General features: G+C 47.5%; 54 protein-coding genes (2 of these 54 cut by a window edge). 25 read left to right on the top strand and 29 right to left on the bottom strand.

From position 1 onward, the window contains the following. The 8 genes from JAO78_RS11190 to lptM all read right to left on the bottom strand — a co-directional run. Positions 1 to 1,350, bottom strand: the 5' portion of a protein-coding gene (locus tag JAO78_RS11190) for a GNAT family N-acetyltransferase (RefSeq protein WP_226751440.1). Its footprint begins 732 nt before the window's first position; 1,350 of the gene's 2,082 nt are visible here — the first part of the coding sequence; it begins with the start codon at positions 1,348 to 1,350; the stop codon falls past the left edge of the window. A gap of 3 nt (positions 1,351 to 1,353) precedes the next feature. Then, the gene (gene uvrD / locus JAO78_RS11185; protein WP_226751439.1) at positions 1,354 to 3,522 is read right to left on the bottom strand and encodes a DNA helicase II; all 2,169 of its coding nucleotides are present in this window, start codon (positions 3,520 to 3,522) and stop codon (positions 1,354 to 1,356) included. Between the two features lie 91 nt (positions 3,523 to 3,613). Continuing rightward, positions 3,614 to 4,312: an HAD-IA family hydrolase gene (locus tag JAO78_RS11180; RefSeq protein ID WP_226751438.1), complete on the bottom strand. Its 699-nt coding sequence runs from the start codon at positions 4,310 to 4,312 to the stop codon at positions 3,614 to 3,616. Beyond that, positions 4,312 to 5,241 carry a tyrosine recombinase XerC gene (gene xerC, locus JAO78_RS11175; protein ID WP_226751437.1) on the bottom strand — a complete coding sequence of 310 codons (930 nt, stop codon included), beginning with the start codon at positions 5,239 to 5,241 and terminating at the stop codon, positions 4,312 to 4,314. Before xerC ends, JAO78_RS11180 begins: the two co-directional genes overlap by 1 nt. Continuing rightward, positions 5,228 to 5,887: a DUF484 family protein gene (locus JAO78_RS11170; RefSeq protein WP_226751436.1), complete on the bottom strand. Its 660-nt coding sequence runs from the start codon at positions 5,885 to 5,887 to the stop codon at positions 5,228 to 5,230. The genes xerC and JAO78_RS11170 overlap by 14 nt, the downstream gene beginning before the upstream one ends. Beyond that, positions 5,884 to 6,714, bottom strand: a complete 831-nt coding sequence (gene dapF / locus JAO78_RS11165) for a diaminopimelate epimerase (RefSeq protein ID WP_226751435.1) — start codon at positions 6,712 to 6,714, stop codon at positions 5,884 to 5,886. Before dapF ends, JAO78_RS11170 begins: the two co-directional genes overlap by 4 nt. Before the next feature lie 15 nt (positions 6,715 to 6,729). After that, on the bottom strand, positions 6,730 to 7,986 hold the full coding sequence (lysA, locus tag JAO78_RS11160) for a diaminopimelate decarboxylase (RefSeq protein ID WP_226751434.1): 1,257 nt from the start codon (positions 7,984 to 7,986) through the stop codon (positions 6,730 to 6,732). A gap of 5 nt (positions 7,987 to 7,991) precedes the next feature. Continuing rightward, entirely contained in the window at positions 7,992 to 8,165 is a 174-nt protein-coding gene (gene lptM, locus JAO78_RS11155; protein ID WP_226751433.1) for an LPS translocon maturation chaperone LptM, read from the bottom strand. 72 nt (positions 8,166 to 8,237) lie between these two features. On the opposite strand from lptM, the gene cyaY reads away from it, so the two are divergent. The 9 genes from cyaY (at position 8,238) to JAO78_RS11110 (ending at position 16,010) form a co-directional block, all read left to right on the top strand. Further along, the gene (gene cyaY, locus JAO78_RS11150) at positions 8,238 to 8,558 is read left to right on the top strand and encodes an iron donor protein CyaY (RefSeq protein ID WP_226751432.1); all 321 of its coding nucleotides are present in this window, start codon (positions 8,238 to 8,240) and stop codon (positions 8,556 to 8,558) included. A gap of 1 nt (position 8,559) precedes the next feature. Next, entirely contained in the window at positions 8,560 to 9,240 is a 681-nt protein-coding gene (locus tag JAO78_RS11145; protein WP_226751431.1) for an alpha/beta hydrolase, read from the top strand. Between the two features lie 2 nt (positions 9,241 to 9,242). Then, positions 9,243 to 10,169: a hydroxymethylbilane synthase gene (gene hemC / locus JAO78_RS11140; protein WP_226751430.1), complete on the top strand. Its 927-nt coding sequence runs from the start codon at positions 9,243 to 9,245 to the stop codon at positions 10,167 to 10,169. Between the two features lie 8 nt (positions 10,170 to 10,177). After that, a complete protein-coding gene (locus JAO78_RS11135) occupies positions 10,178 to 10,915 on the top strand; it encodes a uroporphyrinogen-III synthase (RefSeq protein ID WP_226751429.1) in 738 nt (245 codons plus the stop codon). Next, positions 10,912 to 12,036 carry a uroporphyrinogen-III C-methyltransferase gene (locus JAO78_RS11130; protein WP_226751428.1) on the top strand — a complete coding sequence of 375 codons (1,125 nt, stop codon included), beginning with the start codon at positions 10,912 to 10,914 and terminating at the stop codon, positions 12,034 to 12,036. Before JAO78_RS11135 ends, JAO78_RS11130 begins: the two co-directional genes overlap by 4 nt. Continuing rightward, a complete protein-coding gene (locus tag JAO78_RS11125; protein WP_226751427.1) occupies positions 12,029 to 13,111 on the top strand; it encodes a heme biosynthesis protein HemY in 1,083 nt (360 codons plus the stop codon). Before JAO78_RS11130 ends, JAO78_RS11125 begins: the two co-directional genes overlap by 8 nt. Next, positions 13,102 to 13,623, top strand: a complete 522-nt coding sequence (locus JAO78_RS11120; RefSeq protein ID WP_226751426.1) for a DNA-deoxyinosine glycosylase — start codon at positions 13,102 to 13,104, stop codon at positions 13,621 to 13,623. Before JAO78_RS11125 ends, JAO78_RS11120 begins: the two co-directional genes overlap by 10 nt. Before the next feature lie 174 nt (positions 13,624 to 13,797). Then, positions 13,798 to 15,084: a TonB family protein gene (locus JAO78_RS11115; RefSeq protein ID WP_226751425.1), complete on the top strand. Its 1,287-nt coding sequence runs from the start codon at positions 13,798 to 13,800 to the stop codon at positions 15,082 to 15,084. 203 nt (positions 15,085 to 15,287) lie between these two features. Continuing rightward, the gene (locus tag JAO78_RS11110) at positions 15,288 to 16,010 is read left to right on the top strand and encodes a hypothetical protein (protein ID WP_226751424.1); all 723 of its coding nucleotides are present in this window, start codon (positions 15,288 to 15,290) and stop codon (positions 16,008 to 16,010) included. A gap of 161 nt (positions 16,011 to 16,171) precedes the next feature. On the opposite strand, the gene JAO78_RS11105 is transcribed toward JAO78_RS11110, so the two are convergent. Then, positions 16,172 to 16,579 carry an acyl-CoA thioesterase gene (locus JAO78_RS11105; protein ID WP_226751423.1) on the bottom strand — a complete coding sequence of 136 codons (408 nt, stop codon included), beginning with the start codon at positions 16,577 to 16,579 and terminating at the stop codon, positions 16,172 to 16,174. Between the two features lie 159 nt (positions 16,580 to 16,738). Between JAO78_RS11105 and JAO78_RS11100 the strand changes: the two genes are divergently transcribed. Next, complete coding sequence (locus JAO78_RS11100; RefSeq protein ID WP_226751422.1) at positions 16,739 to 18,088, top strand: SEL1-like repeat protein; 1,350 nt, start codon at positions 16,739 to 16,741, stop codon at positions 18,086 to 18,088. Positions 18,089 to 18,146: 58 nt separating this feature from the next. Continuing rightward, positions 18,147 to 19,496: an SEL1-like repeat protein gene (locus JAO78_RS11095; RefSeq protein ID WP_226751421.1), complete on the top strand. Its 1,350-nt coding sequence runs from the start codon at positions 18,147 to 18,149 to the stop codon at positions 19,494 to 19,496. Here the strand turns inward: JAO78_RS11095 and fre are convergent, their stop codons facing one another. From fre to ubiD, 3 genes are read right to left on the bottom strand one after another with little or no spacing between them, the layout of a single operon-like run. Continuing rightward, a complete protein-coding gene (gene fre, locus JAO78_RS11090) occupies positions 19,497 to 20,204 on the bottom strand; it encodes an NAD(P)H-flavin reductase (RefSeq protein WP_226751420.1) in 708 nt (235 codons plus the stop codon). Between the two features lie 22 nt (positions 20,205 to 20,226). Next, complete coding sequence (locus JAO78_RS11085) at positions 20,227 to 20,505, bottom strand: 2Fe-2S iron-sulfur cluster-binding protein (protein WP_226751419.1); 279 nt, start codon at positions 20,503 to 20,505, stop codon at positions 20,227 to 20,229. Further along, entirely contained in the window at positions 20,502 to 21,986 is a 1,485-nt protein-coding gene (gene ubiD, locus JAO78_RS11080) for a 4-hydroxy-3-polyprenylbenzoate decarboxylase (RefSeq protein ID WP_226751418.1), read from the bottom strand. The genes JAO78_RS11085 and ubiD overlap by 4 nt, the downstream gene beginning before the upstream one ends. A 154-nt stretch (positions 21,987 to 22,140) precedes the next feature. Here ubiD and JAO78_RS11075 point away from each other — a divergent pair, with 154 nt between their 5' ends. Both JAO78_RS11075 and JAO78_RS11070 read left to right on the top strand, forming a co-directional pair. After that, the gene (locus JAO78_RS11075) at positions 22,141 to 22,785 is read left to right on the top strand and encodes a class II aldolase/adducin family protein (RefSeq protein ID WP_226751417.1); all 645 of its coding nucleotides are present in this window, start codon (positions 22,141 to 22,143) and stop codon (positions 22,783 to 22,785) included. A gap of 85 nt (positions 22,786 to 22,870) precedes the next feature. Further along, on the top strand, positions 22,871 to 23,650 hold the full coding sequence (locus JAO78_RS11070; RefSeq protein ID WP_226751416.1) for an EAL domain-containing protein: 780 nt from the start codon (positions 22,871 to 22,873) through the stop codon (positions 23,648 to 23,650). A 61-nt stretch (positions 23,651 to 23,711) separates the two neighbouring features. Here the strand turns inward: JAO78_RS11070 and JAO78_RS11065 are convergent, their stop codons facing one another. Next, positions 23,712 to 26,210, bottom strand: coding sequence for a TonB-dependent receptor plug domain-containing protein (locus JAO78_RS11065; RefSeq protein WP_226751415.1), 2,499 nt, complete (start codon positions 26,208 to 26,210; stop codon positions 23,712 to 23,714). 159 nt (positions 26,211 to 26,369) lie between these two features. Between JAO78_RS11065 and JAO78_RS11060 the strand changes: the two genes are divergently transcribed. Together JAO78_RS11060 and JAO78_RS11055 are read left to right on the top strand one after the other, a co-directional pair. Continuing rightward, positions 26,370 to 27,539, top strand: coding sequence for a cystathionine beta-lyase (locus JAO78_RS11060; protein WP_226751414.1), 1,170 nt, complete (start codon positions 26,370 to 26,372; stop codon positions 27,537 to 27,539). 425 nt (positions 27,540 to 27,964) lie between these two features. Further along, positions 27,965 to 28,810 (top strand): ion transporter, encoded by an 846-nt coding sequence (locus JAO78_RS11055; RefSeq protein ID WP_226751413.1) that lies wholly within the window; start codon positions 27,965 to 27,967, stop codon positions 28,808 to 28,810. Here the strand turns inward: JAO78_RS11055 and JAO78_RS11050 are convergent. Continuing rightward, positions 28,801 to 29,511 (bottom strand): VC0807 family protein, encoded by a 711-nt coding sequence (locus JAO78_RS11050; protein ID WP_226751412.1) that lies wholly within the window; start codon positions 29,509 to 29,511, stop codon positions 28,801 to 28,803. The genes JAO78_RS11055 and JAO78_RS11050 overlap by 10 nt on opposite strands. Positions 29,512 to 29,674: 163 nt before the next feature. Here JAO78_RS11050 and ppc point away from each other — a divergent pair, with 163 nt between their 5' ends. After that, entirely contained in the window at positions 29,675 to 32,305 is a 2,631-nt protein-coding gene (gene ppc / locus JAO78_RS11045; RefSeq protein WP_226751411.1) for a phosphoenolpyruvate carboxylase, read from the top strand. A gap of 314 nt (positions 32,306 to 32,619) precedes the next feature. Here the strand turns inward: ppc and JAO78_RS11040 are convergent, their stop codons facing one another. The 5 genes from JAO78_RS11040 to ltaE form a co-directional block, all read right to left on the bottom strand. After that, complete coding sequence (locus JAO78_RS11040; RefSeq protein ID WP_226751410.1) at positions 32,620 to 32,949, bottom strand: hypothetical protein; 330 nt, start codon at positions 32,947 to 32,949, stop codon at positions 32,620 to 32,622. A 267-nt stretch (positions 32,950 to 33,216) separates the two neighbouring features. Further along, the gene (gene gloA2 / locus JAO78_RS11035) at positions 33,217 to 33,612 is read right to left on the bottom strand and encodes an SMU1112c/YaeR family gloxylase I-like metalloprotein (protein ID WP_226751409.1); all 396 of its coding nucleotides are present in this window, start codon (positions 33,610 to 33,612) and stop codon (positions 33,217 to 33,219) included. Continuing rightward, the gene (locus tag JAO78_RS11030; protein WP_226751408.1) at positions 33,612 to 34,583 is read right to left on the bottom strand and encodes a tetratricopeptide repeat protein; all 972 of its coding nucleotides are present in this window, start codon (positions 34,581 to 34,583) and stop codon (positions 33,612 to 33,614) included. Before JAO78_RS11030 ends, gloA2 begins: the two co-directional genes overlap by 1 nt. A 17-nt stretch (positions 34,584 to 34,600) precedes the next feature. After that, entirely contained in the window at positions 34,601 to 35,896 is a 1,296-nt protein-coding gene (locus tag JAO78_RS11025; RefSeq protein WP_226751407.1) for an amidohydrolase, read from the bottom strand. A 19-nt stretch (positions 35,897 to 35,915) separates the two neighbouring features. Further along, complete coding sequence (ltaE, locus tag JAO78_RS11020) at positions 35,916 to 37,001, bottom strand: low-specificity L-threonine aldolase (protein ID WP_226751406.1); 1,086 nt, start codon at positions 36,999 to 37,001, stop codon at positions 35,916 to 35,918. Positions 37,002 to 37,115: 114 nt separating this feature from the next. On the opposite strand from ltaE, the gene JAO78_RS11015 reads away from it, so the two are divergent. Both JAO78_RS11015 and JAO78_RS11010 read left to right on the top strand, forming a co-directional pair. Continuing rightward, complete coding sequence (locus JAO78_RS11015) at positions 37,116 to 37,733, top strand: flavin reductase family protein (RefSeq protein WP_226751405.1); 618 nt, start codon at positions 37,116 to 37,118, stop codon at positions 37,731 to 37,733. Between the two features lie 12 nt (positions 37,734 to 37,745). Further along, on the top strand, positions 37,746 to 39,305 hold the full coding sequence (locus JAO78_RS11010) for a serine hydrolase (RefSeq protein WP_226751404.1): 1,560 nt from the start codon (positions 37,746 to 37,748) through the stop codon (positions 39,303 to 39,305). 52 nt (positions 39,306 to 39,357) lie between these two features. Here JAO78_RS11010 and JAO78_RS11005 read toward each other — a convergent pair whose 3' ends face one another. Next, on the bottom strand, positions 39,358 to 41,598 hold the full coding sequence (locus JAO78_RS11005) for a TonB-dependent receptor (protein WP_226751403.1): 2,241 nt from the start codon (positions 41,596 to 41,598) through the stop codon (positions 39,358 to 39,360). Between the two features lie 228 nt (positions 41,599 to 41,826). Here JAO78_RS11005 and JAO78_RS11000 point away from each other — a divergent pair, with 228 nt between their 5' ends. Together JAO78_RS11000 and JAO78_RS10995 are read left to right on the top strand one after the other, a co-directional pair. Further along, positions 41,827 to 43,887, top strand: a complete 2,061-nt coding sequence (locus JAO78_RS11000) for a protein-disulfide reductase DsbD family protein (RefSeq protein ID WP_226751402.1) — start codon at positions 41,827 to 41,829, stop codon at positions 43,885 to 43,887. A gap of 40 nt (positions 43,888 to 43,927) precedes the next feature. Continuing rightward, positions 43,928 to 44,527 carry a redoxin domain-containing protein gene (locus JAO78_RS10995; RefSeq protein WP_226751401.1) on the top strand — a complete coding sequence of 200 codons (600 nt, stop codon included), beginning with the start codon at positions 43,928 to 43,930 and terminating at the stop codon, positions 44,525 to 44,527. Positions 44,528 to 44,548: 21 nt separating this feature from the next. Here the strand turns inward: JAO78_RS10995 and JAO78_RS10990 are convergent, their stop codons facing one another. The 7 genes from JAO78_RS10990 to mtnK form a co-directional block, all read right to left on the bottom strand. Beyond that, positions 44,549 to 45,457 (bottom strand): sialidase family protein, encoded by a 909-nt coding sequence (locus tag JAO78_RS10990; RefSeq protein WP_226751400.1) that lies wholly within the window; start codon positions 45,455 to 45,457, stop codon positions 44,549 to 44,551. Positions 45,458 to 45,469: 12 nt separating this feature from the next. Beyond that, entirely contained in the window at positions 45,470 to 46,705 is a 1,236-nt protein-coding gene (locus tag JAO78_RS10985) for an ABC transporter permease (RefSeq protein ID WP_226751399.1), read from the bottom strand. Between the two features lies 1 nt (position 46,706). Then, positions 46,707 to 47,888: an efflux RND transporter periplasmic adaptor subunit gene (locus JAO78_RS10980; RefSeq protein ID WP_226751398.1), complete on the bottom strand. Its 1,182-nt coding sequence runs from the start codon at positions 47,886 to 47,888 to the stop codon at positions 46,707 to 46,709. Next, positions 47,888 to 48,883: an HlyD family secretion protein gene (locus JAO78_RS10975; RefSeq protein ID WP_226751397.1), complete on the bottom strand. Its 996-nt coding sequence runs from the start codon at positions 48,881 to 48,883 to the stop codon at positions 47,888 to 47,890. Before JAO78_RS10975 ends, JAO78_RS10980 begins: the two co-directional genes overlap by 1 nt. Before the next feature lies 1 nt (position 48,884). Then, complete coding sequence (locus tag JAO78_RS10970) at positions 48,885 to 49,826, bottom strand: HlyD family secretion protein (RefSeq protein WP_226751396.1); 942 nt, start codon at positions 49,824 to 49,826, stop codon at positions 48,885 to 48,887. Beyond that, positions 49,814 to 50,494: an ABC transporter ATP-binding protein gene (locus tag JAO78_RS10965; protein WP_226751395.1), complete on the bottom strand. Its 681-nt coding sequence runs from the start codon at positions 50,492 to 50,494 to the stop codon at positions 49,814 to 49,816. Before JAO78_RS10965 ends, JAO78_RS10970 begins: the two co-directional genes overlap by 13 nt. 149 nt (positions 50,495 to 50,643) lie before the next feature. Continuing rightward, the gene (gene mtnK, locus JAO78_RS10960) at positions 50,644 to 51,837 is read right to left on the bottom strand and encodes an S-methyl-5-thioribose kinase (protein ID WP_226751394.1); all 1,194 of its coding nucleotides are present in this window, start codon (positions 51,835 to 51,837) and stop codon (positions 50,644 to 50,646) included. Positions 51,838 to 51,925: 88 nt separating this feature from the next. On the opposite strand from mtnK, the gene mtnA reads away from it, so the two are divergent. After that, positions 51,926 to 52,954 carry an S-methyl-5-thioribose-1-phosphate isomerase gene (mtnA, locus tag JAO78_RS10955; protein WP_226751393.1) on the top strand — a complete coding sequence of 343 codons (1,029 nt, stop codon included), beginning with the start codon at positions 51,926 to 51,928 and terminating at the stop codon, positions 52,952 to 52,954. Between the two features lie 98 nt (positions 52,955 to 53,052). Here mtnA and JAO78_RS10950 read toward each other — a convergent pair whose 3' ends face one another. Next, the gene (locus JAO78_RS10950) at positions 53,053 to 53,421 is read right to left on the bottom strand and encodes a PH domain-containing protein (RefSeq protein ID WP_226751392.1); all 369 of its coding nucleotides are present in this window, start codon (positions 53,419 to 53,421) and stop codon (positions 53,053 to 53,055) included. A gap of 239 nt (positions 53,422 to 53,660) precedes the next feature. Between JAO78_RS10950 and JAO78_RS10945 the strand changes: the two genes are divergently transcribed. From JAO78_RS10945 to JAO78_RS10930, 4 genes are all read left to right on the top strand, one after another. Continuing rightward, a complete protein-coding gene (locus JAO78_RS10945; protein WP_226751391.1) occupies positions 53,661 to 53,990 on the top strand; it encodes an ArsR/SmtB family transcription factor in 330 nt (109 codons plus the stop codon). Positions 53,991 to 54,019: 29 nt separating this feature from the next. Continuing rightward, entirely contained in the window at positions 54,020 to 55,075 is a 1,056-nt protein-coding gene (locus tag JAO78_RS10940; RefSeq protein ID WP_226751390.1) for an alkene reductase, read from the top strand. 321 nt (positions 55,076 to 55,396) lie between these two features. Next, complete coding sequence (locus JAO78_RS10935) at positions 55,397 to 56,599, top strand: GGDEF domain-containing protein (RefSeq protein ID WP_226751389.1); 1,203 nt, start codon at positions 55,397 to 55,399, stop codon at positions 56,597 to 56,599. Positions 56,600 to 56,750: 151 nt separating this feature from the next. After that, positions 56,751 to 56,918 (top strand): hypothetical protein, encoded by a 168-nt coding sequence (locus JAO78_RS10930; protein ID WP_226751388.1) that lies wholly within the window; start codon positions 56,751 to 56,753, stop codon positions 56,916 to 56,918. A gap of 592 nt (positions 56,919 to 57,510) precedes the next feature. On the opposite strand, the gene JAO78_RS10925 is transcribed toward JAO78_RS10930, so the two are convergent. Beyond that, positions 57,511 to 57,671, bottom strand: partial view of a hypothetical protein gene (locus JAO78_RS10925; RefSeq protein ID WP_226751387.1) — the end only. It continues 412 nt past the right edge of the window; only the last 161 of its 573 coding nucleotides appear in the window; its start codon lies off the right edge, out of view; its stop codon occupies positions 57,511 to 57,513.

The raw sequence follows: 57,671 nt of genomic DNA, 5'->3' as shown, positions 1-57,671 counted from the left end.
GCTTAGCGCGTCATCGATTTCTCCCTCTTGACTGATCAGGGCACAGGCCAGTAATTGTTTATCTTGTTCAAGGGTATAAACACTCAATGCTGGGTTATCTAGCAGTGCAGCCAGATCTTTTACCTGCGTTTGATAATGCGCAAAGCTCAACAAACCAAAGACTTGTTGTAGTTTCTTCGGTTCAGTTAGCCAGTCGCTGGCGTGATAATGTTTAAGTTCAAGGCTTTCAGCAGTGAGCGTCACGGCAGTCTCATCTGTTTGCTTTAAAAGAAAGCCTAGCCTAATTAATTGTTCTAGCGGATCTTGTGCTTGATAACGGATAGGTTGAGTTAAACGTAATAATCGCCAATTTGGGCAGCGTTTCGTCAAATAAGGTTGAAAACGTAATTGAAAACCGCGGCCGGTGCCTTCGTAACCATGCTCGGTACTAGCAAAGACGATACGACTATAATGGTCTAGTAATTGTTGTAGCAAGGGCGTTGGTATTGCTGCTGCTTCGTCGATCAATAATAATTCGGCTTCGGGTTGTGAAGCTAATAACTCATCTACAGCAACAAAGCGCAGTGCCAAGGAAGTAGAAGCCTCATGTTCGGTAAGTTGCGCAAAATGTGCTAAGGCGACTGCAGCTTGTGCCTTTGCCGGTGCGGTGATAAGTATGTGCTTTTTCCCTGATAGGGCTAAGTGTGCGGCGGCAATACCTAATGCCGCTGATTTACCACAGCCGCGATCGGCAAGTAATAATAATGGCCTGCGACGATGGCCTGATACGACGTTTAAAATAGCGCTAACTGCGGTAGCTTGTTCAGACGTTTTATAAGGCATGGTAACGTCTAATGTTGTAGAGTTTGCCTCTGCCTCAGGCCAAGTTAAGTCATTAAAAAGTGTTGTGGCGTTGCCGCGCAAAACATTAGCTTGTTGTAATTGCCCAAGCCAAAACGCTATAAAGTAACCAGGGTAATCAGTGGGGGTTGGATAAGAGCGTAAACGATGATGTGCGGAGTTAGCGAGTTGCTGCCATTGTAATGACTCAGGTGCTAATAATAACCAGAGACCGCCTGCGGTGAGCGCACCGGCACTGGCGGCAATTTTGTCGGCATCAAAACCACTAAAGGCATTAATAATTAAGCAGTCACACTCAATTCCCAATAGTTGATGCGCTTTGTATTGTCCGATGTTCTGGCATTGCGCTGGTGTATGTTCGCCTAGCCACCAACTATGCGCAGGTTGTAGTGCCATTAACAAATGTTGTGCTTGAGTCAGTAACGACTTTTCATCACCTTGCAAAATAACCGGTAGGCGAATGCGGCAATTAGCCGCTTTCACTAATGCTTGTTGCAGAGCGGCAAGCACGGCTTAGACCGCCTCGAGTCGTGCATAGGCGGTCATTAACCATTTGCTACCTAACTGGTCAAAGTTCACTTGAATACGTGATTGTGGGCCGCTACCTTCATAATTTAACACGGTTCCTTCGCCAAACTTTTCGTGTAACACGCGTTGACCCAGTTTAAAGCCAGTATTTTCAAAAGCGCTATGGCTGGCGGCATGACTGTATCGGTTGAGCTGTGCTGGGCGACTGACTTGCGTTGTTAAACGGATCTCTTCAACACAATCATCCGGGATTTCGCGTAAAAAACGTGAGGGTTTTGGGTATTGCTCTTGACCGTATAAACGACGGCTTTGCGCATGGCATAAATACAGTTTTTGCATTGCTCGCGTCATGCCGACATAACAGAGGCGACGTTCCTCTTCTAACCGTGTTGGATCATCACCACTTTGCTGACTTGGAAACATGCCTTCTTCTAAGCCACACATAAATACTAGTGGAAACTCTAAGCCTTTTGCTGAGTGCAAGGTCATCAATTGCACAGCATCAGAATGTTCTTCTGCTTGGTATTCACCTGCTTCGAGCGCGGCTTGTGATAAGAAGGCTGCTAACGGGGTCATTTCTTCTTGCAGCACACTGTCGAAGTTCTGACAGGCGGTAACCAATTCATTTAAGTTTTCTATCCGAGTTTGGGCTTTTTCCCCTTTCTCGGCTTGATACATTGCATATAATCCCGACTGCTTAATCACTTGCTCGGCTTGTTCGTGTAACGGTAGCTCGTTAAGATCGGTATCTAATTGCGTGATCAACTGCATAAACTGCTCAATCGCATTCGCTGCTCGGCCACTGAGTTGTTTTTCTGCGAGCATTTGCTCAAGGGCTTGCCATAAGGTTTGTTGGCTAGCGCGAGCCTGCTGGCGTACCTTGTTCATGGTGGTTTCACCGATGCCCCGCGCCGGAGTGTTAATTACCCGTTCCATCGCCGCATCATCTTGCCGATTATTCAGTAAGCGCAGATAGGCTAAAGCGTCTTTGATTTCTTGTCGTTCATAGAAGCGTAAGCCACCGTATATCCTATAGTGTAATCCTTCTTGGATTAAGGCTTCTTCTAATACCCGCGATTGCGCGTTATTACGATATAAGATAGCGCTTTCGGTAAGTGGATTACCTTTGTTATGCCAATCGCGAATGCGACTGACAATAAAGCGCGCTTCGTCAAGTTCATTAAAAGCGTTGTAAGAAGAAATGGTTTCGCCTTCACTGCCGTCGGTCCATAGATCTTTACCGAGTCGACCACTGTTATTACTGATCACTGCGTTGGCCGCTTTAAGAATAGTGGCAGTAGAACGATAGTTTTGTTCAAGGCGGATCGTATCGGCACCAGCAAAGTCTTTTAAAAATTGCTGAATATTTTCAACTTTTGCGCCGCGCCAACCATAGATAGATTGGTCATCGTCACCTACGATCATCACCTTGGCACTGCTGCCGGCCAGTAGGCGTAACCAGTTATATTGAATAGCATTGGTGTCTTGAAACTCATCAACCAGAATATGCCGAAAACGTTGTTGGTAGTGGTTTCTGACGGCATCATGTGTTTTCAATAATTCAAAACTGCGTAGTAAAATTTCGGCAAAGTCGACTAAGCCAGCACGGTCACACATATCTTGGTAAGCCGCATAAATTTTAACCATCTGTTGTAAGCTAAAATCAGCACCGGCATCAATCATGCCTGGGCGTTGCCCTTCGTCTTTGCGGGCATTGATAAACCATTGAATTTGTTTGGCAGGCCAATGCTTTTCATCCAGATTCAGTGCTTTTAATACACGTTTGACTAAGCGATGCTGATCATCAGAGTCAATGATTTGAAAGCTTTGTGGCAAGTTCGCTTCTTGATAATGCGCGCGCAACATACGATGAGATAAACCGTGGAAGGTCCCCATCCATAAGTTATTTAAGCTAACGCCAATGGTGCTCTCAATCCGACCACGCATTTCTTGCGAGGCTTTATTGGTAAAGGTAACAGCGAGCAAGCTGTAAGGGGCCACTCTCTCTACCTGCATTAACCAGGCTAAACGATGCACCAGCACCCGGGTTTTACCACTACCGGCGCCAGCAAGTACCAGCATATGTTGTGGCGGTGCCGCCACGGCATCGCGTTGTTTATCGTTTAGCCCGTCCAGCAGGTAAGAAACATCCATTCGTCGCTCTCGATTCGCTATTTTTAGCCATTATAACAGCCTTGGTCTAAGCGCCAAGTCATACGCGTGGTATTAGTGTATAAATAACCAGTTATATTAGGTCGCGCAGTTGCTGTAATTGGTTAAAGTGCAAGTGGGGTAAAATTGACACCGGGGTTTGGTAATGATCAAGCCACGCCGCCTGGCAACCCGCATTTAGGGCACCCATCACATCCGCGCGATGGCTATCGCCAATATGCAATATAGCACTGGGTTGCACAGCTAAACGTTGAGCTGCAACTAAAAAGAGATCGGCATAAGGCTTCATGCGGCCATCAGGGCCGGCTTGCAAGCTAAATTCAAATAAATCGCCCAGCCCCGTTTTTTTGATACAGGCATTACCGTTAGTGATGGCAATCAGTTGATAACGGCTGGCTAGACTTACCAGCAATTCTGTTACTTCAGGTAACACGCTAATGGTCGTACGTGCATCCCAAAACGCTTGATATGCTAACTCGGCAATTTCGCCTGCTTCGCAAGATGTTAAGCCTAATGTCACTAAACCTGCCTCAACACCCAGTAAGCGCCAGCGGCCAATATCGTGGCGAATGTCGGGGTTGTTTTTCGCTAATAAACGGCGTTGCTGCCACCAAAAATCACTGTGGGTATTTTTTGTCAGAGGGGCATGCATATGCAGGCTTTGCAACATAGCGGCTTCAGCCGCGGCAATCACTGGCTTGTTGTCATATAGCGTATCGTCTAAGTCAAAAGACAATACCGATATGGGTTTAAGTGACTTATATAATTGCATTATTTTTTCCTTGCCCGCGGATGGGCGCTGTCGTACACCTTGGCCAAATGCTGAAAATCGAGATGGGTATAAACCTGAGTGGTGCTCAGATTGGCATGGCCCAATAGCTCTTGTACGCCGCGAAGGTCACCACTGGATTGCAATAAATGGCTGGCAAATGAGTGGCGCAGCATATGCGGGTGTAAATGTTGGCCCAGGCCTTGCTGTTTGGCCCAATGTAAAACGCGCTCGCGCACTTGCCGTGGAGAAATGCGTTGATGCTCAATACTTAAAAAAAGTGCACCGCGGTCTTGCTCAGCAGTGCTGTCGGTGAGCAGCGACGGGCGCATGTTTAACCAAGCCTGCAACGCACGAAGTGCTACCGAACCAACCGGAATTTGGCGCTGCTTATTACCCTTACCGGTAACACGAATTAAAGCTTCACCCTGATTTAAATCGTTCAGATTAATCGCCACTAACTCCGCTAAGCGTAAACCGGAAGAGTAAAACAACTCCAACATGGCTTTATCGCGGCACGCCAAAATATCTTCAGTGCTATCAAAACTGAGTAATTGACTGAGTTGTTCAATTTCGAGTTGTTTCGGTAAGGTTTTGCTGGCTTTGGGCAACTTTAAAGATAGCGCCGGATTCTCGCGGGTTAAATGGGCTTGTTGTGCCCAGCGATAAAAGCTACGTAAAGACGACGCGCTAAGTGCCAAGCTACGGGCACTGAGCCCTGCTTTGCGAAATTGCAGCAATTGCTGTTGGATATGCGCTTGGCTTAATTTAAACCAACTTTCATGTGCAGGCTGTAAGGCATACGCGAGTTTGCTAAGTTGCTGCTGATAGGTTTGTAACGTCTGTTTGCTGTAACCGCGTTCCAGCCTTAAATAGCTTAAAAACTGCTGCACCGGCTCAGACCAGTGCAGCGGTAGCTCAGCTTTTGACATAAGGCGGTAACACCAAGGCTAACAAGGTAACCAAGTGGCTTAAAAACAACACATCCATACCCGGTTGAAAGTGCTCATCTTGCTCACTACCAAACGCCAAAATAGCCAATGGCTCATTGGCATGGTCAATGCGAAGTAGGGCTACCGAATGCACTTTCGCAGGAAAAATGCCTTGTTGCTCTTCTTTATTTAAACGGCCTAAATAAACCGACTGTTGCTGCAAGCGGCGGCTTAATAACAGTTCATAGGGGGCTAAATCTTGTTGGCCATTTTCTAAACCTAACAAACGACAATGCTTTACTAAGGGCATGGTATCAGCAAATTGCTGTAACGCTGCGGTCAGTTGTTTAAAGCTCGTTGCTTGGTGAATAGCGATATGCAAGGCATTAAGAGCGATGAAGATATGTTCGTTTTGCCGTGCTACCGACATTAAACGTGTTATATCTTCTTCAAGCACATGAATTTTTTCACGTTGTAATTCAAGTTGTCGCTCGACTAATGACACTGTTCCGCGTTGTTGATGCGGTAAACGCAATTGCGGCAGTAAATCAGGATAGTGCTGAAAAAAATCAGGGTGCTGTTGTAAGTAATCGAGCACCACAGAAGCAGCGAGCAGCTCTTTTTTCTGGATCAGGCTGTCTGTCATAAGGATAATTGTCCATCAAATACATGTTCTGCGGGGCCGGTCATTTTTACCGGTGTGCCCGGTCCGTTCCAACGAATTTGTAGGCTGCCACCAGGTAAGTCAACGCGAACCTGTTGCCCCAGTTTCTTTTGAAGTTGGCCTACTACTACCGCAGCACAAGCGCCTGTGCCACAGGCTAAGGTTTCACCAGCACCGCGCTCCCATACTCGCAATTTAATATGGTGTTGGTTTAATACTTCCATAAAGCCAATATTGGCTTTTTCTGGAAAGCGCTCATGCGTTTCCAGTTGTGGCCCCAGCGTGTGTACATCGGCTGTGGCAACATCAGGCACATCAAGTACCGCATGCGGGTTACCCATTGAAGCAACACCGCAAAATACGGTTTGTTGCTCTGTCAGCATAATGTAGGTCGCTTCTTGTTTTTGGGCTTTAAACGGCACTTTGGCCGGTTCAAGTTGTGGGATCCCCATATTCACCGTGACTTGACCGTCTTGTTCCACATACAAGGTGATCTTGCCTGATTTGGTACTCACGTTGATCTTAGTTTTATTGGTTAAACCACGATAGCGCACAAATTTAGCAAAGCAGCGGGCGCCATTGCCGCATTGTTCGACTTCTGATCCATCAGCATTAAAAATCCGATAATGAAAATCCAGATCCGGATCGTAAGGCGGCTCAACCATGAGTAGCTGATCAAAGCCGATGCCAAAGTTACGGTCGGCTAATTTTTTGATCTGCTCTTTGGTTAAAAAGACATTCTGACTGACTGCGTCAATCATAATAAAGTCGTTGCCTAAACCGTGCATCTTGGTGAAATTAAGTAACATATGAGCCCTAAATGCTTAGTCTGCGAGCAATTGTTCGCCACGCCATAAATCTTGCCATTGTTCACGGGCACGGATCAGGTGGCTGCGTGCGCCATCCACCATGATTTCAGCAGCTCGCGGGCGGCTATTATAATTCGAGCTCATGGTAAAACCGTAAGCCCCCGCAGAGCGCACGGCTAATAAATCGCCTTCACGAATGGCAAGCAGCCGGTCTTTACCTAAAAAGTCGCCTGTTTCACAGACCGGGCCCACCACATCATAAGTTTGTGGTGTCAGGTTTTGCTGTATGACTACCGGTACAATGTTCATCCAAGCACTATACAAAGCGGGGCGAATTAAGTCGTTCATCGCCGCATCAACGATGGCAAAGTGCTTTTCTTGTCCTGGTTTTAAGAACTCAACCTTCGTCAGTAACACCCCTGCGTTTGCAGTGATGGCCCGGCCAGGTTCCATAATCAGCTCTAACTCAGGATAGTCTTTTAAGCGCTCGACCACTTTTTTAATATAGTCTGAAGGTTGCGGCGGTTGTTCTTGGTCATAAGTTACTCCTAAGCCACCACCAATATCGATATGCTTTAATGCGATACCATCGGCACGAAGCTGAGTGATCAGCGCCAGCAGTTTTTCTAAGGCATCTAAGAATGGCTGTGTTTCAGTGAGTTGAGAGCCGATATGACAATCTACGCCAACCAACTCGATATGGCTTAGTTGCTTGGCATCACGATAAATCTCTGCGGCTAATAAAATATCGATACCAAATTTATTCGCTTTTAAACCGGTCGAAATATAAGGGTGCGTTTTCGCATCGATATCGGGGTTAACGCGCAGCGATACCGGGGCTTTTTTATTCAGCGACTTTGCCACCTCTTGTAAGCGGTGTAATTCACTCACTGATTCAACATTAAAGCATTTAATACCGAGTTGTAACGCAAAGTGCATTTCTTCAGCGGTTTTACCTACGCCAGAAAAGACCACTTTGGCTGGATCACCACCGGCAGCAATGACTCGACGTAACTCACCGGCAGAAACTAAATCAAAACCACTACCGAGTCGAGCCAGTATATTTAACACGGCTAAGTTGCTGTTGGCTTTTACAGCATAACAAACGAGACTGTGCGGATGCTGCGCGGCGGCATCGGCAAAGGCATGATAATGCCGTTCAATGGTGGCTTTAGAATAGACATAGGTTGGTGTGCCATAATTGGCCGCAATTTCTGACAGAGCAACTTGCTCTGCAAATAAGGTATCACCCTGATAATTAAAGTAATCCAATCTCGTCACCCTTGTTCTTCAGATTGTGTTGATATCTTTTGCGATGCGGGCTCTGCCACTTCTGGCTCGGCCTGTGGTAAGGTAAGTGGGCCTTTCTGGCCGCAAGCCGTAAGCAGAGCAGCGCATAATAGTCCGCTAAATAGCAGGCGTAACGGGCGTGAAATTCGCTGAGCGTACATGGTTTTTATTTCATTAATTAATTGACGCTCTATAATCGCATCCTTAGCAGTAAAAGCAAACAGGTGAAGCAGATGAATGACCTAGAATATGATGAATTAGCTGACCAAATGTTGTTAGCGGTAGAAGATGGCATCGAGCAACAGGACCTTGATCTGGATTATGAGTCGAATGGTGGTTTGTTGAGTATTGAGTTTCCCGACAAAAGTAAAATCATCATTAACAAACAACCGCCACTACACCAGCTATGGGTAGCAACTAAGTTTAACGGCCATCACTTTGAATGGCGCGATGGCCAATGGATTGATAATCGTACCGGTATTGAATTCTGGCAATTAGTTAACGAGGCCGCTTCTAAACAAGCGGGTGCAACAGTTGTGTTGGGGCCGCAATAACATGGCATTACTTCCTTTTGTTGATGTACCGGCACAAGGCACGGCTCAAGCCGTTGTAGTTTGGCTACATGGTTTAGGCGATTCTGGTCACGGTTTTGCACCGATAGTACCGGAGTTGCGTTTACCTGCGAATGCCGGTATTCGTTTTATATTTCCACATGCACCTGAAATTCCGGTAACGATAAATGGCGGTATGCGGATGCGGGCTTGGTACGATATTAAAACCATGGATTTGACCAATCGCGCAGATGAAGCTGGCGTAAGGCAATCAGCTATCGCGGTCACGGCATTGCTCGATAAATTAATCAGCTCAGGTGTCCCGAGTGAACGCATTATGCTGGCGGGCTTTAGTCAGGGTGGCGTGATTGCACTGCACTTATTACCGCGTTTGCCTTATAAGTTGGCGGGTTTTATGGCGTTATCTACCTACATGGCTTGCCCCGATAAACTGAGCGCAGAGCAGTTGAGCCACAACAAAAATACGCCGGTATTTATCGCACACGGTACTCAAGACCCTGTCGTGCCAATGGCTGCTGGTCAGCAGGCTTACAATACCTATAAAGCTGCTGGCTTTAACGTCAGCTGGCGCGATTATCGGATGCCGCACAGTGTTTGTGCGCAAGAAGTGGATGAAATCAGCCGCTTTATTCAAAGTCGCCTGATCAATAAGGCAGAGGTATAAGCATGGCCAAAATCCGTATTGCGACACGCAAAAGTGCCTTGGCACTTTGGCAAGCCGAATTTGTGAAAGCCGAGTTGCTGAAATATCATGCTGATTTAGATGTTGAATTAGTTCCGATGTCGACGCAAGGCGATAAAATTTTAGATACGCCGCTGGCGAAGATTGGCGGTAAAGGTCTGTTTGTTAAAGAGTTAGAAACCGCCATATTGGAAGACCGAGCCGATATTGCCGTACACAGTATGAAAGATGTGCCGGTAGCGTTTCCTGAAGGCTTACAGTTACAAACAATTTGCTTACGCGAAGATCCGCGTGATGCCTTTGTTTCTAACCAGTTCCGTAGTTTAGCTGAATTGCCACAAGGCGCTGTTGTGGGCACTTCGAGTTTACGTCGGCAATGCCAAATAAAAGCCTTACGGCCTGACTTACAAGTGCGCGATTTACGCGGTAATGTTAATACTCGGCTCAAGAAACTTGATAACGGGGAATTTGCAGCGATTATTTTGGCTGCGGCCGGGCTGATACGTTTAGGTTTTGCTGAGCGTATCGCCAGCTATTTAACCGTCGACAGCAGTTTGCCAGCTAACGGTCAAGGAGCAGTGGGTATCGAGTGTCGTAGTGATGATGCTCAGGTACAAGCCCTGTTAGCCCCTTTAGAGCACAGTCTAACGCGGCAATGTGTGTTGGCTGAGCGAGCTATGAATCGCGCGCTACAAGGGGGTTGTCAGGTGCCTATTGGTGCTTTTGCTATATTAGAAGGTGAACAACTGTGGCTGCGAGGTTTAGTTGGCTCACTGGATGGTCAGCAGATTATTCGTGATGACGTTCGCGGTAGCATCGATGCGGCAGAGCAATTAGGTCAGCAATTGGCTGAACAATTGTTGGCAGCAGGCGCCGGAGAGATCCTCGCTGCTGTTTATCAGCAAAGTTAGCGCTTACTATGTTCTTAATTACGCGCCCTGCTGGCAAAGCAGACCATTTACTGGAATCATTAGACAGCTACGGTATTCCCTATCTGTATCAGCCGGTGATTACTACACAAATGGTGCAATTAAAACCGAAAGATATTCGCTGGCTAGAACAAGCGGATAGCGTAATTTTTGTCAGCATCAGTGCGGTGAACACCCTAGAGCAACAAGTTACAGTGAAACAATTGCCGGGGCGCTTATTTGCTGTCGGTGCCACCACCGGTGCCGCTTTGCAACGTTGGACTGGGCGTCAGGTGATCATCCCAGAAGATCAGCGCAGTGAAGGCTTGTTAGCACTACCAGAGTTGAACAGCGTTGCAGAGCAACAAGTGGTGGTGGTGCGAGGTAATGGCGGTCGTGAACTGATTAAACAAACCTTGGCGCAACGTGGTGCCACGGTGCGTTATGTGCAAAGCTATAGCCGTTTGCCATTGCCGTTAGATGGTGCTCAGCTGAAGCAGCAATGGCAACAGCAGGGCGTGCAGTGTATCGTAGCCACGAGTAATGAAATTTTGCAGCGCATTTTTGGGTTAGTGCCCACAGAGCAGCATGCTTGGCTTGCTCAACAACATTGGATCCTAGTTAGCCCACGGGCACGCGACAGTGCGCTGGCGCTAGGGATCCCACTACAGCATATTCATCTAGCAAGCAGCGCCAATGACGATGCCTTGTTAGAAGCGGTGACGCAGTTTAAGAGGAACATTCTATGAGTGAGCAAGGGCAGGCGACCGTTTCGGAAAAAGTGACAGCACCCGCTGAGGTTGCATCCGATACGACCCACACGGAATCATCAAATACACCGCCGCGCAAAAGTAATGGTCTGGCTTGGTTTGCCATTTTTCTTGTGTTGTCATTAACCGCCGCTATGGTGGCGGGGGGGTATTGGTTATGGCCACAATGGCAATCACTCCAACAGCAGAGCCAGATCACAGAGCAGGAAATTGAACAAAAACTGCAGCAAACGACAGCGACGATCAGTCAGCAGCAACAGCAATGGTTAGAGGTTCAGCAACAAAAACAGTTACGCTTGCAGCAAGAGTATCAACAAGCGATGCAGCAAGATCGTGAACAATTGCAAATGCAAATACAGAGCTTACGCCAGCAAGTGCAACAGCGTGATGGCGCACCGCCACAACACTGGGTATTGATGGAAGTACGTTTCTTGTTAAAGCGAGCGAGTCAAAGTTTGGTCTTGCAACAAGATGTGCAAAGCGCGCGTTGGTTGTTGCAAGCAGCGGATGAGCAACTTGCTAAGCTAGATAATGTGCTGTTGTTAATCGTTCGACAAGCAATTAAGGATGATCTGGCTGCGCTGCAACAAGTCCCTAAAACGGATTTTTCACCCTTATATTTGCAGCTCGGTCAATTACGCCGGCAAAGCATGCAGCTACCATTAAAACAGCAAGAGCAACGTTTAATTCCTTCGCATCAACCGAATGATGATTTAGGCAATTGGCGTGAAAATCTGTCAAGTTATTGGGAGCAAGTATCAGGTAAATTATTCAATGTGCGTGCTGCGCAACCCCAAGATTTTTTCAGTTTATCTTCAGAGCAGCAAATTACGGTGCGCTTAAGCTTACAGCAGCAGTTATTGCTTGCGGAGCTGGCAATTTTACAGCAAGAGCCGGGAGTGTATCAGCACGCATTACAACAAGCCGCCGATTTATTGCAGCGTTACTTTGCTGCCGAAGATCCTATTGTGCAGCAAACCAGCGCTAGCATTGTCGAATTAGCTTCGGCTGCGATGCAAAAGCCCGCATTGCCCACTCTGCAAAGTATCAATCAGTTAGACCGACAACTTAGTATCATAACGGAGGCTAATTATGAGTAAGCTGTTGATCCTAACAGCAGTCTTAATTCTAGCCATGTTGCTGGGGCCGGTGTTCATTAATAACCCTGGTTATATCAAGATTGTTGCAGCAGGTTACACCATTGAAATGACCTTATTGGGCTTATTTGTGGCCGTCATCGCTGTGGTGTTAGTGTTAAAAATATGCTTAATATTGCTGCGGAAATTAGCTTATTGGCAGCAATTTTCGCTAAACTTCTTTCGTGGTAGGCGCCAACGCAAAGCGCGAGAATCTTTTGCCATTGGTCTGCAAGCGTATGCGCGGCAACAATGGCCTTTGGCCAGCGAAGAGTTACAACATGCTTTGTTAGATCCACAATACGTGAATGAAAAACGCATGTTGGCCAGTTATGCCAGTTTTTATGCCGGCAATAGCGAGCATGCAAATGAATTAGCTGCGGCGTTAACGGCCGATGAAAGTAGCACGACCTTTGTGCAAGCTGATTTGATGCTACAACAAAATAAACCTGGGCAAGCATGTCGTTTATTGGCGGCACATCTTGATGCTGCGAAAACCGATCCCGCTTTAGGGCAATTGTATCTGCAAGCACTAAAACAAGCCGGCCAATGGCAAACGTTGCTGCAAACTATTCCGTTATCATTAACTCAGCAATGGTTTGGTAAAGCAGAATGGCCGTTGCAGCGTTATGCCGTTTATCCTGCGGCATTGAGCCAACTGAGTGCGCAGCAAGGTTTTAGCGAAGAGTCTGAAATTTGGCAAGCGTTACCGTCAAAAGAGCGTAAATCGGCGGCTGCGATGTTGGGCTTAGCATGGGCGCAAGCTCAGGCGGGGCAATGTGAGCGTGCTGAACAGCGTTTAGTACAAGCACTCACCTTAGAAGATTTACCGGCAGCTTGGCCTTACTTAAAACAGATCCCGTTAAATAACTCAGTATTAAAGTTACGTAAAGAAGTGCAGCATTGGCTACGCTCTAGCCCCTCTAATGGCTATATTTACGCGGTACTTGCCTACTTAGCCGAGCAAGAAGGCGATCGTGAGCAAGCCAGTATGGCGTGGCAAAAAGTACGGCAATATAACCCCGAGCTGTGTCGGTAATTTTACAAGGCTTGGCCGCGGTGACAAACCGCGATGCCAAGGTGTTAATTTTGGGAAGCATGCCGGGGGCTCAGTCGCTCGCCAGCCAGCAGTATTATGCCCACCCGCGTAACGCCTTTTGGCCCATTATGGCATCGTTATGCGGTTTCTCTGTCAATCTCGCTTATCATGAGCGCTTAGTCTTATTGCGACAACATGGTTTTGCGTTATGGGATGTGCTGGCGCATTGTCAACGTCAGGGCAGTTTAGACAGCGCCATTCGCCATGAGCAAGCCAACGACTTTAATCATTTCTTAGCTGAGCACGGCCAGTTAAAACTGATCGCTTTTAATGGTGCCAAAGCACAGCAAAGTTTTAACAAGCAGGTATTACCAACGTTAGCCATCACACCCCCGCGATTGTTAACCCTTCCTTCTACTAGCCCGGCACATGCGGCGATGTCTTTTGATGCTAAATTGCAACAATGGCTACAAATTAAGCAACGCTATCAGTTAAATGACGGCTCAACATAAAAATCGTGCTTTTCGTGCTTGAGAAATGTGCAGCGGTAAGACGCCCATTCATCCTTTAATGTGCGCTTATTGTTGCGCTAAAGTGTATTTAGTGTAGATTAAGCGTGTTTTTAAATCTGGCAAGGATTAACAATGAAGCGCTTATGGATTGTGCTCCTGACATGGCTATGCAGCATGCCCCTTTTAGCTGATTGGAATACGGCAATGACGGCATACGACAAACAAGATTATGCGGTAGCTAAAACGGAATTTGAACGCTTGGTTCCTTTCGGCAACGAAGAGGCTATTTTTAATTTGGGCGCGATGTATCACCTCGGTGAAGGTGTACCGCAAGACAGTATTTTAGGTCTGGCGCATTTTATGTTGGCAGCAGAGCTAGGTAAGCCTAACATTTCCCATGTGGTAACGGGTTTACAGCAAAACCTAACCGCGTCGCAGTTAGCCCTAGTTGACACACAATTACAGCGTATCCGGCAACAAGTAAAAGTGCCAATGTTGACATCGATCGATGACAACGATAAAACTAAAGCGCCACAAGCGGTGAAGCGTGTTCAGGCAAAATACCCCGCGGCAGCGGCGGCAAAGGGGCAGTTTGGCTATGTGGCTATGCGCTTTTTAGTTGATGGCAAAGGTAATGTGCAAACCATTAATGTGGTGGACTCATTTCCTAACAACGTTTTTGATAGGGAGGCTATTAGAGCGGTAAGTCGTTGGAAATACGAAGCCAGTGGCAAAAGCCATATATTTAGCGCAGAGCTAAATTTTTTCCTCGAGGGTGGTGTCAATGTTGCAAAAGTTGATGATTTAATACAGCAGCATCAACTATGGCAAGGCGCGTTAATCGGCTCACCGCAACATCAATTTATGCTAGGCCATTTGTTACGTCTGGTTAATATACAAAACAGTAACTACATTTCTATCGACCGAGATATGCCGATTACGGCAGAGTTAGATTTATCCGTTTTTAAACCGTTGAATAAATTGGAAGTCGATTTTAGTGGTTTTGTCGGTTATGCGGTGGTGCGAATAGCCGATGACGGCACTATTGTTGAGCAAATTTATGCCGATATTGACCCCAGTAGTCAGGTGCAAAATTTGTTGGGGTTAAAGTTAAAAGGCAAGATAGATCACGACGTTTATCAAATCATGAAGTACAGTCATGTTTCAGCGCATCGTGCGCCCTGGGTTAGCGCTTCTTTTAAGATGCCGCAAAGTTATTCTGCACGTTTTTGGTGGGATAAAGCCGCGAAGAATGGCAGTAAAGAAGCGCAACGTATTATGGCCGCTTATGATAAGCGCTGGGAGCGGTATTTATTAGAGCAAGAAGATGCCGAGGCGATGGCCTGGGTAGGCAGCCGCTTACTGTTAGAAGGGCAGCGTGCGAAAGGTTTAGCCTTGTTAGATGCTGCTATCGCCAAGCAGTATCAACCGGCGAAAGAGTTAAAAAAGCAATTGCTATAAGCAACTCTAGTTATTTTGAACAGCGGCGAAAAGCCGCTTTTTTTGAACTTCAATTAAGCGGGTTTGGATAGTTAGCCATTCATTAACTAGCGACAACAGTGCTATAAAATACTTAATGCAACTAAACGACGGTGAGCTTATCTAAACAGAACACTTTATCTTGAGGCCAGCAGTAACCTGGTTATGTGAGTGAACTCTGCTTAATGGTTAAACTAAAACAGCTATTTCGGGAATATGCAGCAGCCTTTGCTTGGGCATTATTGTTGCACAGCCTCGTGTTAGTTTTGTTATTACACACCACGCTACAAAAACCGGTTGCTTTGCCACAAGCCGAGCCGATCCGCACCTTTCTTTATCAACCAGCAATTAAATCGCCAGAGCCTGTTGCAGAAATGAAAGTAGAGCGTCCAGTAAAGGAACCTTTGGCTCATGCAGATAAGATCGCAGCAAAACAGGCTGCAGCTAGCCACATTAATCATTCCATCAAGCCGCTTGAAGTCAGTGCTACAATCGTTAGCAAAGCGCGGCAGAACGAGCCAGTGTTAGCCTCAAGCGACATTATCTCCTTGCCTATTACGCCAAGGTCCAGCTTAGCTGAGCGTAGTTTAAAGCAATTAGCGCAGCCTAATCAGCAAGCGTTAGCACAAGCCGCTGACGCGAGCTATCAACAATGGCAGCAACAGCAGCTGCAACCCAGGATAACGGTAGCCCAACAACATCAGCAAGCCAGTGCCAATCCAGAAAAAGCCGTGTTATTTACTTATAATGATGGCCAGCAATTGGTGAAGCTCGGTGACAACTGTTTAATCGTCGATCCACAACTAAGTGGCTTTGAACAAATGATGCAAGCTAAGGGCGCACCTTGCAAAGAGAGTGATGATGCGCTGTTGTTTCGTCAAACCATGGCCAAGTGGTTAAGCCGTTAATCACGCTGAACCTTATAAGCACAAAACGATATTAACTTGGGGCGCTATAGCGAGTATCAGCCACAATCATTGCTTATCATCATCGACTAAAGCTAATTTCGAGTTAGTGGCTTGCCTGAGATCATTGCGGAATAATTGATAAGGGCAAGCCAGCTGACAATTTACTCTGCTAAATGCTGCTCTAGACGCTGGCGCAGATCACCCTCAATGGCTACCGCTTTACCGGTTTTTTGATCCAGGCAAACGAATGTCACTTGAGCATCTGCCGCAATAGCGTCGTAACCGGCTATCCGAACTTCCTGAGTGACCACCGCGCTCTTGCCTCCCACTTTACTAAAACGTGTATACACTTCTAGGGTTTGGCCCATGGTCGCTGCCACGCGGTAGTTAATATTGATATTGACAATTACCCAGGCCAAATTGTGTTGGCTAAACCACTGTATATCACCAGTGTCTTCTAAATACCCCCAACGGGCTTCTTCTAAAAACTCTAAATAGCGGGCGTTGTTTACATGTTGATAAATATCTAAATGATATCCCCGAACTTTAATCACTGTTTTATGTTGCATCCATAGCACCTATTTTTAGTGTATTTGCTCTGATTTTGGCATAGTTCGTACACCGCTGCCAGTGACCATTATGTTTTAATAGTTGACGCTTAACACGCCTTTGTTAATATGCTGATAACTGCTTCATAAATAAAACGCTTATATGTTAAGGATGAATCGATGCGATTAATTTTAGTACTAGGATTATTGCTACTCAGCTTTGGAGTGCGGGCTGATTGGCTGAGCGCTTTGCAAGCATATGAAAATAAACAATACGCTGTTGCAAAAACAGGTTTCACTAATTTATTACCCTTAGGTAATGCCAATGCCGCTTTTAACCTTGGTGTGATGGCATATTATGGTGAAGGTCAGGAAGTTGATCTCGAACAGGCCTTAACTTATTTTTTACTTGCAGAACAATTAGAGCATGAACAAGCTGGAGGCATTGTTAAGCGTATTTATGAAGAAGCAAGCACAGCACAGCGAGCTGGTGCAGAAGAAGCGGCAGCTAAAGCGTTAGCGGGAGTGTTTATCAAAAAAAATGCTCAGCGTTATCAGTTAAGTAAAGAGCAACCACCAGCTGAAATATCCACACCAATGCCCGATATTCCCAATGATGTCACCAGAAAGCATCCATTTGGTTATGTCGTGGTACAGTTTTTAGTGGATGGTGAAGGGCGGGTAAAAGTTGCCGATGCCGTAGATGGCTTCCCAGAAGGGGCTTTTGATCCTTATGTTTTCCGCACTATGGGGCGTTGGCAATATGAAGCAACCGGTAAAGCCCATTTGATGTCGGTACGTCTGAGTTTTTGGGCCACAGGTTCAATGAATGCGCGTTCTGCTAATCAGATTATCAAGGGGCAAAATTTATGGTCTTATGCGCAACTGGGCTCGAGTAAGCATCAAGAAATGCTAGGCAGCGTAATAAATTTAGTTTCGATGGTGTCAGGTGCTGAAGTGTATATTGACGAAGATTTGCCCGCACCAGCCAATGAACCAGATGTTTCGGCATGGTTTGAAAGCAGAAAATTTGATATCAACATCCCGGGTTTGGCCGGATCAGTCAGCGTAGCAACTAACGAAAAAGGTGAAATTGTTCGATTGTTGGATGCCAGTGAGTTAACTCATCCCGCGGCAGAAACACTGCAGGGAATGCGGATCCGTGGTGCTAATAGTGGCTTTTTCCGGTTAAGTAATAGTTTATCGCAAGATCGTTCGTTTAGCCGTGTTAGTAAGAAAAACAGCATTTTGGTTGAACAATATCATGCCGTTCATCAAGAGTTGACAGCGGGTTACTGGTGGAAAACCGCGGCTGCAAATGGTGATCGCCGAGCACAGCGTATTTTAGGTGCGCAACGCGAAGATTGGCAGTTCTATCTTATTCAACAGCAAGATCCGCTCGCGACGGCCTGGCATGGTGCACGTTTATGGTTAGATGGCGAAGCCGCAGAGGGTAAAGCGCTATTAGAGCAAGCGCAAGCCGCAGGTTACAAGCCAGCGAGCGAGTTATTACAAGCCTTAAGTTTGTAGTGCGCTTAGCTATTCAAACCACGCTAATTGAGAAATAGTGAAAACTAAGGAAGATAGAATGCGTTTTATAACACTCGTATTGCTGATGCTGACAACCTTCGCCGTGCAAGCGGATTTGCTGGTGTCTTTACAAGCCTACGAAAATAAAAAATATAGCGAGGCAAAAGCGGGCTTTATTACGCTACTACCACTAGGTAATCCCGATGCAGCCTTTAATCTAGGTGTGATGGCTTATTATGGTGAAGGACAAGAGATTAATCGGGTAGAAGCATTAAGCTATTTTTTACTAGCAGAAAAATTACAGCATCCAGATGCTAGCGCTATCGTGCAACGTGTGTATGCCGAGGCGAGCAGCGATGAGCGTCTGCAAGCCGACGCTGCGGCAGCTAAAGCTTTTGCTGCGGTCATTATTAAACAGGATGCGCAACCTTACCGTCTCAGTAAAGAGCAGCCTCCGGCCGCCATTAATACGCCGATGCCGATAATCCCGGAAGAAGTCACCAGAAAGAATCCGTTTGGTTTTATCGTATTACAGTATTTAGTAGATGGTACGGGAAGGGTACAGGTTGTTGATGTATTAGATAGTTTTCCGGTTGGTGCTTATGATTTTCACGCTATGCGCGAGCTGCGTCGCTGGGAATATGCAGCGACCGGTCGTCCGCATTTAATGTCGGTACAGTTAAATTTTTGGATAGCCGGCGTGATGGATGCTGGCAGCGCGAATAGGATTGTTAATCAAAATAACCTCTGGACTTATGCACAAGCGGGCTCTGCTCGGCATCAAGAAACGTTGGGTAGCGCGCTAAATGTGATTTCTATGGTGTCGGGTGCTTTAGTTTATGTAGATAAAGATTTGTCGGAGCCTGGCGATAAGCTGGATTTAACAACTTGGTTTGACAGTAGAAAACTGAAAATTAATATTGAGGCATTTGATGGCGAAGTAACAGTGCAAACCAATGCAAAAGGCGAAATCGAGCGTGTGTTGCAAAGCGATGAACTTATTGCACCCGAGGCAGAGACGTTGCTGGGCATGCGCATTCGTGGCGGCAAAGAAGGCATTTTTCGACTCAGTAACAGCACCAAACAAGAACGCACTTTTAGTCGCTTAGTGAATCGCCCGACTATTTTGATACAGCAATATGTGCCAGTGCATGAGCAGTTAACGGCAGAGTATTGGTGGCGTACAGCCGCGACAAATGGCGATCGTCGAGCACAGCGTATATTAGGCGCGAAGCGCGAAGATTGGCAGTTCTATCTTATTCAACAGCAAGATCCGTTGGCGGCGGCTTGGCATGGCGCACGTTTATGGTTAGATGGAGAGAAGACCGAAGCTAAAGCCCTGCTAGAGCAAGCGCAAGCCGCAGGTTACAAGCCTGCGACTGAACTATTACAAATATTAAGTTTATAGTTAGATATAAGCAAACGCATCAGCAAACATGTGCTCGCGATGGCCGCCTTGCGCGATAAAAGCCTCGCGAGCCACCCCTGCCATTGCAAAGGGGCCTGCCATATAAATGTCGTAGGCTTCAAGAGACACAATATCTTGCAACACGGCTTCATGCACTAAGCCGCGGCGGCCTTGCCATTGTGCGCTAGGCTCTTGCACCACCGGAATCACCTGATATTTACGATTGCTGGCTGCCCAACTTGCCAATTCGGTCTGGTAATACAAGGCGTCTTCGCTTTTCACACCCCAGTACAATAATACCGGGATGTCTTTTTTCGCAGCCGCGATTGCCAAGGCAATACTGTGTACATAAGAGAACCCGGTGCCACCGGCTAATAACACGATGGGACGATCACTGTTCGCTTGCCAAGCGGCATGACCCAGACCGACTTCAACTTGAACCGGCTCACCGGCAGCAAATTGTTGCTGTAGATGAGTTAACGCTGCGCCAGACCAGTTATCTCCCGCTGCCGCGCCAATGTGCAATTCCAACAACGGCTGTTCTGGGGTGCTGGCGATAGAGAAAGGTCTTTTATCTGTTGCGGTCAGACACAGTTGTAAGTATTGACCGGCAATAAAGTTAACGGGCGCAGCTGGCGCGAGTACAACTTTACTGACAACGTGAGTAAGAGCTTCAATGGCAACAACCTGACAAGCAATAGCGTTCATAAACATCTCATGTTAAGCGGGGTTAACCGCGTATAAAAGGGTGGTGTAGTTGCAGATCGGACTGGGCATAAGCCACGCAACAGTAAACAAATCGCTGCTGACGGTCAACGTCCGTTAATGGGCTTGGCTCGATATAGCTCACGTTACCGTCACGTAGTTTACACACGCAACTGGTGCATACGCCCTGCTGGCATCGATAAGGAAAATCAATACCCTGGCGCAGCGCGGCCTGCAGAATAGTTTCTTCAGGCAGCACTTCGAAACTTAACTGCGCTGGCAGTACCGTGACCTTATGGCTCATGGTTTGGCCGCGGGTAACGTGATGCCCAGGCTTGGCCATAAACTATCAACCCGCTGCTTAATTTCGTCAGACATCACAATTGGCTCGCCCCATTCACGAGTGGTTTCACCTGGCCATTTATTGGTGGCGTCCATACCCATTTTTGACCCTAATCCCGATACAGGTGAAGCAAAATCAAGATAGTCGATCGGCGTGTTTTCAATCAGCGTGGTATCGCGCGCGGGGTCCATACGGGTGGTAATGGCCCAAATCACATCTTGCCAATCGCGGGCATTGATATCGTCATCGCAGACAATCACAAATTTAGTATACATAAACTGGCGCAAGAACGACCACACACCCATCATTACGCGTTTGGCATGGCCAGGATACTGTTTTTTCATCGTGACAACGGCTAAACGGTACGAGCATCCTTCAGGGGGTAAGTAAAAGTCGGTAATTTCCGGAAATTGTTTTTGCAAAATGGGCACGAACACTTCGTTCAGTGCGACGCCCAAGATAGCCGGTTCATCTGGTGGACGGCCGGTGTAAGTACTGTGATAAATCGGATCTTTACGGTGTGTAATATGCGTTACAGTAAATACTGGGAAGTTATCGACTTCATTGTAATAACCCGTGTGATCCCCGTAAGGCCCTTCGGGCGCCATTTCACCCGCTTCAATGTAGCCTTCAAGCACAAATTCAGCGCTGGCCGGCACCTGCAAGTCGTTACTAACGCATTTAACCACTTCGGTGTTATCACCACGTAATAATCCGGCAAAACCATATTCAGACAGCGTATCAGGTACAGGCGTAACAGCACCTAAAATGGTGGCCGGATCGGCGCCCAGAGCTACCGACACCGGGAAGGGTTTACCCGGGTGAGCTTTTTGCCATTCAAAGAAATCTAAAGCGCCGCCACGATGCGATAACCAGCGCATAATCAGCTTGTTTTTGCCCAGCACTTGTTGACGATAAATACCCAAGTTTTGGCGGTCTTTATGCGGTCCTTTGGTTACGGTAAGACCCCAGGTAATCAGGGGGGCGGCATCGCCCGGCCAGCAAGTCATAACGGGCAACTGGGTCAAATCGACCTCATCACCACTAAGTACGACTTGTTGGCAAACGGCTTTTTTCACCTGTTTGACCGACATATTTAGAACTTGTTTGAAAATAGGCAATTTACTAAAGGCATCTTTCAGCCCTTTTGGTGGCTCGGGTTCTTTTAAAAAAGCCAACAATTTACCGACTTCACGTAAGGCCGCCACATCTTCTTGGCCCATACCCAAAGCCACCCGCTGAGGTGTACCAAATAGGTTGGCTAATACTGGGATCGAATACCCTTTTGGGTTTTCAAACAATAACGCTGGGCCACCGCCACGCAGAGTACGGTCGGCAATTTCAGTCATTTCCAATACCGGATCGACAGGCTGCTTGATGCGAATTAATTCACCACGTTGTTCTAACTGCGCGATAAAATCACGTAAATCTTTATATTTCATTGGTTGCCTTCATCAATGACAGCGTAAGACGGTGCCTCATCTTGCGACTATTATACATTTCTACTGGACGACTGCCAGTTTTAGCCTGCTATGCGGCTGGCATCGCTGCTGACGCGACTTATACTGTTGTTAACACATTTCGACGGGTTATACGATGCAAGAGCAAGAAGGGGTTATAAAATTTCAATTGTTTTATCAAGCTGCGCCATTACCTGCCAACATAGATATTACCGAGTTAAATGCGTGGCGTACGCTTTGTGTACAAACGGGCATGTTAGGGCAGCATCCTGAGCGCTATGATAATTATGGTTTTGGGAATATTAGTCAGCGGGTCGCAGGCGGTGTACACTTTATCATCAGTGGCACGCAAACGGGTGGTAAGCTGCAGTTAAGCGCAGCAGATTACGCGCTGGTCACCGCTTGTCAACCGGAATTAAACCGAATTAGCGCACAGGGCGTAACTAAACCCTCTTCTGAAGCGATGACACATGGCCAGCTTTATCAGTTACTGCCACAGGTTAATTTTATTATTCATGCGCATTGCCCGGCGATTTGGCAGCATGCAGATGCACTAGCGTTAGCGCAAACGGCTGCGCAAGTGCCTTACGGTACTGTGGCGATGGCGGAGGAAGTATCCCGCTTGTTTCAACAAAGTGAGGCCGCGGCACAAGGTATCTTCACTATGGCAGGGCATGAAGATGGTGTGGTGACCTTTGGCAAGAATGCTGAAACCAGCTTTCAAATTCTAATGCGTTATTATGCGGCTGCGCTGGCGCTGGGTGCGACACCAAATCGGTGATTGTCTTTGATAAATTATCAAAAAGCAGTCACAATCCAATAATGTTATTTTGTCTCATTTTTACTCCCAATAGAGAGCGCATTTTATGCAGTTTCCCGATTCAGTTAAACAACAGAGCTGCCAAGATTGTTTAAGTGGTCAAGATTTGGGTTTTGAAATCCGTATGGCATTTCAACCGATTATCGATTGGCACACGCAGCAGATTGTTGCTTACGAAGCGCTGGTACGCGGGCCAAACGGTGAAGGTGCAGGTTGGGTTTTCTCTCGGATAAACGATAGCAATAAATATTACTTTGATCAGGCTTGTCGGGTAAAAGCCATTGAAACCGCTGCGCGTCTAAAATGCAGTACCTATTTGAATATTAACTTTTTGCCGAACGCGGTGTATAACCCAGAAACCTGTATTAAAGCCACCATTGAAGCAGCCGATCTCTATGGCTTTGATTTAACCAAGCTAATTTTTGAAGTGACTGAAGGTGAGCAGATCCCAGATAAAGCGCATTTGAATCGCATTTTTCGCAGTTATGCTAAACGTGGCTTTCAAACTGCGATTGATGATTACGGTTCGGGTTTTGCAACATTAGATTGGCTAATTGAGTTAAGACCTCACTTATTAAAGCTAGATATGGAACTGATCCGGAATATTCACCTTAACTGCGCAAAACAATTTATTGTGGCCAAAACAATTGAGCAATGCGAGTTGCAAGGTACCAAGGTGTTAGCTGAAGGCATTGAAACAAAAGAAGAATTAGATTACTTAGTGGGTATTGGTGTGCGCTTGTTTCAAGGATATTATTTTGCCAAGCCGGCTTTAGAAGCGCTGACACCGCTAGAAGGCTTAACAGGGATGAAAGCATTAAATTAAACGTATAACCCAAAACAAAAAACAAGGCGCCTTAAGGCGCCTTGTTTATTTTAGCGGTAACTTAGAAGTTATAAGATACTCGGCCATACACTAAGCGGCCTGAACGTCCGAACGGTGAATAGTTCGAGAACGAGGTAGCGCCTGTGGTATTTAAGTTAATGGGGTTAGCATCTGGATATTCATCAAAGATGTTATCAGCACCCACTGCCACGGTCCAACTATCGTTAAAGTCATAGCGGCCTTCCAAATCCATCAAGACTTTCGGACTTAATGTCAGATCAGTGGCTGCAGTAGTGCCCGGTGATAATACCTCACCGTAACGAGTTGCTTTAAAGGTCGCGCTGAAGTTGTCATAACTCCAGTTTACCGTGGCACCAAATTTATCTTTGGGTGCGCCTTTTTCAAACGTCAGTACGTTAACACGACCAAATAATGTTGGCGCTGGATCAAGTGCTGACAACTCTGCGGTTGCTGGTACTGCGGTGACTTTCGTTTCGTTAATATTACCGACCACCGTAAAGCTGAACAAACCAAAATCTTCAGTTGGTGTTGACCAGTTAATAACAACATCCACACCTTGTGTTTCGGTATCTACACCATTGATAAAGAAACGACCACCACCGATACCGATAAAGCCTTGCGAGCTTAAATAATCGCGCACGTTAGTTTGGGTTAAGTTTTCTGATAACACGATACGATCATCGATATCAATGCGATAACCATCTACCGTGATAGAAACACCGCTCACGTTAAATACGGCGCCTAATGAGTAGTTTACTGACTCTTCAGCATCTAACGGTTTGGCACCTAACGCTTGCGCAACCGGGTTGCTTACCGGGAAAGTCGTGATATCAAAGGGTACACCGTTGATAAAGTTAGTCGAGGTAGCAGTAAAGTTTTGTTGCTGTAGCGATGGGGCACGGAAACCGTTTTGTAATGAACCACGAATACCAAAGTCATCGGTAAAATCGTAGCGTAACGCAGCTTTACCGGTAACATTACTGCCAAAATCAGAATAATCTTCAGCGCGCAGCGCCACTGAGCCCAGCATGTTATCCGTGATATTCGCTTCTAAATCGACATAAGCACCAACAGCACGACGTGTTTCACGCACTTCGTTAGACGGGCGGAAGCCGGGGAACACCTGCGCGCCAGAAGCCGTTGGGTTACCATTTAACAGTTCGCCGCCATTGCGCCATGAATCAGGTTCACCGGCGAAAATACCGTAACGTTCACGGCGTAATTCAATCCCGGTAGCAATGTTTAACGGCGAAGCTAACGCATCGACATTAATTGAGCGCACACCAGATAAGTTAAACACGGTTTGGCCATAACGGAAGCCACCAGCATCAAACTCGGTTTTGCTGGTTGGGCCGATTGAGCGGTTTAAGGTGTTTTCAATAGTGAAGGCCATACGGTTTTGGCCCCAAACTAAAGACGTATCAACGGTCCACTCGCCCACATCAAATTCATAACCTACAGCAGCACTGGCATCCGTTACATCGGGTGCAATAATAGGTAAGAAACCATCTGGGTAGATCGCCAGAATGTTGCGGGAATCGTTGGCTGGGCGATAGAAACCGCCTGAACGCGCTTCACGATCTTGGTAGCTTAACCAAGCATAAATTTTACCGTTATCTAAGGTTTTACCGGCATTAGCAAACAAGGTAAATTGCGATAATTCAGGCTCACCATACCAAGCACTGAAGCGGTTGAAGTAGGTTTCACGTGTATCATATTGGCCATTGACCAACGGATACTGTTGACGATAATCCCAGCCGCCACGCTCTGTGCGTTCGGCGTCTTTGTATTCTGCAGATACGGTGAGGAAAGCATCTTTGCCAAGTTCAAAACCACGCCAGCCGCTTAAGGTTAGCGTTTCACCGTCAGTACGACTACGCTCAAGATTCGCCGGTGCACTCCAAGTGGCGCCTGTTGGGGTTGGTGTTGTTGGCGTGGTGTAGCTGGTTTCACGCCAGCCATAAGACGAGGTAAAGTTACCGCCTTCACTCGCTTCGCGTAAACGAATGTTTAATACCCCGGCAATGGCATCTGAGCCATACTGGGCTGAAGCACCATCACGTAATACTTCAACTGAATTAATCGCTGCGGTAGGAATGGTATTTAAATCAACGGCAGAAGAGCCACGGCCCACGGTACCGTTTACGTTAACCAAGGCAGCGGAATGGCGGCGCTTTGAGTTAACAAGCACCAGAGACTGATCTGGCCCTAAACCACGTAAAGTAGCTGGGCGCACGGTATCAGTACCATCGCTTAAGCCTGGACGCGGAAAGTTAAAAGACGGTAGCGCGGTTGATAGAACTTGATTCAGTTCGGTTGAACCTGCTCGAGTTAAATTTTCTGCGCTGATAATATCGATTGGCACGGCAGTATCAGACACCGAACGACCGGCAACCCGAGTACCCGTAACAATAATCTGCTCAATTTTTTCTGCTTTTTCATCGTTTTCGCTGGTATTGCTTTGTTGCGCCATTGTTAGCGGTGTAAACAACGCTAAGGTAATAGCTAACGCAATAGGATGCGGTTTTATTTGGTGCATGTGAGTTATCCCTTTGTTATTTTTTTGAATCTAGTTGCTGAACTTGCTGGTGTCAAACGTGTAACAGAATTAAACATTGCCTGCAGCGGCAAAATAATGACATAGTATAAAGCAGACTTCTAGAAGTCTTTTCGCCTTTGGGAAACGTTGGAGCAATACATGAAAAAGAATACCCAGTTAATTCATGCAGGTCGTGGCAAAAAGTGGACTGGCAGTGCGGTTAATCCGCCTATCGTACGTGCTTCAACGATTGTGTTTGAGACCATGGAAGAGCTTAAAAACGCCAGTAAAAATAAAGGTAACGCTGTGCCGTATTATGGTCGGCGTGGCACGGCTACACATTTTGCATTTCAAGAAGCCATGTGTGAGTTAGAAGGTGGGGCCGGTTGTGCTTTATATCCTTGCGGTGCCGCAGCAATCAGTGGCGCTTTATTGGCGTTTTTAAAAGCAGGCGATCACTTGTTGATGGTTGATACCGCGTATGAGCCAACACGAGGGTTATGTGAAAAAGTGCTCGCCGGTTTAGGAATTGAAACCAGCTATTACGATCCCTTGTTGGGTGCCGAGATTAAGACCTTAATTCGTCCGAACACGAAGGTAATCTTTTTAGAATCACCAGGTTCGTTGACCATGGAAGTGCAAGACATACCGGCAATTTGTCAGGTTGCAAAGGCGCATAATATTATCACTATGCTAGATAACACTTGGGCTTCGCCGATCTTATGTCGGCCGTTTGAGCTTGGTGTGGATATTTCTATTCAAGCTGCCACCAAATATATCATTGGTCATTCAGATGTGATGTTAGGCACAGCGAGCGCGAATGAACAGCATTGGCCGCAACTACGTGAGCAGAGTTATTTGTTAGGTTATTGCGCTTCGCCAGATGATGTATATCAAGCAAGCCGTGGTTTGCGTACGTTGGGCGTGCGTTTAAAGCAACACGAAAAAAATGCTTTAGAAGTGGCAGAGTGGTTAGCACAGCGTCCAGAAGTGGAAACAGTGCGCCATCCTGCTTTTCCTGAGCATCCAGGGCATCCGTTTTTTCAGCGCGACTTCAACGGTAGCAATGGTTTGTTTTCTTTTGTATTGAAACAGGGCAGTGCTGCGCAGGTGCAAGCCTTTATTGAAGGTATGCAGCATTTTAAAATGGGTTTCTCATGGGGCGGCTATGAGAGCTTGATTACTGCGGTGCCTAATGTGCAAGCGCTTCGTTCGGTGACTCATTGGCCCTATGCTGGGCCTTTATTGCGCTTACATATTGGTTTAGAAGATCCAGAAGATTTATTGGCTGATCTGGAACAGGCATTTGCGCGAATGGCGTTGGCTTAAACTTACACCGCAATACCCTACGTTGGTGCGCTTGGTGTTTAAAGAGCATGGCAAACGTTTAAAGGCAGCGTTAGTTTAACGGCAACGCAAGTAGCACATTATATTATCGCTGCCTGATATCAATGCCCCAATCACGATCAGCCACACCTGACCATTACAACCAGTATTGGGGGAAAGTAGCAATGACGGTAAGCAGCGTGTTTTGTTTTAGCTGATAAAAACGGCCGACCAAGCGCTGTATCAAGCCAAAAGCCATGGTCGCAATCGCACCGAACTGTTTTGCACAAAAGCAGAATAAGCTGTTTGATTATGCCGTGCTGCCCGCAAGGAGTTATCTTAGCTATTGCAACGCTATAACGTTCGCAATGCATTGACCTGTTCTATGGTTCTTCTACAATAGCGCCTTGATCTTTATGGAGGCTGTTATGGCAGAAGTTACCCGCTCAGCAGGCGTCAGCATGCAGCAACAGGTTGCGACCTGGTTAAATAAAAATCTGGTGCAACGCACCTTATTGGCATTGATCTTAATTAATGCGGCAATTTTAGGTTTAGAAACATCCAGTGCAGTGATGGCCGCATTTGGCCCACCATTAATGCTGCTCGACAAGTGTATTCTTGCCGTCTTTGTCATCGAAATTGCGCTGCGCATTTACGCTCATCGTTTGGCGTTTTTTAAAGATGCCTGGAGTTTATTTGATTTTTCCGTAGTGGCCATTGCCTTAGTGCCTGCGAGCGGGCCTTTTGCGGTATTGCGTGCCCTGCGTGTATTGCGGGTACTGCGCGTACTGACCTTTGTACCGTCGATGAAGAAAATTGTGGGTGCGCTAGTGCAATCGTTAAACGGTATGCTGTCGATTGCGATGGTGCTGGGCTTGGTGTACTACGTGTCTGCGGTCATGGCGACGAAGCTATTTGGTGAAGCGTTCCCCGAGTGGTTCGGCAGCCTTGGAGCCACCTTATATACGTTATTTCAGGTGATGACGCTAGAAAGCTGGTCGATGGGGATCTCGCGGCCGGTGATGGAGCAGTTCCCCTATGCTTGGGCGTTCTTTGTGCCTTTTATTCTGATCGCCACTTTTACTATGTTGAACTTGTTTATTGCCGTGATCGTCAATGCCGTACAAAGCATGCATGATGAAGAGCACAAAGACGAAATCGATGCCCAACAGCAATTACAACAGGATCTTGTGGCGCAGATGCAGCAGTTGCAGGCAGAGTTAGCGGCGTTACGCGCGCAGCTGCCGCCTGCAGCTAAATCGGATCAAGGTTGATGCATAAAGGTGTCGAGTTCTTGGCCTGTCAGCTTGCTAATACTGCTAAACATAAACCACATTGCAAAAAATAATACCAACATACTGGGCAAAACGATAACGGGGTAACTTAGCCACGTCATCGTGCCCAGCTCTTCATTAAAGGCGGTGCTGCCAGGAGGGCTAACCAAGATCACCTTGGCCAAAATATAATTAAGTGCCGACGATAAAAAGAACGAGCTCGCCACTAAATAACCGGCTATTGCCATTTTCTTTTCAAATTGTGCGCGTTGTTGTTGTGCATCCAAGGCCGCATAAAGCTTATCGTTATCCAACAACTCGCCATTCAATAAAAACTTTTTCACCAACGGATAGGGTGTGTATTGGCTAATCAAAACCGCTAAGCCTAAAGCGCCGGGGATCGCGGCTTCTTTAATGGCGATATAAGCGGCATCAAGTTGCAGAAGAGCAATGCCGCCCGTTAATAACACACTGATAACACCGAGCACCGAAAAGAAATTAACCTTACCGGCTTGGCGTAAATCCCAAATACCAAAACCAATAGGAAAAGCCAGTGCAACCACAATACCCCAGACGGGGCCAAGGTATTCTTCACCGCTGAATTTACTCAGGATAATCGCAGGGATCACCACGTTTAGCAGTAGGTTACTGATGAGACCTGTCGATTTTTTTGCTGGGGTAGGACGTGTTTCCGAAGTCATAAGATACCGTATTAAAAGTCGTAAAATACCGTTAAGCGCAGTATAGCAAGAACCCAAGTTATCGCCTATGCACAGTTGTTGCCCAGTTGGTAAGCAATCATAGTTGAGTACCAACGCAGAACAGGCTAGGGTGTATTAATTCTAAACGCAGTGGAGCACTGAAATGGATCAATACGCCGCCCTTAGGGCGAATGTCGGGTTATTAGGTACGGAGTTGGGTGAGACCTTACGCCAGCATCTTGGTGATGCGGTATTGGCACGAGTGGAAGAGATCCGCCAGCTGTCTAAAGAAGCGCGCCAAGGCAATAGCCAGCAAGCCGAGCAGCTACGCCAAGTACTCACGGCACTCAGTGATGATGAATTACTGCCAGTCGCTCGGGCTTTCGCGCAGTTTTTAAATTTAGCTAACCTCGCCGAGCAACATTTTAGTATCAGCGCGGCAGGGCGCAGCAGCATTGAAAAGCCGGAACCGTTAACGGAGTTGTTTCAACGCTTAAAAGACACCGCTATCGCCAAGGGCGACATTCAACAAGCCGTACGTGAGTTATCTATTGAGTTGGTGCTAACGGCGCATCCTACTGAAGTGGCGCGGCGTACCCTGATTCATAAACTGACCGAAATTGCTGCCTGCTTAGCGCAGTTAGAGCATCCGCAAACCGATTGGCAACAACAGCAATTACAACTGCGTTTAACCGAGTTAATTAGCCAAGCTTGGCATACCAATGAAATTCGTGAGCAGCGGCCAACTCCGGTTGATGAAGCGAAATCGGGCTTTGCAGTCATTGAAAGTTCGTTGTGGCAAGCTATTCCTGACTTTTTACGTGAACTTGATGCCGATTTACGTCGTGATCTTGGCACTGGCTTACCGCTTGATGCCGCACCCGTGCGTTTTTCTTCTTGGATGGGCGGCGATCGCGATGGTAATCCTTTTGTTACCTCCAAAGTAACCCGTCAGGTGTTATTACTGAGTCGCTGGAAAGCGGCAGATTTGTTTATTCGAGACTTAGATTTACTGTCTACCGAGTTATCGATGAATACGGGCTCTGCGGCGCTACTCGACGCCAGTGAACAGGCATCCGAACCCTATCGTGCGGTACTTAACAAGTTACGCCAACAACTGATCACCACCCGAGATTGGTTAACTGAGGCGTTAAAACATGATCGCTTACAGCGGCCGGCTGATTTAATTTGGCATAACCAGCAGTTGCTTGAGCCGTTATTACTGTGCTTTGAATCATTACAGCAAAGTGGCATGCAATTAATTGCACAAGGTCGCTTAACCGATACGCTGCGCCGCGCCTATGCTTTTGGCTTAACGTTACTGAAATTAGATATTCGCCAAGATGCCGCGCGTCATGCTGATGTTTTTGCTGAACTCACCCGTTACTTAGGCTTAGGTGATTATAGCGCTTGGACTGAAACGGATCGGCAAGCATTTTTATTGCGAGAACTGGCAAATAAACGACCGTTATTTCCGAAAAACTGGCAACCCTCCGCCGACGTTCAAGAAGTGCTGGATACCTGCGATATCGTGGCGCGCCATGGTAACGAAGCACTCAGTACCTATGTGATCTCAATGGCGGGTAAACCCTCCGATGTGCTGGCAGTACAATTACTGTTGCAAGAAGCCGGTAGTAGCTTTGCTATGCCAGTCGCACCGCTGTTTGAAACCTTAAGTGATTTACAAAACGCGCCCGATTGTATGCGGCAATTGCTCAGTATTGATTGGTATCGCGGTTATATTAATGGTCGCCAAGAGGTGATGATCGGTTACTCTGACTCGGCTAAAGATGCCGGTGTGTTCGCGGCCGCGTGGGCTCAATACAGTGCGCAAGAAGCGCTAGTGAAGCTGAGTAAAGATTATGGCGTGAAGCTGACACTGTTTCATGGCCGTGGCGGTACTATCGGCCGTGGCGGCGGCCCTGCACATGCGGCGATTTTATCGCAGCCGCCGGGTTCGTTAGCTGGGGGGTTGCGCGTGACCGAGCAAGGCGAGATGATCCGCTTTAAGTTTGGTTTGCCTGAGCTAGCCATCCGTAGTTTGGCCCTGTATGCCAGCGCAGTATTAGAAGGCATGTTGCTACCACCGCCTGTGCCAAAAGAAAGCTGGCGCAGCCTGATGAGTAAGCTAGCCGATGATTCTTGCAACGCCTATCGGGCTGTCGTGCGGCAGAATAAAGATTTTGTGCCTTATTTCCGTGCTGCCACGCCAGAACAAGAATTAGGTAAGTTGCCACTGGGCAGCCGACCAGCCAAACGTAACCCGACCGGTGGCGTTGAAAGCTTAAGAGCGATCCCATGGATTTTTGCTTGGTCACAAAATCGTTTAATGCTGCCTGCTTGGCTGGGAGCGGGTAATGCATTAGCCCTGGCCGTTGAGGCTGGGCAAACCGATTTACTGGATGAAATGCAGCAAGCATGGCCGTTCTTTGCAACGCGGTTGTCGATGCTGGAAATGGTGTTTTTAAAAGCCGATCCAGAAATTGCTGCCTATTATGATCAGGTGTTAGTGCCTAAAGAACTGCAACATCTTGGTGTCGAGTTGCGGCAACAATTGGCGGCGGATCGCAAGTTACTGTTAAAGTTGATCCACAGTGATACGTTGATGGCTAAAGAAGGTTGGATCCGTGAGTCGATAATGCTGCGTAATACCTATGTCGATCCGCTGCATATTTTACAAGTGGAGCTGCTAAAACGCTCTCGGCACGATCCGGAGAAAATCAGTGCGCAAAGTAATCGGGCGCTGATGGTCACTATCGCCGGTATCGCGGCAGGGATGCGTAACTCGGGTTAAGCAAAATAGGCGGATAAAGACCGGCCAATTTGTGTGATACCACTGCGTTTAGGGTTTCGCACAACGCGGTTTGCTCATATCAATAGGCCATGAATTATCCATGTGGCTTGATGATGAACTTCAGCAATGAGGTTCATCTTTTCAAGCCAGCAAAGTGGTTCACATGCTTTCTCTATGGATGAGTTCTGCTATCTATGGCCTTCAACGGTTTATTGAGAGCAAATCGGCTATTTTTTCGGGCAAGTGTTCGTTTTTGTGCCGGTTTTTCATCAGCGTTATGCCAGCCTTTCTGTAACCTGTGTTGGCTGAACCTTTTAGCTAGCTTGCCAAGAGCAAGCCTGATCGGTCAAAAGCTGCGCTTTTGCCAGCAAAGCTTTGTCATGATCTGATACCCGAGTATAAAACTTCAACATTTTATGAATATTCCAATAGTGCTCAATGCTACAACTAATCTCTTGCTGCAAAGCCTGTTGTATTTCTGCGCTTGGGTTGAGCTCTTTTATTTTTGCATGAAGAATTAAAGCATTAGCGAGTTTTTCAACGCTCATCGATTTGGCACCCTGTTCCCAAGAAATAATCATGGTTGCCAAAGATGAACAAACACATAAAAACAGAATGACGACGAATGTTTTTAGATTCAGCATTTAATTTCCCTCTTAATGTTTATCCGCGAAGTTTTAACTGAGGTATCAGTTGAATATTGACTATGCTTTAACTGGGTGTCGCAATATCACTAGACTCACTGTCCAGCATGTTTTTAACATACTCCATGTTCGCTTATTTCAAAATAAGCTGGCAAGATGTTAGCATGATCTGTTTTTTTTAAAAGTAAATTGTTTCTTGTAATGCTTTTAGCTTAGATTGTTGATTTTAAAACATTGCAGATTGTTGCCAGCGCGTTTTGCCGAACACTAATGTTCATACAACTCTAAAGGTAAGCCATCGGGATCGGGAAAAAAGGTAAAGCGTTTGCCGGTAAACTCATCGACACGAATGGCTTCGACTTCAACAGCGTTGCTTTGTAAATAACTGACCCAATGGTCGAGGTCGGTGACGGCAAACGCCAGATGGCGTAAGCCTTGTGCTTCCGGTTGGCTGGGTCTGGCGGGGGCCGCTGGAAAGCTAAATAACTCTAATTGGCTGCCATCTGGCAGCTGTAAATCCAATTTCCATGAGCTGCGCGCAGCCCGATAATTTTCGGCCAATATTGTTAAACCCAATACTTCCGTATAAAAGGCTTTGCTGCGCGGATAATCACTGACAATCAGCGCCACATGGTGGATCGCATTTAATTTGGGTGGCTGCACTAGAGAATCTTCTTAATTTCGGTTACTAGGGTGCTATCTTTGCTGCTGTTTTGCAATGGCTTCAGTATGGCTTCGGCAGCGCTGCGTTGTTCTGTCGCCAGGTACAGTTGGCCTAAGCGAAACTGTGCCCATTCTCGAAATTCGGGCAAGCCTTCTGCTTCAAGAAAGCGTTCTAACGCGCGAATGCCTTGTTGCTCTGCGGTTTTACCGACAGCGGCAGCACGACCGAGTTGATACAGCGACAATAAACGACTGCGGCTAGCTTCTTTATCAACGGCGGGCTGTGAACTGGCTTTGGCAAACTGTTCAATCGCTGCCTCATAATCACGGCTTTGCGCAAACTTTACCCCTTGCAAAAAATAGGGCTCAGGTCGAGTTTGTAGCGCCGTTGCCTTGGCTAATAATGCCTGCGCAGCGGCCGGGTCATCGAGTTGCAGTAGCAATTCCAGTTCCAGTAATTGGCCTTGCAGCGGTGAGGTAAGTTGCAGCTGCTTACTCAGTTGTAACGCTTGCGCTTTATCACCACCAGCAATACCGGGTGCCTGTGCATAATATTTCGCTAATGCTTGTAAATACTGTGCATTGTCTGGTGCCAGTTCTACTGCCGTGGCAAAGGCTTTAGCACAGCGTTTCGCCGCGCTAAGTGCACTGAACATGCTGGCTTTTTGTGCGCTGTCGCAGTTAGCTTGGCCATACCAAAATTGATATTGTGCCTGCTCAGGGGCGTTTTTCACCGCTCGGGCTAACAGCTTTTCGGCGAGTTCAACGTTGCCCAGTGACAGCTCGGTGCGGCCGAGCGCAGCCAATAAGGCCGCGTCTTTTGTTTTGGCATTCACCAAGGGCGTTAACAGGCTTTTTGCTTCTTGATAGGCCTGTTTTTGCCACAGCGTTTGTACTTGTTGCTGCACATCTTGTTGCGCCGCAAGGGTAAAGCTGCCGCACAGCAGGGCGGCGGAAAGAAGGCGAAACATGCTATTCCTTAAAGTGTTCACTCTTGCATGCTAGGGTAAGATAACGCCCAGTTTACATAAAGCTCGGTGCCGGTTTTTAACGCTTTTTCATCAGCATAGAAAAACGGTGAATGATTCGCCGGTGCTTTAGCCGCGTCTTGGCCTTCGGGCGTGACACCAAGAAAAACAAATAAACCCGGTGTTTCTAACGCGTAAAATGAGAAATCTTCGGCACCTGTCACTAGGGCGCTTTCTTCAACTTTTTCTATGCCTGCGACTTGTTGCAAAATTGGCAATGAGCGACGAGTCAGCGCCGGATCATTTAACGTAACAGGATAACCTTCGAGGATTTTAACATCGGCAGTGGCACCGGTTACGGCAGCACTGGCCTCAGCGGCTTGTGTTAATAAACCAAAAATTTGTTGGCGAATACCCATATCAAAGTTACGAATCGTGCCTTCTAAATACACTTCATCAGGAATAATATTATTGCGTACGCCGCCTTCAACGATACCAAAACTGACAACGGCTGGCGCGCGGGTAATATTAATTTGGCGGCTGACAATGGTTTGCACATTATTGACGATTTGCGCTGCAGCCACGATCGGGTCAACCCCAGCCCAAGGCGCAGAGCCATGGGTTTGCTTACCTTTAACGGTGATTTGAAATTGATCTGAGGAGGCCATCAAAGGCCCTTGCCGATATTTCACAACACCGACATTGGCGGCAGACCAAACATGAATGCCGAAGATGGCTTCGGGTTTGCTTTTAGCAAACAAGCCTTCTTTTAGCATCAGTTCGGCACCGCCTTCTTCACCTGCCGGTGCGCCTTCCTCTGCCGGTTGGAAGATAAACATCACTTTACCGGTGAGCTGCGCTTTGTTTTTTGAGAGATATTCGGCCGCGCCCATTAGCATTGCCACATGTAAATCGTGGCCACAGGCATGCATTACGCCCACTTCTTTACCGCGATATTCGCCTTTGGCTTCTGAGCGAAACGGTAAGTCGGTTTGTTCGACAACCGGCAAACCATCCATATCAGCGCGTAATGCCAGTAAGGGGCCGGGCTTACCACTGTCTAAAATCGCCACCACTCCGGTATGCGCAATATCGGTTTGCACGGTCATACCGAGTTTTTTTAAGTGTGCGGCAACCAATTTCGAGGTGCGAAATTCGCGGTTACTTAATTCAGGGTGCTGGTGCAGATCCCGGCGCCATTCAATCACTTTCTTTTCAAGCTCAGGGCTAATGCGTTGGGTGTCAGCGAGCAGTGGCATGGCCATAAAGGCGAATTGGCTGGCTAGCAGGGCGGCCACAAGGGGGCGTAAGATCATGATGAGACTCCAGGAAAGGTTAGTGAGATCTACTATGCGCAAATTGGCTTAATAAATCCAGTGTCGTGGCAATATCTGCTGCTGATACATCTAAATGACAGACCCAGCGCAAGCGCGTGAGGTTGCCACTGGCACTGGCGTAATTGCTGCTGGTGAGTTTGACGTTATGCTTAGCCAGAAAATCAAGCAGCTCATTAGCCAAAGCCGGAGTGATATCTGTAAACACAATATTGGTTTGCGGTAAATCTAACTGCAAATGCCCAGCAAAACAGCCTTGAGAGCTTAAGGCTTGTAACCCTTTCGCGAGCGTATCAGCATTATGATGGTCCTCTGCCAAACGCTGAATATTATGTTGCAAGGCATATAAGCCCGCGGCGGTAAGCATACCGGTTTGGCGCATGCCGCCGCCGAGCATCTTGCGTACACGCCGAGCGCGCTGGATAAAAGCCTGCGAGCCCAGTAATAATGAGCCTACTGGTGCACCTAAGCCTTTGGATAAACAAATTGAAACCGAGTCATACCCCTGGCACAGGGCTTTAGCCATGGCGGTTGGGCTCAGTTGATGCTGTGGCGCTAAAGCCACTGCCGCATTAAATAAGCGCGCACCGTCGATATGGCATTGCAGTTTTTTTTCTTTCGCTAGCGCGGCCACTTGCTGCATATAACGTAACGGCAATACCTTGCCGCCGATGGTGTTTTCAATCACGATCAAGCGCGTACGGGCAAAGTGTGGATCATCTGGCTTGATAGCATCGCTGATATCTTGTAGCGCTAGGCTACCATCCGCTTGCAGCGCAATTGGTTGCGGTTGAATTGAACCGAGCACCGCCATACCGCCGGCTTCCCATTTATAAGTATGCCATTGTTGACCTACGATGGCTTCATCGCCGCGCTGGCAATGGCTCATCATGGCAATCAAGTTGGTTTGCGTGCCACTTGGAGCAAACAACGCATCTTCAAACCCCAGCATATCTGCTGCGTAGCGTTGCAGTGCTATAGTAGTCGGGTCATCATTAAATACATCATCACCCAAAGCGGCGTTGAGCATCGCCTGTTTCATGGCGACAGAAGGTTGGGTTACCGTATCACTGCGAAAATCTGGCATCTGGTCTCATCTCTGCGGCTAACATCTGGTGTTCAGGCTAGATTGCTGGCAGGCTAAAAGCAAGTTGCTTGCGTTTGCTAGACGAGGTCTAGCGACAGAGTATAGAGGAAGAGCATGGCTGATTATTTTTTTGAACCACAGCAGGGGCATGGTTTAGCACATGACCCGTTTAATAGCATTATTGCGCCACGGCCCATAGGTTGGATTTCTAGCATTAGCAATGCTGGGCAGGTTAATCTGGCACCTTACAGTTTTTTTAATTTGTTTAACTATAAGCCACCGATTATTGGCTTTGCCAGCACCGGTTGGAAAGATTCGGTACAAAATATTGCCGAGCAAGGCGAATTTTGTTGGAACCTGGTGAATCGACCTTTGGTGGAGGCGATGAATCAAACCAGTGCCAGTGTTGCCGCCGACGTGAATGAGTTTACCTTGGCGGGGTTAACGATGGTGGCGTCTAAATTGATTAAACCGCCGCAGGTAGCCGAAAGCCCTGTGCGATTTGAATGTAAGCTAAGCCAGTTAATCCCTTTACAGGCAGCGAATGGCGAGCAGGTACCCACTTGGTTGGTGCTTGGAGAGGTAGTCGGGGTGCATATTGCGTCATCGTTATTAATTGATGGAGTGTATGACACCTTGGCTGCAGATCCGGTATTGCGGGCGGGTGGCCCTGGTGATTATTACACGTTAAATGCCGCGAATAAATTTAGCTTATTGCGACCAAAAATTTAAGGATAAACTGTGATGCAACGGCAACTCTGCACATTCTTGTTAGGCTTAACCACGGCGGCGATGTTACAGGCTGAACCGCTAACACCTGAAGCCGTCCCGCTCGATTTGGCGCAAGTGGTGCCCGCGGCGCTGCAGCAGTTTGATACGCCGGGGATGGCTGTGGTTATTATTAAAGATGGCCAATTGGTGCATCAGGCGGGTTATGGTGAACGTGATATGAGTGCCCAAGCGCCAGTGACCGCGGAGACATACTTTCGCTTGGCCTCTGCGAGCAAAGCGTTTACCGCTGCCAGTGTGGCGATCTTAGTGGATGCCGGGAAGTTAAATTGGGACGACAAAGTCATACAGCATCTACCGCAATTTCGATTGCAAGATGCTTGGGTCACTGCCGAGTTTACGATACGTGATTTATTGAGTCAGCGCAGTGGCTTAGCCAGTGGCGCAGGCGACAGTATGATTTGGCCTGAGCCCAGTAGTTTTAGTCGTGATGAAGTGATCAACAATTTACGCTACTTAACACCGTTAAGCAGTTTTCGCAGCCAATATGCTTATAGTAATGTGCTGTATATCACTGCCGCCGAATTAGTGGCCAAAGTCAGTGGCCAGCCTTGGCAGGATTTTGTTGCCGAGCAAATTTTTCAGCCGCTGGAGATGCAGTGTTATGCCGGTGCCGTGCCTGATAGCGCCTTAGCCGAAGCGGCACTACCGTATGAGTTTCGTGCCGAAGCGGGTTTTTTGCCGATCCCACGAAATGCGATTGACGGTAAAATGTTGATGGCCGCAGCTGCAGGTGGTGTGGTGTGTCGCGCCTCCGACATGGCGAAATGGTTAAGTTTTTTATTGGCTCAAGCCGATGTCCGTACCGCAAAAGCGGGGCCGGTCAGTCGTCAGCAGTTACAACAAATGTGGACTGCGCAAACGCTGATGCCCGTCAGTTCACTCGATTTGGAATTAGATTTCACCCATTTTAGTGCCTACGGTATGGGCTGGCGCATGGCTGATATGCATGGTTACAAAGTGATTCATCATACCGGTACCTTATCGGGTTTTCAGGCGCATGTGTTGTTAGTGCCAGAGCAGCAGTTGGGGATTGTGGTATTAAATAATGGCTCAAACAGTGGTGCACGCCAGTCGGTGGTGCAAACGGTGTTAAAGCATTATCTAGCGCCTGAACTGCAACGTGATTGGGTCAGTTATTATGCCGATCAACGACAAGCCTTGGCACAGCGCGCAGCGCCGCCGCAACCGGTGGGTACGGGTGAGGTGTTGTTGGCATTACAAGATTACGCAGGCAACTATGCGGACCAATGGTTTGGTGGCATTGAAATCAGCCAAACGGATAGCGGTTTGCGTTTGCAGTCAGTCAAAATGATTAATTTACAAGGCAGTTTGCAGCCGTTTGCCGATCATAGCTTTATCGTGCAGTGGGATGATGCCAATGTCGCGCGCAATGCGTTAATCCATTTTGAGATGAATAATCTGCGGCAAGTCACCGGCTTTAGGTTAGAGCCTTATGCAGCAGAGCCTGGCGAGCGCCACGAATATCGGGATATGCACTTTTACAAACAGTAACGGCGAAACAAAAAAGGCAGCCGAAGCTGCCTTTTTCATGAGCGGGTATGACTTAGTAGAAGTTCATCCGGAAGTCGATACCAAATACCCGTGGTTCGTTGACAAAACCAGTCAGGTTACTGAAGTCAATGGCACCTTTCAGGTTGTCCTGATCAGTGATATTGCGGCCAAACACACCGACTTCATAACTGTTTTTGTAGTTAACGTAGGCCACGCGTAAGCCAGCTTCATTATTGTTTTTGCTGTTGAATTCTGCTGATTCATACAAGAACAAATTGGTGTCGCCTTGCACTTGGTAATCGGCATACACATAGATTTCACCGCTTTCTAACGGATAATCGTAGCGTGCATTCAAGGTTAAGATGGTTTCTGGTGCTTGTGGGAAGGGGTTGCCGTTAATTAACGCTAAACCATTTACCACCGGATCTAACACCGTACACTGCCCAGAGCCACAAGGTGCGATAGTCAGGTTGTCGTCTTTTAGCTCGGTTTTGTTATAGCTAAAACCACCCCCTAACATCAGGTTTTTTAATACCCGATAGTCAAAATCTACTTCAAAGCCGTAGCCTGTGCCTTTGTCAGCATTGATTAGCTGGTTACCTTGGGTTTCACCACCAATGGCTGATAATTGAATATCATCAATGACGTAGTAAAACAGCGCAGCATTTAAGCGTAAGGTGTTGTCGAGTAAGTCAGACTTAGTACCCACTTCAAATGAGGTAATGGTTTCTGCACCGGCGACTGACGGCGGCGCTTCAAATGCCACATCACGACCTTGGATAGTTTGCGCACGGAAACCTTCGGCGGCGCGGGTAAATAAGCTAGTCGTATCGGTTAAGCGATAGTTAGCGCTTAATTCCCAGCCTAATTGATCGTCTTTTACTTTGATCGGGTCATATTGTTGCTCAGACGCGAAACCAATCACTACTGCAAAACCATCAACGTTTTGTTGGCCAACCGAGAAGGTTTTTTCATCATCGGTATAACGTAAGCCACCCGTTACGGTTAGCTTTTCGGTGAGTTGATAAGTTGCTTGACCAAATAACGCCCAGCTAGTATTGCCGTGAAATACTTCGGTGGCACCAAAGAAACCATCAACGGTATTCACCGCAAAAGATGAGTCAAAATAGTAAGTACCGACCTGCCAGCTCAGCGCATTACTGGTATCACTGGCTAAACGGAATTCTTGGGTAAATTGACGCAGACCATTCAGTTGATCTTCAGTAACGGCATCGGCTACTGCAGCATCACCCGCTTCATTCACATTACCACCGTCGATGTCACCAATACCGCCGCCACTGGCTTTTTCTAATGCGGTGATAGAGGTAAGGGTCATTTCTTCTAATTTCACGTCAACTTTCAGCGAGGTACCCCAAGCATCATAGTTTTGACGGTTATTACCCGGGCCATCATAAGCGACAACATCACGATCGTAATTGTTGTTGAGCTCGTTGCTGCCTTTAGTCAGGATGTTTTTGCGGAACATGGTTGATGTGCCGTCGTAGTTACGATTATGCACATTTAACAAGGCATCAAATGCATCTGATTCAAATAAGAATTGTAGACGTGCCGCGCGCTCATCATAGCCGCCCATCACATCATTTTGGCCAGTAAAGCTGTTGTCGATCCAGTTACTGCGATGTTGTGACAACAATGACAAACGCGCCGAGAGTGAATCGGTTAAACCGCCACCGACAGCACCTTCAAAGTGTGCACTGCCTAAGGTGCCCGCCGTCGTTTTTACATAAGCATCGAATTCTTGGCGTGGCTTAACGGTATCAAATTTAATGATACCGGCGGTGGTGTTACGACCAAACAGCGTGCCTTGCGGACCACGGATCACTTCAACTTGTTCGACGTCGAACAACGGGAAGCTTTTTAAGATCACGTTTTCCATAACAACATCATCCATGACGATAGATACAGGTTGTGATGCAGCGAGATCGAAATCGGTGTTACCTAAACCACGAATATAAAAACGTGGTGCGGCACGGCCGTTCGAACTTTCGGCATAAAGGCCGGGCACTTTAATCGCTAAAGCGGTAATGTCATCACCCGATGAGAAAATACTGTCGAACTTTTCACCAGACAGTGTGGCCACAGAGATTGGCACTTCTTGAATGCTTTGGCTGCGACGCTGTGCGGTAATAGTGATGGTTTCCAGTTGTTTTTCTTCAGTTTCTAGGTTTTTGTCACTTTCCTGCGCCAGCAGAGCAGGAGAAAAACCCAGTGTTGCACCGAACAGTGCTGCGTGCATCGCAGCGACTAGGGCAGATTTGCTGAATGGGGTCATTAACATTGCACCTTTTAAGTTGTGAGCGAATCGTCATTTTATGAGTTTATGTGCCTATAACGATGCCGTGCTGGAGTGACCACAGTGGCATGGTTAAAAGCGGCGGTTAATATACCAGCTTATCGTGTTTTTTGCTGCAATTAGCCGAATTTTTCAACAGGATCACTAGTAAAGTGATCGCCGGTGTTGTAATAACGTAAACAGCGTAAATGGTTAAAGGATAAGACGATGCGTTTTTTGACGGCTTTGTGGTGCTTTGTGCTTTTGGGTGTTAGCCCTGGGTTATTTGCACATACCACCGGTTGGCAACCTGCACAGCATTTACGTGCTGAGTTAGTTAGTGAATACCAAACGGTAAAGCCTGGGCAAACACTGCAACTCGCCTTGCATTTTATCCCTGACGAACACTGGCACACCTACTGGATTAACCCAGGTGACTCAGGCTTACCCACCAGTATTGATTGGCAGCTACCCGCAGGCGTGACGGCGGGCCCCATTCAATGGCCTACACCTCAGCAATTCTCTATTCCCCCTTTAATGAATTACGGTTTCGGCGGCCCCACCGTATTGCTGAGCGAATTAACCGTACCGGCAGATTACGCCGCTACTGAGCTAAACATTGCGGCGAATGTTGATTGGCTGGTTTGTGAAGAGATTTGTATTCCCACCTCAGCCAGTTTTGAACTGACTTTGGCCGTGGCTGCACAAGCTATCGTGTCAGAAACCGCCGTTGACCTGATCAACCTAGGTAAAGTGAGTCAGCCCAATGTACTTGCGGTCAGCGGTCAATATGATATTGCCGGAGGCAGCTTGTCAGCCGCGATCAGTGGCTTGCCTGATATCGATTTTCAACATTTCTTCGTGCGCGCCACTGAAGTTGTCGATCACGCCGCGCCGCAGCAATTATTAGTCAGTGAAGGGGAGTGGATTTTACGCCAGCCGCTGAACACTTACTTTACCGGTGCGCCAGAGCAATTTGAAGTGGTGTTAGTGAGCGCTTCCGGGCAGGGGTACAGTGTGCAATTGCAAGTGGCCAGTGATGGTGCTGCAAGTAGCAGCCCTGCCACGAAAACAGTGCCAACGCTGTGGTTGGTGTTATTAATGGCCGCAGCAGGCGGTTTTATTTTGAATCTCATGCCGTGCGTGTTCCCGGTATTATCGTTAAAAGCCTTGAGTATTGCGGGTAATACCGGATCGCAGCAACAACAGCGCTCAGATGCCCTGTTTTACAGTTTGGGGGTGGTGCTCAGTTTCGTCGCTTTAGCATTAGTGTTATTAGCCCTGCGCAGTGCCGGCAGTGCGGTCGGTTGGGGCTTTCAATTACAAAGCCCTTGGCTCGTGGCGGCACTGGCTTATCTGTTATTTGCCTTGGGCTTAAGTTTGTCGGGTTTGGTGCAGTTTGGCTTGGGCTTGATGAATACCGGCAGCGACTTAACCCAGCAAAAAGGCGGTAAGGGCTCGTTTTTTACCGGCGTTCTGGCAGTGATTGTCGCCAGCCCTTGTACCGCACCCTTTATGGGCGGCGCGTTAGGTTATGCCGTGACGCAACCTCCGTTGTTAGCCTTGTTGGTTTTCGTAGCCTTGGGCTTAGGCATGGCGCTGCCTTTCTTGTTACTTGCCTATATGCCTCGCTTGGCAAAAGCCTTACCTAAGCCTGGCGCCTGGATGGAGACCTTAAAGCAATTATTGGCCTATCCACTGTATTTAAGCGCTGTTTGGCTGGCTTGGGTCTTTGGCCGACAAGTTGGTATTGATGCCTTGGCCATTTTGCTGTGTGGTGCCGTGGCTATTGCTGCAGCGTGTTGGTTATGGGGCCGTTGGCAAATGCGGCGCCAAGGTAGCGCCGAGCCTATTTTTGCCGTGTTATTGGTGGTGCTAGCTTTGTATGTGGTGAGTTTACCTTTACCCACTGTTTCAACTACAACCGCGAATGCGGAACAACAACATTGGTCTGCATGGAGCCCGCAACGTTTAGCCGAGCTACAAGCGTCAAATAAACCGGTATTAGTCAATATGACCGCTGATTGGTGTATTACCTGCTTAGTCAACGAGCGAGTGGCACTGAATACCGAGAGCAGTAAAGCGGCGTTAGCGCTGTACGATGTAACGTACTTAAAAGGCGACTGGACGCGACAAGATGCCGATATCACGGCCTATTTGCATCAGTATCAGCGTGATGGTGTGCCGTTGTATGTGTTGTATTGGCCAGGGCAGCCTGCCGAAGTGTTACCACAGATTTTAACGCCTGATACGCTCAGGCAAACCTTAGAGCGGTTAAGTCGTCAATAACACCGCTTCATTTATTTGAACATTTACAGGAGTTAACCCTATGAAAAAAATGACATTACTTGCAGCAGTCGCTGCTACGTTGTTTGCGGCTAACCTGTTTGCAGCACCGCAAGTAGGTGCGCCAGCACCTGACTTTACGGTAAAAGACTCAACCGGTAAGGTACACAGCCTAAAAGATTTTGCTGGCAAAGAGGTGGTATTAGAGTGGACCAATCATGATTGTCCGTTTGTGGTCAAACATTACAACGGCAATATGCAGCAGTTGCAAAAAACCTATACCGAGCAAGACGTAGTGTGGCTCAGTGTGATTTCCTCTAAGCCCGGCAGTCAAGGCCACATTGATGGCGCAAAATCAGCTGAACTGACCACAAGCCGTGGTGCCGCGCCAACAGCGGTGTTATTTGATGAAAGTGGTGTGATGGGTAAAGCCTATGATGCGCGTACCACACCACATATGTATGTAATTGATAAAGCCGGTGTGCTGCAGTATATGGGTGGCATTGATAGCATCCCGTCTGCCAAAGTAGATGATATTGCTAAAGCTACACCGTATTTCGCTAATGCTGCAACCGCAGTATTAGCCGGTCAAACGCCGGATCCTGCGGTGACTAAGCCTTATGGTTGCAGCGTTAAATACTAAGAGGTGAGTATGCTGCCGGTTTCAAGCAGCCGGCAGCTCACTGAGCGCCACTGCAGCAAAATAAATCGCCGTTTTGCTCTCGTGTGACGAATAATAACTGATTAACAGCTTGTCATCTTGTAATACCATCCCTGCGTAACTGCAATCACCACCTGAGGGTAGTGTTAGCCATTCTGTTAGCTCACCGCTTTGCATGTTAATACCGCAGAGGCTAGTACGTACCCTATCATCATATAATCTGACACACGCCACTACGCGCTGATCGGGCAGTTTCAGCCAAGTTGGACCACCAATGCGGGCGCTTAATGTTGTCCACTGCCAATCGGAATAAGGTGCTGAGCTTCGGCCTAACAATCCCGGCTCAGGATCGCGGCGTAATAAGCATATTACATCGTTTGCCTCTAAAAAAAGGAGATGGTTTTCATTGGCATAGCTGCCCTGATAAACATCCTGTAATGATGTAAATTTTAGAGTGGCATCAGCAGAGTAAAGCCTGGAGAGGGTTGGTCTTTTAACGTGATAGGCAAGCGCGTATGCGGTATCTTGCTGCCAGCTGATGCGCCAGAGCCAATAGTTTATATCGCCGATGGGCTGCGGAGCAGACCAATTGATACCGTCAGACGATGCACAAATAAATGATTGATGACTGCCGGCACTTTTATCATGTAATGCGGCTACACCATTGATTAACAGCCGGCCATCAGGGTGTAGGCTAAATTTAGGATCGCGCAAATCGGCCTGCGGATCAACGATGCAGGCCACAGCTTGCCAGCTGGCGCCTTGATCTTGTGAGCGTAATAAACGGCACATGCCATCGCCAGAAACATGGTCAGCCGCTTCGCGAAGCACACACCACAGCGCACCCTGCCAAGCAATTAAGTCGGTAAAGGCATTGTGCTCACCTTGTTGCCAAATACAGCGACTGTGCATGGTGACTCCGTATTAATCTGTTTGTAAGGCCGTGATCGGATCCAACTCTGAGGCTTTAATGGCAGGATACACCCCAAAAGCGACACCGATTAGGGCACAGATACTAAAGCTTAGCACGATGGCCGGGATTGACCAGGACACGGCCCAACCAGAATAAAAAGCAATTAATTCAGAGAGAATAATACCAAACAGAATACCGGCGATGCCGCCAACAATAGCAATGGTGAAGCTTTCGGCAACAAACTGCAGTTTAATATCGCGTTTCGTGGCGCCAATGGCTCGCAGCAAACCAATTTCTTTGGTGCGCTCTAACACCGTGGCCAGCATGATATTCATAATACCTATACCGCCCACCAGCAGCGAGATACCCGCCACACAGGACATCACAATATTAAATATTTTTTGTGTTTGCTCCTGCTGTGCTAATAACGCCGCGGGTACGATTAAGCGAAAATCATCAATATCATTATGACGTTGCTGCAATAAATAGTTTAGGGCGCGGGCTGCGACGGCGCTATTGGCGCCTTCGCTTAACTGCAAACGAAACGAGCTGAGTTCGGCATCCAGAGGAATACTGCGAAAGCGGCTGCGGGCGGTTTGTAGCGGCATAAACAGTTGGTTTTGTTCACCACCCAGCTTAATACCCTGAAATTCGTTTTGGCTGTTATAGGGCTCGGCCAACACGCCGATAACCTCTAACCAGACATGATTGACTTTAACATAACGGCCAAGTGCATCGCCTTCAGGAAACAAATTAGCGGCCATTTGTGAGCCGAGCACGGCCACTTGTGCGGCATACAGGTCTTCTTGCTCGGTAAAGTTACGGCCGCTAGCAAATGGCAAGCTACTAAGTGCCATATAACTGGGTAATACACCCACGGCTAAACCTTCGCTTTTACCGCTGTGGCTGATAATGGCATAGGTTTCGAGCTGGCGCTCGGCGCTAAAGCCGGTGATGTTAGGTAGCGTTGTCACGGCCGCTTGCAGATCGCTTTGGCTCAGCCCTAAAGAATGTTTGCGATGCTCTAATAAGGTTTTTTCGTCAAAGGTTTTGCTCTCAACAATAATGTTGCGCAGCCCCATGGTTTCAATGGTTTTTAAGGCTTCGCGTTCGGCGCCTTCACCAATATTGAGCATCGCAATTACCGCACCTACACCAAATATCATACCGAGTAAGGTTAGAAAGGTACGAAGTTTATGTTGTGCCAACTCGGCCAAGGTATCTTTTAGCATGGCGCTATGTTTCATGTTAGTTCTCCGGTGGCAATAAGCTGATACGATCGCCGGCGCTTAGGCCTTCGATAATTTCGGCGTGTGTTAGGCTTTTAGCACCTAAGCTCACGGCTTGTCGTTGCAAACTGCCGCCGCGTTGTTGCCACACATATTGGCCTTTTTCATCGCTGAAAATGGCTTGCAAGGGTAGCGCTAACACCTCCGGCAAGGTGTTAGCTAAAATCTCAGCGCGTACTTTTGCTCCCGGTAAAAAGAAATCTTGTTGGGCGCTTGGTGCCACGATAACTTCAATATAGCGGCGCGGATCGCGACGTTCGCGCGATTGCGCCACTTGACCCACGCTTTGGATGCGGCCCTCAAGTACTTGCTCTGGGCGAGCGGTTAAACGAAAAAACACCGGTTGATCGACCGCTAAGCCAACCGACTCTTGTTCAATAATCAGCAGTTTGACATGTTGTAAGCTTAAGTCTGGAATACTGCCCAGCTTTTCGCCGGGAAACACCATCCGACCCACCTCGGGTTTTTCACCGCGCCAGTTGCTGTCATACAGCAAAATACCCTTGTGTTGAGCGCGGATTTCGAGTGCAGCTAAGCCCGTTTCAGCTTGGGTTAGTAAGCTTTGTTGCTGCCCTTTTTGCAGTTGTAGCAAGTCGAGTTCGCCTTGCGAGCGGTTGGCAAAACTTTGTTGTTGCCAATCTAAGTAAGACTGCTTTTCACCTAAAAACTCTTTATTTTGCATCGAGTCTAAGATTTCTAGGCGTGAGCGTATTTGGATATCATCAATACTAAAACGGTCGGCAAAAGCAAATTCTTGCTGCACAAGGCGCTGATCTAAGCCAATAGTGGACAGTTCCGCTTGTTGCTGAGTGCCTTTAAAGTCTTGATCGGCCAGCACGCCAGATAAAGCATTACTGGCATCACGCCGGCTGCGTTCTAACTGCGTCGCATCAAAACGGATCACCAAATCTCCGGGTGAAACACTGCTGTATTCTGGGGTGATCTCGGCAATAAAACGGGGGCCTCGGGTACTTTGAGGCGCATTAATGCTAATGGCGTTAACGGCAAATAACTCCCCTTCAGCTTGAATGCGGTGTTCAAGCGTGCTCGATTGCAGTGTTAATAAGGCTGCGTTCTCATCGGTTTCACTACAACCACTGAGCAGAAGCAAACTTCCGGCTAACATAACGGCAAAGCGCATTATTCACCTCCTGCCGCTAAACGAATTTGTAAGCGCGCACTCATACCTGGGCGCATAATAGCCAAATCTGTTTCATCGAGTTTGATACTGGCATCAACGACTCGGCTAAGATTTTCGGCTGTTTTGTTGCGCACCGCAGTACCTAAATCGGTAAGCACACCACTAAAGTTGCGCTCGGGATAGGCATCCAAGGTAATTTGCACCGTAAGGCCGCTACGAAGGTACTTTAAATCAACTTCATCAATTTCTGTTTTGATATACAAACTTTCTAATTGGCTAACTTCGGCAATGGGTTGGCCAAACTGAACGGTATCGCCAACCGATGACTTTTCACCGTTATAATTGGGTACATATACCATAATGCCGGCAAAGGGCGCGCTAATTTTTAACGAGGCGACTTCCCGTTTTAATTGTTCTACCTCGGCGCTTAGGCGGGCAATTTTCGAGGAAATAATTTGTTGCTCGGCATCGCGCTGTTGTTGATGAAAATCTAGGCGGCTTTGTGCTAATTGATACTGGCTTTTCGCAATAGTGAAGTCGATTTGCGACTTGCGGCGATCATTTTCAGAGCGCGAGTTATCCACTATCTCGGCCTTACGCTGTTCACGATCATGGTCGTTTTTGCGTTCGGCTAATTGCAGTTTTAATTCCTCAAAACGTTGTTCATCAGCGGTTAAACGGTTGGCTAATTCTTGCTCTGCACTGCGCAGTTCAATATTTTTATTACGCAGCTCGTCTTGTACGCTTTGGCTATCAAAGCCAATTACCGGCATGCCTTGTTGCAACAAACTGCCTTCTGGCGCCATTTCTTTAATATTGTATTGCCATAAGCGGCCGACACTGGGAGGGGTGATGGTAAAAAAAGTGGCTGCGGCTAACTGACCCGTTGCTCGTACCGTTTGGCGTTGTTGCTCATTATTGCTCGTTTCTGGTGCGGGTGTGCAGCTAATCAAGCCGAAACAAACCAGGCTAGAGAGTAACAGTCGAAATGGCATGTTAGCGTACCTCTAATAGCAAGCCCATGCCCAGCAACGGCTGAGATATGGGTAGGTTGCTCGCGCTAAATTGCGCTCGATAATACAAGGCATTGCCCCAGGCTTGACGCTTTTCGCCTTGACCAGCCAGTTGTTGCAGTGTTACGGGGAATTGCAACTCAGGGGAAATATCAAAACGAGCGCTAATGTGTTTAGCTTGCTGCAAACGCGCTACATCCACTTCATGTACCCAGGCTTCAACATAAAGGCCATTTAATTCTGTCACTTCAGCAATCGACCATCCGGGCTGTGCGGTAACACCGCCAAATAATTTGGTGCGATACCAAGGATGTAAGCCATAACTGATGGCGCCGTCCCGTTCAGCGTACACGCTCATTTTGGTCAGGTTTAACTCTGCTTCAGCGAGCTCTGCCGCTGTTTTATCAATTTGCAGTTGCTGTTTGAATAACGTGGTTTGTTGTTCTTGCTTGGCAGTAACGAGGGTTTCCCGGGCTTTTTGCAATTCGGTAGTAGCACGTTGCTGTAATAGCTGATTATTTTCATAGTCGTACAAACTGAGGTTGGTTTTAGGCACCGCTGCGTCAATGTTGGCTTTCTCTAATAATAATTCGCGGCGCTGCAGTTCATACTCTGCTTCCATCACCTTTAAGGCTTGTTGGCTTTCGAGTTGTTTTAATTGCTCTTGAGTGCTGACTAATTGGTTTTTGAGCCGTTCAATGTTGGCTTGAATGGATCCGGCATCAAATACTGCCACCAAGTCGCCGGCTTTAACCGCTTCTGCTTCGGGTTTTAGCCATTGCACTTGAATACGCCAAGTGTCGCTCATTGGCGCGACAATGGTTTGCCGATATTCAGACACTAAACTGCCGGTAAGCAACAGCGGTAATTCACTTTGTACTTGCTGGCTCAGAGTGGTGGCCAGGATCAAACTTAAACCGAACATTGGCTGTCCTCAAGTATTTGGCCGTCACGCATTCTAATAACCCGCTGGGCATAAGCGGCAATGTCATCTTCATGCGTTACCATCACGACGGTATTGCCTTGCTGGTGGAGACTGGTGAGTAATTGCATGATTTCTACTGAGGTTTTACTGTCTAGGTTGCCGGTAGGTTCATCGGCAAAAATCACTTTGGGGTTGTTGATCAGTGCACGCGCAATCGCGACCCGCTGGCGCTGGCCACCTGACATTTCTGCTGGCTTATGATGCATGCGATGGCCTAACCCAACTTGTTCTAATAACGCTTCTGCACGTTGTAGCGCTTCAATGGCGGGGGTGTCGGTATAGCGTAAGGGCAGCGCTACGTTTTCTGCGGCACTTAGCCGGGGGAGCAAATGAAATGATTGGAAAATAAAACCAATATGCTGATTGCGCATGGCCGAGAGTTGTTCATCATTCAGCGCACTAACATCAGCACCGGCAAGCTGGTATTGACCACTGCTCGGGGTGTCGAGACAACCCAAAATATTCATCAGTGTTGATTTGCCTGAACCCGAACTGCCCATAATGGCCACAAATTCATTTTCTGCGATGGTTAAACTGACCTGTCGTAGCGCTGCAACCTGAGTATCACCGCTACCAAAAATTTTACTTAACGCTTGAGCGCTTATCATGGAGCAACCTTACAACAAAATCATTATGGCAGTTTGGCATAAGGTGCAGTGCAAGAACCAGTTTAGTAGGTAGCTATAGTGTAACTAAATGTAAACTTGGCTTTAATAACCCCTGCGCTCAGTGTCGCTTGGGCAGGGGTTAACTCGGCCTAAAGAGGCAATAAATCTAAAACTTGCTCAATACTGTTCAGGCTTTGGCGCTGCGTAATAAAACGGCGGCCAAGCTCGACAGCCTGTTTTTCGATGCTGGCGCGTTGTTGCTCACTGCTGACTTTATCTAAGTCGGCCACATGCGCTAACCCTACGGTACGCCGGATCAGTTCACAGCCAGCATACCCAATGGCATCAGCAAAAACCTGCTGCAAAAATTGTTTTTGATACAAGCTGTTACGCAGCATCGGATCTTGGCTGTCTTGGCTCATTAACTGGCTAAATTGTTCAGCGAATACTTGCCACAGTGTTAGGCATTGTTGGCGCACATAGGTTTGGTGTTCAGTGACCGCCTCGGTATCTGCCAGTAACCCAGCGCAACCAAGATAGTTCAAACAAAAGTTAGCCAGTAACGAGCCAACATCAAAGCCGATAGGGCCATAAAAGCCAAATTCGGCGTCGATCACCTTGCAGTTTTCAGCATTGACAAAAATACTGCCGCTGTGCAAATCGCCGTGTAACAAGGCTTGTGGCTTAGATAAAAAGTCGGCTTTTAGTGCGGCGACTTCCGCTTGTAGCGCTTCGTCTTGCCATAGCTCGCGCGCGGTGCTGATAATCAAATCATGGATGTTATTGCGCTCGTGATTGCAGTAGGGATCGGTAAAAAATAAATCTTCGGTAATTTGGCAAAGATCGGGGTTAATAAACTGCGCCACTGCAGCTTTTTTTGCAGGCCCCGTCAGCACAAAATCACTGGTATAAAATAAGGTGTGCGCTAAGTAATGGCCAATTTGCGTTGCCACATGCTCATACTGTTTGCCTTTAATCAGTGCCGTGCGCAAGATGGTATATTGCTTTAAATCTTCCATCAGAATGGCCGACAGCTCAGCATCAAAATGGCGGATTTCAACGGTATGCTCAGGGCAAAAACGCGCATGTACGCGCAATACTTCCGCTTCAATGCGGGCGCGGTCGGTGCTTAAAGGCCAACTTTCGCCCACACAGCGAGCATAGGGCAGGGCTTGCTTTACAATCAGCGAAGTCCCTTTATCATTCGACACACGAAACACTAAATTGAGATTGCCGTCACCAAACTCTTCGGCAGACAGCTTACTGTGATCGCCAAAGAGTTCACTGTGCTTGTCGGCAAAACGCATGGCGTCGTCGTTATTGAAAATGCGGTAATCAGTCATCGGGTTACCTATTTACTTGAGAAGAAAAACGCGTGGCAGCATAATCGCAAACCTTATAGACGTCTGCAACGCCAAATAGGAATAAGCTATGAAAAACTTGTCTGCACTTAGTCTGAAAACGCATCAGGGAGAGCTATACGTTTTAGATCAAACCTTATTACCCCATCAACAGCAATGGCTGCATTGCACAACGGTAACGCAGATGGTGACGTTGATCCAGCGTTTACAATTACGCGGCGCACCGGCTATCGGCATTGGTGCCAGTTTATTATTAGCCTATCGTGCAACTCAGGGCGATAGCCAAGCGCAATTGCAAAAAGACGCCGAAATATTACGGGCCGCACGGCCAACGGCGGTTAATTTAATGAATAACTTAGATAGCATGCTTGAGGCTATTCAGCACACGGATTTTGTCAGTGCCACGGTCGCCTGCGCCGAAGCATTATTTGCGGAAGATGTGGCGTTGTGTCAACTGATGGCAGAGCACGGTGCGGCCTTAGTGCAACCGAATGAACAGTTATTAACCCACTGTAATACCGGTGGTTTAGCTACCGCAGGTGTCGGTACGGCGCTAGGTGTGATTAATTTAGCGCATCAACAAGGCAAAAATATTCGGCTGTGGGTAGATGAAACGCGGCCACTGTTACAAGGTGGTCGCTTAACTGCCTGGGAGTGCCAGCAATTGGGTATTCCGTATCAGCTAATTTGCGACAATATGGCCGCGATGTTAATGGCGCGCGGGCAGGTCGATCGCATTTTTGTGGGGTCAGATCGTATCGCGGCCAATGGTGACTTTGCCAACAAAGTGGGTACTTACAGCCTGGCAGTATTAGCGCACTATCATCAAGTCCCCTTCTATGTAGTGGCACCGCATACCACCGTCGATTTAGCCTGTGCCGATGGCAGTGTCATCCCTATTGAACAACGAAATGCCGATGAGGTACGCGGGGTCAGTGGCGCTTTTGGTCAAACGTTGTGGGCACCCGAGGAAGCACCGGTGTTTAACCCCGCTTTTGATGTCACGCCTGCCAATTTAGTGACTGGTTGGGTGTTAGATACCGGGGTTTACAGCCAACAAGATATTGCCGCGGGGGTATTGCAGCAGTTATTTGGTTAATGCTTATAGCGGCCAAGTATTTACCACCCCGTATAACGATAACTCGCCAAAATACCGGTTAGCCGCCCGAGGTTGAGGGTGGCAACACCGGTATTTTTTTACAGAATGCTCAGCGAAATATGCTTTGAAATGTCAACAATGGCAGTACTACCAGTAAACTCAAATCTTACCTTACCGACTGAAGATAAATAAATTTCTAGCTCAGAATCGAGATCGAAAGTGCCCGACGTTTCTACTGAGTAAGCCACAATGTTTTTGTAGGGTAGCGAGGTAAAATCTTTTTTGCTGCCGGTAATACCTTGCACATTTACTGCAATAATTCTTTTATTGGTGAATACCACGCCGTCACGCATCGATTTATACGAATCGATCACGGTTTCATCGTCTAATAACAGTGCCGTGACTTTTTCAGCAAACTCGTTGTTTTGTTTCAGTTTAAAGACGCTTTTATTATTAAAATCGATCATGAAATATCCTTGTTAGCGATGTTTGGTCAACAAGCTAAAAATGACAGCTTAGAATAAACAATGCAATAACGCTAATGTGGCTTTGTTTATTTGCTTTTATTCGTGCTGGTGGCTATTGAAAAAGCGTTAAGCCGGTTCGTGCTGCCATCTTGGCATCATTTTGTGTTTGCCCCCTTGAAATCGGTTTATGTGGTCTACATATATCGGCTTATCGCGATATATAAATAAACGTATGCCTGATGACGACAACTTCAACAACACCGCTCACAGCCAAGCAATTGGACGACATGATCAAAGCGCTGGCGCACCCGGTGCGCCGCGATATGGTGATCTGGTTAAAAACCCCAGAGCAGTATTTTGCTGATCAAGAACATCCACTGAGTTTAGGGGTGTGTGCTGGCAAAATTGAGCGGCAAACCGGCTTGTCGCAAAGTACGGTATCGGCGCATCTCGCCACGCTGCAGCGTGCTGGGATCATCTCCAGCCAGAAAGTTGGGCAATGGCATTTTTTCAAACGTAACGAGGCGCTGATGCAGCAATTTTTGTTGCAACTTAGCGCCGAGCTTTAATTTCTCTTTTTAACGCACAGGACAACACTATGCCAACCTTATTTGATCCTATTCAAGTGGGCGATTTACAGCTAAAAAACCGCATTATTATGGCACCGTTAACCCGCTGTCGCGCCAGTGCCGGGCGCGTACCCAATGATTTAATGGTGGAATATTACACACAGCGCGCCAGTGCGGGCTTAATTTTAACCGAGGCGACCTCAGTAATGCCAATGGGCGTAGGTTACCCGGATACGCCTGGTATTTGGTCAGCCGAGCAAGTGGCCGGTTGGCGCAAAATCACTGCGGCGGTACACCAGGCTGGTGGCAAAATTATGCTGCAATTATGGCATGTGGGCCGTATTTCCGATCCGCATTATCTGGATGGTGAACTGCCGGTGGCGCCAAGCGCCATCGCTGCCAAAGGGCATGTTAGCCTAATGCGCCCGAAAAAAGACTATGTTACGCCGCGCGCGCTGCAAACCGCAGAACTGGCTGACATTGTCGCGGCTTACCGCCAAGGTGCTGAAAACGCGAAGTTAGCGGGCTTTGATGGCGTTGAGATCCATGGTGCAAACGGTTATTTACTGGACCAGTTTTTACAAGACAGCACCAACAAGCGCACCGACAATTACGGCGGCAGCCTAGAAAACCGTGCCCGATTAATGCTGGAAGTAACCGATGCCGTGATTGAAGTGTGGGGCGCAGGACGCGTGGGTATGCATTTAGCACCGCGCGCAGATGCGCATGACATGGGCGATTCGCAGCGGGCGGATACCTTTGGTTATGTCGCTAGCGAATTAAGTAAGCGTGGTATTGCCTTTATCTGTAGTCGCGAAGCGCAAGCTGCGGATAGCTTAGGACCCAAGCTGAAACAGCTCTTTGGCGGTGTCTATATTAGTAATGAGAAGTTTGATAAGGCGGCTGCAAATAAAGCGTTGGCTGAGGGCATTGCCGATGCGGTGGCCTTTGGTGTGCCTTATATTGCCAACCCGGATTTGGTGGCGCGGATGCAGCAAGATGCACCTCTGAATGAGGCTAAGCCTGATTTGTTTTATGGCGGTGGTGTTGAGGGTTACACCGATTATCCGTTTCTGCCTCAGTAATTAGCCCTCACGTTACGGTGTAAGTTAAGAGCAGTTGCCGCAAGGGCACTGCTCTTTTTTATTGTTTTCAACTGCGCTGGGGTTATCGCTATTGCAGCGAGCGTGTTAAGCGCATGTGTTACTCAATGAGTGCAAATAACGGCTTTAAACCTTGCTAAATCTTATTGAAAGCCAAAATGTTGCCAGCATGCTTCGGAAAGCTTGCGGCTTTTTATGACTATCTGTATAAATCAGGCAGGGTAGCGGTTGGCTAAGGCTCACCCAACCAATGGCCTTATCTAAGGCACCGAAGAGTTTCTGTTGTGCGCTTCGCACCCTGTTATGGGTTTACTTTTGATGCCGTTATTTTTGTTATCCCCCCTTTTTACGCTGTTACTGGTGCACTGGCAGTTTGCGCCACAGGCTGCCGCGATCAGCCAGTTATTTCCTGTGTTAGTGTATGCGATGTTGCTGTTAACCGCTGGGCTGGCGGTGCTAATGCGGCAATGGCATTGGTTGTACAGTGCCGTATTGTTAGCTAGTCATTATTATGTGGTTGAAATGGTACTGGCCAGTGAGCAACTTGCAGCAATAGCGATGCTACTGCCATTGCTGATCACCTTGTTATTTGTGTTACTGCAATTAAAACCTAAACCACAACCTAGCACGCTATCAGGCGTGTTCCTGCTGCTTGTCATACTGTTTGCACCGCCCGCCATGCTGGTATTACCGATTGCTGATATTGTGACGCAGTTATCCCTGCCGGAAACGTTTTTAAAGCCGGTTTCTGACAGCGTTGCTATTAATTGGGGCACCCTTTGGTGGATGGCCTTAGTGGCGACTGGCTGGTTAAGCATGCTCAGTTATCATAGTGCTAATGGCCAGCGTTGGGGGCAGTTTGCTGCGTGGTTAGCGGTGATGCTGTGTTATCCCTTTATCTTGTTTGAGCAAGCCGCCGGTTGGGTCACTCTGGCGGCAGGTTTAAGTTTACTGCTCAGTTTAACCAGTCAGATGCTGCACTTAGCTTATATTGATGAACTAACCCAATTACCCCAGCGGCGAGCGCTGCTGAACCACTTAAGTCGCTTAGGTAAACGCAGTGCGGTGACCATGCTAGACGTTGATCACTTCAAAAAATTTAACGATACGTATGGCCATGATGTTGGCGATCAGGTGCTTAAGTTGCTTGGCTCGATTATGGCTAATCAGTCGGGTTTAACGGCTTATCGTTATGGCGGCGAAGAATTTACCTTGGTGTTTCATCATAACAATCAACAAAAGCTGGCTGAAAAGCTAGAGCAAGTGCGTGAAGCCGTGGCAGAGTATCCATTGGTGATCCGTCAGCAACAGCGGCCAACAGTCAGTAAAGATGGCAAGCAACAACGCGGCAGTGCCGCCGCAAACAAAACCGTGCATGTCACCATCAGTTTAGGTTGCGCCTTGCGCAATAGCGGTGAAAATACCGAGCAATTACTAAAACGCGCCGATGAAGCTCTTTATAAAGCGAAAAAAGCCGGGCGTAATAAAGTGGCGTTTGCTAGCTGATAACAGCGGTATAGGGCGTTGTTTTGGTTAAAACTGAGTGTTTAACCTGCAGTTGCTTAGGGTGCAAATTTTTCAAGTCGGTAACGAATTTACAGTCTAAACTTTCAACTTCCAGGTGGTAACACCTGAATCTTAAGAAGGGGGATATACTGTGAAAAAAAATTTACTAGCCATACTTACTGCACTGGCCATAACCGCGTCATACTTTTTGTTAACTGCGGTTTCCCCAGAGATGACATTAGGTATGAAAGCCACTTTGCTGGCGGTATTAGCCACAGTTTTTTATGTACTTTTCGCAGCGCTGCTCAAGAAAGATTAGATTTGATGGTGAGATTAATCGGACGCCATCCCTTAAGATCTTGCTGCTATGGCGATAAAAACTAAGGACTGCAGCGATTAGCTTATGATGTGTAATAGCGCCTGACGAGAGAATAAAGATAGCTTCGCAGTCAGATACCAAGACCCTAAGATGCTTAACGTTTTCGCCGTTGGCGAGATACTTTCTTTTGCGTCGCCAAAAGAAAGTATCCAAAGAAAATCGACCCCACGCCGCTCGAAAGCCCGTTTGCCCATTCGCCGTCCAAGGCGAAAACATCACTCGCGCTATGCTGCGTCGCCGCACTCAAACACCCGTTTTCTTAAAACCTTGGCCAACGATGATCAATCGGCACGCTCTAAGGGTAATAAAAGCCAGAGCGGTAAATAGTTTGTTTGTGCAAAGCGGACATTTCACGGGGTCATCAGCAAAGACTGCTTTATATCTTACAGCGGGCAATACTTAAACCAAATGTCACGCTTGTTCGACGACGTATATCTGAAAAACTATCTTAATTAAAGCCCTATCTGAATCATCTTCAATGTTAGGCTTTTAATGGTTTGCAATGAGTTGTGAATGGAAAAATCCAGTGCGGTTATTTTTTCCGCGACTCAGTCGATACACTAGCTCTGTAGTCAATCCAACGTTCTCTTAATGACTCTATTAATGCCAGAGCAATAAAGAAAAAAGCTAGACTAAAAGGATTAGGATTGTAATGAATGCCTAAGCCTCTAACCGGATGAATTAACGGTTTAT

The sequence above is a fragment of the Alishewanella maricola genome (assembly GCF_016343785.1).
GTDB classification, from domain to species: Bacteria; Pseudomonadota; Gammaproteobacteria; order Enterobacterales; family Alteromonadaceae; genus Alishewanella; species Alishewanella maricola.
Note: the sequence above shows the minus strand (reverse complement) of the source record. Positions and strands in the feature narration are given on the sequence as shown.

Excerpts from the sequence above, each read along its gene's own strand:
- uvrD (WP_226751439.1), bottom strand. The coding sequence starts at position 3,522 with ATGGATGTTTCTTACCTGCTGGACGGGCTAAACGATAAACAACGCGAT.
- JAO78_RS11180 (WP_226751438.1), bottom strand. The coding sequence starts at position 4,312 with ATGCAATTATATAAGTCACTTAAACCCATATCGGTATTGTCTTTTGAC.
- xerC (WP_226751437.1), bottom strand. The coding sequence starts at position 5,241 with ATGTCAAAAGCTGAGCTACCGCTGCACTGGTCTGAGCCGGTGCAGCAG.
- JAO78_RS11170 (WP_226751436.1), bottom strand. The coding sequence starts at position 5,887 with ATGACAGACAGCCTGATCCAGAAAAAAGAGCTGCTCGCTGCTTCTGTG.
- dapF (WP_226751435.1), bottom strand. The coding sequence starts at position 6,714 with ATGTTACTTAATTTCACCAAGATGCACGGTTTAGGCAACGACTTTATT.
- lptM (WP_226751433.1), bottom strand. The coding sequence starts at position 8,165 with ATGTACGCTCAGCGAATTTCACGCCCGTTACGCCTGCTATTTAGCGGA.
- cyaY (WP_226751432.1), top strand. The coding sequence starts at position 8,238 with ATGAATGACCTAGAATATGATGAATTAGCTGACCAAATGTTGTTAGCG.
- JAO78_RS11145 (WP_226751431.1), top strand. The coding sequence starts at position 8,560 with ATGGCATTACTTCCTTTTGTTGATGTACCGGCACAAGGCACGGCTCAA.
- hemC (WP_226751430.1), top strand. The coding sequence starts at position 9,243 with ATGGCCAAAATCCGTATTGCGACACGCAAAAGTGCCTTGGCACTTTGG.
- JAO78_RS11135 (WP_226751429.1), top strand. The coding sequence starts at position 10,178 with ATGTTCTTAATTACGCGCCCTGCTGGCAAAGCAGACCATTTACTGGAA.
- JAO78_RS11130 (WP_226751428.1), top strand. The coding sequence starts at position 10,912 with ATGAGTGAGCAAGGGCAGGCGACCGTTTCGGAAAAAGTGACAGCACCC.
- JAO78_RS11125 (WP_226751427.1), top strand. The coding sequence starts at position 12,029 with ATGAGTAAGCTGTTGATCCTAACAGCAGTCTTAATTCTAGCCATGTTG.
- JAO78_RS11115 (WP_226751425.1), top strand. The coding sequence starts at position 13,798 with ATGCCCCTTTTAGCTGATTGGAATACGGCAATGACGGCATACGACAAA.
- JAO78_RS11110 (WP_226751424.1), top strand. The coding sequence starts at position 15,288 with ATGGTTAAACTAAAACAGCTATTTCGGGAATATGCAGCAGCCTTTGCT.
- JAO78_RS11105 (WP_226751423.1), bottom strand. The coding sequence starts at position 16,579 with ATGCAACATAAAACAGTGATTAAAGTTCGGGGATATCATTTAGATATT.
- JAO78_RS11100 (WP_226751422.1), top strand. The coding sequence starts at position 16,739 with ATGCGATTAATTTTAGTACTAGGATTATTGCTACTCAGCTTTGGAGTG.
- JAO78_RS11095 (WP_226751421.1), top strand. The coding sequence starts at position 18,147 with ATGCGTTTTATAACACTCGTATTGCTGATGCTGACAACCTTCGCCGTG.
- fre (WP_226751420.1), bottom strand. The coding sequence starts at position 20,204 with ATGAACGCTATTGCTTGTCAGGTTGTTGCCATTGAAGCTCTTACTCAC.
- JAO78_RS11085 (WP_226751419.1), bottom strand. The coding sequence starts at position 20,505 with ATGAGCCATAAGGTCACGGTACTGCCAGCGCAGTTAAGTTTCGAAGTG.
- ubiD (WP_226751418.1), bottom strand. The coding sequence starts at position 21,986 with ATGAAATATAAAGATTTACGTGATTTTATCGCGCAGTTAGAACAACGT.
- JAO78_RS11075 (WP_226751417.1), top strand. The coding sequence starts at position 22,141 with ATGCAAGAGCAAGAAGGGGTTATAAAATTTCAATTGTTTTATCAAGCT.
- JAO78_RS11070 (WP_226751416.1), top strand. The coding sequence starts at position 22,871 with ATGCAGTTTCCCGATTCAGTTAAACAACAGAGCTGCCAAGATTGTTTA.
- JAO78_RS11065 (WP_226751415.1), bottom strand. The coding sequence starts at position 26,210 with ATGCACCAAATAAAACCGCATCCTATTGCGTTAGCTATTACCTTAGCG.
- JAO78_RS11060 (WP_226751414.1), top strand. The coding sequence starts at position 26,370 with ATGAAAAAGAATACCCAGTTAATTCATGCAGGTCGTGGCAAAAAGTGG.
- JAO78_RS11055 (WP_226751413.1), top strand. The coding sequence starts at position 27,965 with ATGGCAGAAGTTACCCGCTCAGCAGGCGTCAGCATGCAGCAACAGGTT.
- JAO78_RS11050 (WP_226751412.1), bottom strand. The coding sequence starts at position 29,511 with ATGACTTCGGAAACACGTCCTACCCCAGCAAAAAAATCGACAGGTCTC.
- ppc (WP_226751411.1), top strand. The coding sequence starts at position 29,675 with ATGGATCAATACGCCGCCCTTAGGGCGAATGTCGGGTTATTAGGTACG.
- JAO78_RS11040 (WP_226751410.1), bottom strand. The coding sequence starts at position 32,949 with ATGCTGAATCTAAAAACATTCGTCGTCATTCTGTTTTTATGTGTTTGT.
- JAO78_RS11030 (WP_226751408.1), bottom strand. The coding sequence starts at position 34,583 with ATGTTTCGCCTTCTTTCCGCCGCCCTGCTGTGCGGCAGCTTTACCCTT.
- JAO78_RS11025 (WP_226751407.1), bottom strand. The coding sequence starts at position 35,896 with ATGATCTTACGCCCCCTTGTGGCCGCCCTGCTAGCCAGCCAATTCGCC.
- ltaE (WP_226751406.1), bottom strand. The coding sequence starts at position 37,001 with ATGCCAGATTTTCGCAGTGATACGGTAACCCAACCTTCTGTCGCCATG.
- JAO78_RS11015 (WP_226751405.1), top strand. The coding sequence starts at position 37,116 with ATGGCTGATTATTTTTTTGAACCACAGCAGGGGCATGGTTTAGCACAT.
- JAO78_RS11010 (WP_226751404.1), top strand. The coding sequence starts at position 37,746 with ATGCAACGGCAACTCTGCACATTCTTGTTAGGCTTAACCACGGCGGCG.
- JAO78_RS11005 (WP_226751403.1), bottom strand. The coding sequence starts at position 41,598 with ATGACCCCATTCAGCAAATCTGCCCTAGTCGCTGCGATGCACGCAGCA.
- JAO78_RS11000 (WP_226751402.1), top strand. The coding sequence starts at position 41,827 with ATGCGTTTTTTGACGGCTTTGTGGTGCTTTGTGCTTTTGGGTGTTAGC.
- JAO78_RS10995 (WP_226751401.1), top strand. The coding sequence starts at position 43,928 with ATGAAAAAAATGACATTACTTGCAGCAGTCGCTGCTACGTTGTTTGCG.
- JAO78_RS10990 (WP_226751400.1), bottom strand. The coding sequence starts at position 45,457 with ATGCACAGTCGCTGTATTTGGCAACAAGGTGAGCACAATGCCTTTACC.
- JAO78_RS10985 (WP_226751399.1), bottom strand. The coding sequence starts at position 46,705 with ATGAAACATAGCGCCATGCTAAAAGATACCTTGGCCGAGTTGGCACAA.
- JAO78_RS10980 (WP_226751398.1), bottom strand. The coding sequence starts at position 47,888 with ATGCGCTTTGCCGTTATGTTAGCCGGAAGTTTGCTTCTGCTCAGTGGT.
- JAO78_RS10975 (WP_226751397.1), bottom strand. The coding sequence starts at position 48,883 with ATGCCATTTCGACTGTTACTCTCTAGCCTGGTTTGTTTCGGCTTGATT.
- JAO78_RS10970 (WP_226751396.1), bottom strand. The coding sequence starts at position 49,826 with ATGTTCGGTTTAAGTTTGATCCTGGCCACCACTCTGAGCCAGCAAGTA.
- JAO78_RS10965 (WP_226751395.1), bottom strand. The coding sequence starts at position 50,494 with ATGATAAGCGCTCAAGCGTTAAGTAAAATTTTTGGTAGCGGTGATACT.
- mtnK (WP_226751394.1), bottom strand. The coding sequence starts at position 51,837 with ATGACTGATTACCGCATTTTCAATAACGACGACGCCATGCGTTTTGCC.
- mtnA (WP_226751393.1), top strand. The coding sequence starts at position 51,926 with ATGAAAAACTTGTCTGCACTTAGTCTGAAAACGCATCAGGGAGAGCTA.
- JAO78_RS10950 (WP_226751392.1), bottom strand. The coding sequence starts at position 53,421 with ATGATCGATTTTAATAATAAAAGCGTCTTTAAACTGAAACAAAACAAC.
- JAO78_RS10945 (WP_226751391.1), top strand. The coding sequence starts at position 53,661 with ATGACGACAACTTCAACAACACCGCTCACAGCCAAGCAATTGGACGAC.
- JAO78_RS10940 (WP_226751390.1), top strand. The coding sequence starts at position 54,020 with ATGCCAACCTTATTTGATCCTATTCAAGTGGGCGATTTACAGCTAAAA.
- JAO78_RS10935 (WP_226751389.1), top strand. The coding sequence starts at position 55,397 with ATGGGTTTACTTTTGATGCCGTTATTTTTGTTATCCCCCCTTTTTACG.